Below are 56,347 nucleotides of genomic sequence, written 5' to 3'. Positions count from 1 at the left end.
TGTTTGTGTCGGTGCGCACACGAGAGCACGATGTGCCCTGGCTGGAAAAGTTTCGCGCTGCGGTGCACGGCATTGCCGAAATCGTCGAAGCCCACCGCATGAGCGGCGATGTGGACTACCTGCTCAAAGTGGTGGTACCCGACATTGCCGCTTACGACCAGGTGTACAAGCGGCTCATTCAGGCGGTGCCGCTGTCCGATGTGAGCTCCAGCTTTGCCATGGAAGAGCTCAAATTCACCACAGCGGTGCCGCTCAGTTATGCGGCCTGAGCCGGGCGGCGAGACTGGATGGCCACCCACAAACCCAAGAGGCCAAACAGCACAAAACAGACGAAGGACCAATTGGCGATCGAGCCGCCCAGAAAGGTCCAGTCCACCTTACTGCAGTCGCCGCTGCCTTTGAAGATCATGGGGATGGCGCGATTTAACGGGAAGTTTTCGACCATGCCGTAAAAGTCGCGCCCGCAAGTCACGACTTCGGGCGGATACCACTGCAACCAGCTTTGGCGAGCCGCCGTGAAAGCACCAAAACCGGCCGAGAGCGTCAACAGCAAACCCGACACCGCCAAGGCCCAGCCACGCAAGCGCCAGCCGACCAAGGCCAGCACGACCACGCCGATCAGGGCATAGCGCTGCACGATGCACATGGGGCAAGGGTTCAGGCCCACGACGTGTTGCAAATAAAGGCCAAACACCAGCATGCCGATGCCCGACAAGGCGATCAGCAGCATCCAGCGCTGGGGAGAAATCTCGGACAGTTTCATGGGGTCTCTTCAAAAAACAAGGGGGCATTGTGCCCCCGTGTCGGTACAGGTGTGTGCGAGCGGGTTCACAAAGCCCTGCGGGCTTCAGGCGTCTGCAAAAGCCCGCTCGATGACGAAAGCGCCGGGCGTGCTGGTGTTGCCTTCTTTCAGACCGCGCTCTTCGCAAATGCGCTTGAGGTCTTTGAGCATTTCGGGCGAGCCACAAATCATGACGCGGTCGGTTTCGGGATTGAGCGGGGGCAGGCCCAGATCGGCAAAGAGCTTGCCGTTCTCCATGAGCTCGGTCACGCGGCCCTGGTTTTTGTAGGGCTCGCGGGTCACGGTGGGGTAGTACAGCAGTTGCTGGCTGACCATCTCGCCCAGAAACTCGTGGGCGGGTAGCTCTTTCGAGATGTAGTCGTGGTAGGCCAGTTCATTGACCTGGCGCACGCCGTGCACCAGGATCACTTTTTCAAAGCGCTCATAGGTTTCGGGGTCGCGGATGATGCTCATGAAGGGTGCCAAGCCCGTGCCTGTGCCCATGAGGTACAGGTTTTTGCCGGGCAACAAGTAGTCGCACAGCAAGGTGCCGGTGGGTTTGCGGCCGACGACGATGGTGTCACCCACCTGGATGTGTTGCAGCCGGGAGGTCAGCGGGCCATCGGGCACCTTGATGCTCAAGAACTCCAGGTGCTCTTCGTAGTTGGCGCTGGCGATCGAGTAAGCACGCAGCAGCGGTTTGCCGTTGTCGCCGCGCAGGCCGATCATGGTGAAGTGGCCGTTGGAGAAGCGCAGAGCCTGGTCACGGGTTGTGGTGAAGCTGAACAGGCGGTCGGTCCAGTGGTGAACGCTCAAAACGCGTTCTTCAAGAAATGCACTCATTTGGTATTGCTGTGTGTTGGGAGTCAAGAGACCCAAAGCCCCGGGGGGATGCTGAAAGCTTGCTACAGTTACGGCCTGTCCGGCCACACGAAAACGGGTCAACCCGCATTGTCGTGTGAACCGCTCCCATCTGGAAATACGGAAATTCTATATCCGTATAACCAGCGCTTCTAAAGATTCATCAAGGCAAGACACCACCATGGCACGCACCGTTCAATGCATCAAACTCGGCAAAGAAGCAGAGGGTCTGGATTTTCCGCCCTACCCCGGCGAGCTGGGCAAGCGCATCTGGGAAGGCGTGAGCAAGCAGGCTTGGGCCGACTGGCTCAAGCACCAGACCATGCTGGTCAATGAAAACCGACTGAACCTGGCCGACTTGCGCGCCCGCCAGTACCTGGCCCGCCAAATGGAAAACCATTTCTTCGGTGACGGCGCCGACGCGGCTCAGGGCTATGTGCCGCCTGCAGCGGGTTGATGCCCAACTGCGCTTGTTCCCCAACTTTTTGATCCCTTGAGCTTGCCACCCGACACCCGCCATGCGCTGGTGATCGGCGCTGGCCTGTCAGGCTCGGCCGTGGCGCACAGCTTGGCCGTGCGGGGCTGGTCGGTCACGGTGCTCGACCAGGCTTCTAGCTTGGGGGCCGGTGCGTCGGGCCTGCCCGCCGGTTTGGCCGCGCCCCATGTTTCACCCGACGACAACGTGCTCTCGCGCATCACGCGTGCGGGGGTTCAGGCCACGCTGCAGCGCGCCCAGGCCCTGCTGCACAACGGCACCGACTGGGCACTGACTGGCGTTCTGGAACACAACTTGGCGGGCAAACGCCGCCTGCCGCCCAACTCACCCGAGCACCACAGCACCCCGGCCACTGCGGCGCAAGTGGCCGCTGCAGGCCTGCCACCCGACTCGCCCGCGCTTTGGCACGCTCAGGCGGGCTGGATTCGGCCTAGGCAACTGGTGGCCGCGCAGCTGCAAACCCCGGGTGTGCAGGTGCGCTGGAGCCAGCAGGTGCAGAGCATAGAGCGTCGCGGCGATGAATGGGCCGTGACCGATGCGCAAGGCCAAACCCTGGGCCAAGCCCCTTGGCTGATCGTGGCCAGCGCCTTTGACAGCTTGGCTTTGCTGCAGCCGCTGCCCGGTTTTGCCGTGCCGCTGAACCCCTTGCGCGGGCAAGTCAGTTTTGGCCATAGGGCCGACTTGAACGAGGCCCAGCGCCAGCTGCTGCCGCCTTTTCCGGTCAACGGCCACGGCAGCTTCATCAGCGGCGTGCCCACACCCGAGGGGCTGCCGGGCTGGTTCATTGGCTCCACCTTTGAGCGCAACTGCCAGCAAGCCCCTGTGCGCGAAGAAGACCACGCCGCCAACCAAGTGCGCCTGGCCACGCTGCTGCCCGCTTTGGGCGAGGCCATGGCCGGGCAGTTTGAGCCGGGCCGGGTTCAGGGCTGGGCCGGCGTGCGCTGCACCTTGCCCAACCGCCTGCCTGCGGTCGGCCCCATAGACCGCGCCCGCCTGCCAGGCCTGTGCCTGAGCACCGGCATGGGCGCGCGCGGCATCAGCCTGGCCGTGTTGTGTGGTGAACTCATCGCCACGCAGCTGAACAACGAACCGCACCCCCTGCCAGCCGCCTTGTCCAAGCACTTGGCGGCCGAGCGATTTGTCAAGGCTTGAGAGCCTGGATCTTCGCGCCACTGAGGTTGGGAACCGCCTGGCTTTGGCACGCCTCCTCGATCTCTTTGCGAATCCCTTTCACCTCATCCGTCAGTCACTCATTTTAAATTACACATTTATTTTGAATAAATCAAAATTTTTATCTTAAACATCATTAGTAGCAATACCCTGTACAAAATCAGCCAATTCGTTCACCATGGCAGCACTTTGCTTCATCCACCCACCCGCGTCGCCCTGACAGGCGGGCAGCATTGCAGGAGTTCCCATGGCCCAACAGTCTTTTTCCAGGTATTTGCCTTGGCTGGTGACGGCACCCGCCGCGTTGGTGGCATGGCCCTATTCGATCTGGGTCAGCGGCAGTTTTGGTCTGCTGTTTGTGCTGGGCTGGCTGGACTTCAAGCAAACCAAACAAGCCGTACGCCGCAACTACCCGCTCACGGGTCGGCTGCGTTATGGCATGGAGTACATACGCCCGGAAATCCGGCAGTATTTTCTGGAGGACGACGAGGAGAAACTGCCTTTTTCGCGCAATCAGAGGGCCATGGTCTACGCCCGCTCGAAGGTGCAAAACGACAAGCGCGGCTTTGGCAGCATCAAGGACATGTACGCCGCCCAATCCGAGTGGGTCACGCATTCCCTGCAACCGACACACTTGGACCCGGCCAGCTTCAGAGTCGAGGTGGGTGCACACCAATGCCAGCAGCCTTACGCGCTGTCACTGCTGAACATTTCTGGCATGAGCTTCGGGGCCTTGTCGCCCAATGCCGTGAAGGCCCTCAACAAGGGCGCGGCAATGGGGCAGTTTGCACACGACACCGGTGAAGGCAGCATCTCCCGGCACCACCGCGAGCCCGGGGGTGATCTGATCTGGCAGATTGCTTCGGGTTATTTTGGCTGCCGCACCCCAGAGGGCCGTTTTGATCCCGTTCGCTTTGCCGAGCAGGCCCGCTCGCCGCAGGTCAAGATGATCGAGCTGAAACTCTCTCAAGGGGCCAAACCCGGTCATGGCGGGGTTTTGCCCAAGGCCAAAGTCAGCCCCGAGATTGCCGAAGCGCGCGGCGTGCCCATGGGCCAGGACTGCGTCTCTCCGGCCCGACATTCGGCCTTCAGCACCCCGCTGGAGTTGTTGGGTTTTGTGGGGCAACTGCGCGAACTCTCGGGCGGCAAGCCGGTGGGCATCAAGCTGTGCGTGGGCCATCCGGCCGAATGGTTTTCGGTGGTCAAAGCCATGGTGGAAACCGGCCAAACACCGGACTTCATCGTGGTCGATGGCTCCGAAGGCGGCACGGGCGCTGCCCCCATCGAGTTTGCCGACCACATGGGCATGCCGCTGCGCGATGGGTTGCGCTTGGTGCACAACAGTTTGGTGGGCGCGGGTCTGCGCGATCGGATCCGGATTGGCGCATCGGGCAAAGTGATTTCGGCCTTTGACATCGCACGTTGCTTGGCGCTTGGGGCCGATTGGTGCAATTCGGCACGGGGCTTCATGTTTGCCCTGGGCTGCATCCAGTCACGCAGCTGCCACACCGACCACTGCCCCACCGGCGTGGCCACACAAGACCCGGTGCGCCAGCGCGCCATCGTGGTGACCGACAAGGCCGAGCGGGTGTATTACTTCCATGCCAACACTTTGCATGCGCTGGCCGACCTGGTGGGCGCAGCGGGTCTGCAAAAACCGGGCGACATCACGCCCAAACACCTCATGTTGCGCAATGCCGACGGACAGGCCCGCACCCTGGCTTCGAGCATCGACACGCTGGCAACCGGTCAGCTCTTGCGCGGTGAGGCGGGGGCCCAGCCACTGCCCAGCCCCTTTGCCGAGTTCTGGCATGCCAGCCAAGCGGGGCATTGGGGCGTGCCCGCAGACGCTGCCGCCCTGCTGCCCACCTGAGCCGCCGCCCTGGCGCAGGGTGTGCGCTGCTTTGAGCGACAAACTCGCCGATGGGGCGACCAAGGGGCCCGCTTGCTTGGTGTTTAATCGGGGATCCATTACGCAACATTCAGTTTCCAATGCTCCCTGGCCCGTCTCACCCCAGCCCATCTGCCCCCTCCCGGCCGCAAGAACCCGCAGCTGCGCTGGAGGATCTGGGCCAGGTCGTTTTAAAAGATGATCAAAACCTGATCATTTGGAGCCAGGACAGCGAGGCCATGGCGCGTGCAGCCCAGTCCTTGGAAGCCTTGTGGCGCAGCCAAGCACCTGCTGTTGTGGTGGAACATTTCACAGGGGATCAGCGCCTGGCGTTGCTCAGCCACATCAACCAAGGCATCGCGGAATTGGGGCTGACCCAGGCGATGCAAGCACCATCGTCCCCCGGCTTGCCCAGGCAAATTGCCATCGTCACCCATGCCGAACATCTGCCCGCCTCCGATGTGCAGATGTTGCAAGACCTCACCCGCCACCTGCCTGGCTTGTGTTGGCGCTGGGTGCTGCTGTGCCTGGAGCAGCCAGGTGGGCAAAACAGTGCGGCCCTCGCCAGCATGAACCCCGCCCAGCCCCACTCACAGTGGACGGCGGAGCCCGCACCTGTGGCACCTGTGGCACCTGTGGCAACTGTTGCGCCTGCTGAACCGATAGAGCCTTTTTTTGAGCCTGTCGAGCCTTTTTTTCCGCCTGCCGAGCCCGCTGCACCCACAGAACCTGTTGTGCCTGCCGCAGCAGTCGAACCGGTTGTACTTGCAAAACCAGCCGAAACTGTTGCCCTTGCCGAAGACCCCATCCTGGCAGCGCCCACAGCAATGCCCCAGGCTCCTACAAGCCCCTCTGGCCCCACAAACCCTTCACTTGTCCAACCCCCGAAGCGCTTGGCATGGTTGGGCTGGGCGGCCGTGTTGGTCCTGGCCGCTTGGGGCACATGGCTTCACTTTGGAGCCCCCAAGTCGGCACCATCCTTGGCAGCTGAGCGGCCTGTACCTGCGGCGGTACCTGCTACCGAAGCGGCTTCTGCACCTGATGCTTCACCGGCTGCGCCTCAGGCTTCTGCGCTGGAAGCACCCCCAGTGCCTTCGACATCGGCCCCCCAGCCAACCGATCCGACCGCTGCCAACACAGCGCCGAGCCAGGCCGCAGAACGGGTGGCATCCACCGCAACGGCCGAACCCGCGGCCCTGCCACCCACGTCTGTGCCTGCAGACAACACCGCCGAATTGCCAGACGTGGCCCTGCGGGGCGTGCGCTGGTTGGCCCAGCAATCACCCGAGTTCTTCGTTCTGGAACATGGCACCTTTCAAACCGCCACACAGGCCCAAAGCCTGATCCGAACGCGGGCCGAGCTGGCCAATGCTCGCGTGCTCATGCGCAAAAGCGCGGCCACGGGTGGCCGGTTTTTGGTGATCACCGGACCGTTCCGGTCACAAGAGCGGGCCCAGAACTACAAAGTCCGGGAAAACCTTCCGCCCCAGATCCAGGTGCGCAGGGTCTCCGAGGTCCTGCAGGAAAGCGTGAGGGCTGCACCCGCCCGCCCTTGAAAGGTCACCCCGGGCGGCCAAACCCTGACCCCGGGGATGAATCCATTTCAGGCGCTGACGCCAACCCGCCTCACTTCATCGCATCGGCGGGGCGTCGCGCCTTGACATAGGCGTCGGTGGGCAAATAATTTTTACCGTCGGCATAGCGCCACTGCACCATGGTGCCCTTGCCGCCGCGCTGATCGAGCTTGCCCACATACGCGCCCATGGTCGACTGCTGGTCAATCGCGCGGTACTCGGCCGGGCCAAAGGGCGTGCTGAACTTCAGGCCACGCATGGCGACCACCAGTTTCTCGTTGTCCACGCTGCCGGCCTTTTGGATGCCCGCAAAAATCGACTGCATGGTGGCGTAACCCACTACCGAGCCGAGCTTGGGGTTTTCGTTGAATTTCTTGTAGTAATTGGCGGCAAAGCTGGCGTGCTCGGGCGTGTCGATCTGGTCCCAGGGGTAGCCGGTCACGATCCAGCCCTTGGGCGTTTCGTCCTTGAGCACCTCCAGGTACTCGGGCTCGCCCGACAACATGGACACCACCGGGGTTTTGGGGAACACATTGCGTTGGTTGCCCTCACGCACCAAGCGGGCCAGATCGGCCCCAAAGGTCACATTGAAGATCGCATCGGGCTTGGCGGCCATGGTGGCCGTAAGGGTGCTGCCCGCATCGATCTTGCCTTGGGCGGGCCACTGCTCGCTCACAAACTCGATGTCCGGGCGCTTGGCTTGCAGCAAGGCCTTGAAGTTGGCCACCGCGCTTTGGCCGTATTCGTAGTTGGGCGCGATGGTGGCCCAGCGCTTGGCGGGCATCTTGGCCGCTTCTTCCACCAGCATGGCCGCTTGCATGTAGGTGCTGGCGCGCAGGCGGAAGGTGTAGCGGTTGCCTTTTTCCCAGACGATGGCGTCGGTCAAGGGCTCGCTGGCGATGAACAAGCGCTTGTTTTTGGCCGCATGGTCGGCCAGCGCCAGGCCCACGTTGGACAAAAAGCCCCCGGCCAGGATGTCCACTTTCTCTTTGGAGCTCAGCTCAATCGCGTGGCGCAAGGCCTCGTCGGGCTTGCCCGCATCGTCGCGAGCGATGACTTCGACCTTGCGGCCCAACAGGCCGCCTTTGGCGTTGATCTGTTCCACGGCCAGCTGCCAGCCTTGTTTGTAGGGCTGGGTGAACTGCGGGATGGCCGAATAGCTGTTGATCTCCCCAATTTTGATCGGGGTCTGGGCCAAAACAGTGGTGGCGGCTGCGCTCAGCAAGCCAGTGGCAATCAGGCGTTTCATCATCGGGTCCTAGGGGTCAATGGAGCAAGGAAGCGACTGTAACAGCCACACGTCAAACTGTCGCCTGAGAGACATCCAAAAACCTTGGTGCGCGCGACCCCAAAAGACCCCAAGCCCAAACCGCCACCCACCGATAATGACTAGGCCATGAACGGACGCCAATTCACCCAACTTGTTCTTTTGTCGGCCGTTTGGGGCGGCTCGTTTCCGCTCATCCGCGTGGCCGCCCCGGCTTTTGGACCTGTGGCCATGGCATGTCTGCGGTGCGCCCTGGCGGCGCTGGTGCTCAGCGCCATCATGCGCTGGACGCGCCAAGCCTGGCCGGCCCGCGAACACTGGCGATCGCTCACTGGGCTGGGCATCTTGACGTTGGTGGTGCCCTTTGTTTTGTACAACTGGGCCGGGTTGGTCTTGCCGGCCGGGTATTCGGCTGTGCTCAACGCCACGGCCCCCATGTTTGGGGTCTTGGCCGGGGTCATGCTGGCCCAGGAAAGGTTCACGCCCAGCAAAGGGGTGGGTTGTGTGCTGGGCCTGCTGGGCGTGACTTTGTTGCTGAGTTTGGGGCCGGTGAACCCGGGCCTGGACGTGGTGCTGGCCGCCTTGGCCTGTGTGGTGGCAGCGGCCTGTTACGGCTTTGGGGCCATCTTCATGAAGCGTGCCACCTTGGCCCACCACGCCCTGCCCGCCTCGGCGGTGGTGCACCTGACAAGCGCCTTGGTGCTGGTGCCCGCAGCCGCTGCCACCGCCCCCAGCCAGGCGGTGGGCATGCCCGCTTTGCTGGCCCTGTTGGTTCTGGGCGCGGTCACCTCGGGCTTCACCTACTGGATCAGCATGCGCCTGATGCGCGACATACCGGCCAGCGCTTCCACCTCGTCGGCTTTTTTGATTCCGCTTTTTGGCGTGACCTGGGGCGCCCTGTTTTTGGGCGAGCCACTGACCGCAGGCATGCTGCCCGGGGTGCTGTTCATCTTGATGGCCTCTGCCTTGTTGACGGGCTTCAACCCCATCAAGGCCTTCGGCCGCGGCAAGCGCTGAACCCGAACCCGTCACCCGCTCGCAGGGTGTCTTGCCTGCGCGTGCGCCCTTCTGGATGGGCGCAGAACTTTTTGGATGTTGCCCAAGCGCCTTGTCTCCAAGCGCCTTCGTGCCCTGACACGCCCATATAAGCCAAAAGCATATATACCCAACAAATAAATCGTTGGTTTTGGCATAAAGCACCTTTACAGTCACGCCCATCCCAAGCCCTTGGCGGACAACCAAGGTGGCGACACAACGCAAGGCCTGCGATGCGCGTCAAACCCCAGCTTGGAATGGCGCGAGCGCCCCAGCATTTTGAAACCTGCTTTTTGCGACCAGAAAAACCATGTACCGATACACCGAATTTGACAAACAGTTCGTGCGCGCCCGCGCCGCACAGCACCGCGACCAACTCGAGCGCTTTCAGGCAGGCCAGCTGAGCGCCGACGAGTTCAAGCCCCTGCGCCTGCAAAACGGCTGGTACGTGCAGCGCTACGCCCCCATGCTGCGTGTGGCCGTGCCTTATGGCGAAATCTCGGCCCCCCAGCTCCAAGTGCTGGCCCAAATTGCCCGGGAATACGACACGCCCGACGCCGCCCTGCTGGCCCAAGCCCAGGCCACGCAAGACAAAATCGCCGGCTTGGCCCCCAAGCTGACCACCAACTGCGGCCACTTCACCACCCGCCAGAACGTGCAGTTCAACTGGATTCCCCTGTCCAAATCGGCCGACGTGATGGACCTTTTGTCCAGCGTGAACCTGCACGGCATCCAGACCAGCGGCAACTGCATCCGCAACACCACCACCGACGAGCTGGCCGGTGTAGCGGTGGACGAAGTGGTCGATCCACGCCCCTACGCCGAGCTGATTCGCCAGTGGAGCACGCTGCACCCCGAGTTCGCCTTTTTGCCCCGCAAATTCAAGATCGCCATCACCGGCGCTGCGGAAGACCGCGCCGCCATTGGCTGGCACGACGTGGGCCTGCAGATGGTCAAGAACGCGGCAGGCGAGGTGGGCTTCAAGGTGCTGGTGGGCGGCGGCATGGGCCGCACGCCCACGGTGGGCACGCAGATCCGCGAGTTCCTGCCCTGGAACCAGATCATGAATTACCTCGAAGCCGTGATCCGCGTCTACAACCGCTGGGGCCGCCGCGACAACATCTACAAAGCCCGCATCAAAATTTTGGTCAAAGCCGAAGGTCAACGTTACTTTGACGAAGTCGAGGCCGAGTACCAGGACATTCTGGTCAAGGACGGCGGCCTGCACACCATCCCGCAAGCCGAGTTCGACCGCGTGGCCGCCTGCTTTGCCGCGCCTGCGTTGAACCTGCCAAACGATGCGTCATGGGCCGCCAAGGCCGAAGCCGATGTCAGCATCGAATCGGCCAAAACGCCAGCCTTTGCCCGCTGGATCGCGCAAAACGTCAAGCCCCACCAAAACCCAGCCCTGCGCGCCGTGAGTTTGTCCTTCAAGCGCACGGGCCAAGCGCCGGGCGACGCCACCGCCGACCAGCTCGATGCCGCTGCGGCGCTGGTGGCCAAATACTCCGCTGGCGAAGCCCGCGTGACCCACACCCAAAACCTGGTGCTGCCCTGGGTGCGCCTGGACCAGCTGCACGCTCTGTGGCTCGAAGCCAAAGCGCTGGGCCTGGCCCAGCCCAATATTGGCCTGTTGACCGACATGATCGCCTGCCCCGGCGGCGATTACTGCGCCCTGGCCAATGCCCGCTCCCTGCCTTTGGCCGCCGCCATCACCGAGCGCTACCAAGACTTGGACGAGCTGAACGACCTGGGTCACATCGACTTCCACATCAGCGGCTGCATCAACTCTTGTGGTCACCACCACTCGGGCCACATCGGCATTTTGGGCGTGGACAAAGACGGCAAGGAGTGGTACCAGGTCACGCTGGGCGGCTCGGACGGCAAAGCGCTGTCAGGCCCCACCGTGGCGGGCAAGGTGGTCGGCCCTTCGTTCTCGTCGTTTGAAGTGCCTGATGTGATCGAAGCGATTTTGGACACCTACAAAGCCCTGCGCACCAGCCAAGGCCACAAGGCCGAAGCCTTCATCGACACCCTGCGCCGCGTCGGCCAAGACCCGTTCAAAGCCGCCGCCAACGCCGCTCGTCACCCCGCCGAGGAAACCACCGCCTGAAAACCGGGAAAACCGACCATGAAAATCATTTCCGCCCAAGAACACCAAGGTGTTGAATCGCCTGTGGTCATCACACTGGCCAACGACGCCGACCCTCGCACCCTCGATCTGAACGGCATCACGCGCATCGACCTGCAATTCCCCAAATTCACCGACGGCCGCGCCTACAGCCAGGCCTTTTTGTTGCGCCGCCGTTTGGGCTTTGCGGGCGAATTGCGCGCCACCGGCGATGTGCTGATCGACCAGCTGGTGCAGATGCAGCGCACTGGTTTTGACGTGGCCGTGCTGCGCGAAGGGGTGGACGCCTCGGCGGCGCAGCGCCAGTTCGAGCGCTTTGCCGGGTTCTACCAAGGCTCGGCTGTCGGCACAGAACCCCCATTTGCCAAGGCTGCCTAAAACCCTTTAGGAGCCCACCCCGTGGGCGATGGGCCGCAATGGACCACGCACCATCGCCGACGGGATGGGCTCCTACAAAAGAATCATTGCCATGACCTCCAGTCTTTTCTCTGCGCGCACCGCCCCGGCCAAAGCCACGGATTTGCACGCCAAAGCCAGCCCTGACTTTGCCGCCAAGCTGGCCGAAACGCAGGCGCTGCTGCAACGCGCTGCCGCCCAATTTGCGCCCGTGACCCAAGCCTCCAGCCTGGGCGCAGAAGACGTGGTGATCACCCACCTCATCAACCATCTGCAACTCGACATCCCGGTCTTTGTGCTGGAAACCGGCGCGCTGCACGCCGAAACCCTTGCGCTGCTGGAACGCACGCAGGCGCATTCGCGTGCGCCCATCCATGTGTTCCGCCCTGAGCAGGAAGCTGTGATCCAGTTCCTGCGTGAAAAGGGTCAGGATGCGATGTACCAGAGCATGGACTTGCGCAAGGCCTGCTGCGGCATCCGCAAGATGGAGCCGCTGGCCCGCGCCTTGACGGGCCAACGCGCCTGGATCACCGGACTGCGCCAAGAGCAATCCAACGCCCGCGCCGAAGTGCCCCTGCTCGACACCAGCGAAGAAGCCTCCAAAAACCTGGCCAAGTTCAACCCGCTGGCCAGGTGGACCTGGGGTGACGTGTGGCACTACATCGCCACGAACCAGGTGGACTACAACCCGCTGCACGACCAGTTTTTCCCAAGCATCGGCTGCGCCCCTTGCACCCGCGCCATCAGCCTGGGCGAAGCATTCCGCGCCGGGCGCTGGTGGTGGGAGGACGAAGCGGCCAAGGAATGTGGGCTGCACGTCAAACACTGAATCCCCGTAGGTCGGCGGCTTCAGCCCCGACATGCTGCCTGAAATGACCCACAACGTCGGGGCTAAAGCCACCGACCTACAAAGACCTTGACGAAAAACCCAACATGACCGCCACCACCCCAACCGAATTGCACACCCTGAGCAATGCCCACCTGGACGCGCTGGAAGAAGAAACCATCTTCATCCTGCGCGAAGTCGCCGCCGCTTTCGAGCGCCCCACCCTGCTGTTTTCGGGCGGCAAGGACTCGCTGGTCATGCTCAAGTGCGCCGAAAAAGCCTTCGGAGCGGGGCGCATTCCGTATCCCCTGCTCATGATCGACACCGGCCACAACTTCAAGGAAGTGACCGACTTCCGCGACGCCCGCGCCCAGGAACTGGGGGCCGAGCTGATCGTGCGCAGCGTCGAAGACTCGATGAAACGCGGCACCGTGCGCCTGGCCCACCCGGGCGAGAGCCGCAATGTGCACCAGTCGGTCACGCTGCTCGAAGCGATTGAAGAGTTCAGCTTTGACGCGCTGATTGGCGGTGCCCGCCGCGACGAAGAAAAAGCCCGCGCCAAGGAACGCATCTTTTCCCACCGCGACAGCTTTGGCCAATGGCAGCCCAAGGCCCAGCGGCCCGAGCTGTGGACGCTGTTCAATCACAAATTACAGCCCGGCGAGCACTTTCGCGTGTTCCCCATCAGCAACTGGACCGAGCTGGACGTGTGGCAATACATCGCCCGCGAACGCATTGCGCTGCCCTCGATCTACTACACCCACAAACGTGAAGTGGTGGACCGCCGGGGCCTCTTGGTGCCGGTGACCGCGCTGACACCGCCCAAAGACGGCGAAGAAGTGGTGGTGCGCGATGTGCGTTTTCGCACCGTGGGGGACATCACCTGCACCTGCCCGGTGGAGAGCACGGCCTCTACACCTGAGCAGATCGTGATCGAAACGCTGGCCGCCGATGTGAGCGAACGCGGGGCCACGCGCATGGACGACAAGACGTCCGAGGCTTCGATGGAAAAACGCAAGAAAGACGGGTACTTTTAATGAACGCACTGAAATTCATCACCTGCGGCTCGGTGGACGACGGCAAGAGCACGCTGATTGGCCGCCTGCTGGTGGACACCAAGGCCGTGCTGCAAGACCACCTGGCAGGCGTGCAACGCTCGGGTGAAACCGATTTGGCCCTGCTGACCGACGGCTTGAGCGCCGAGCGCGAGCAAGGCATCACCATCGACGTGGCCTACCGCTACTTCAACACCTCCGCGCGCAAATTCATCATCGGCGACGCACCCGGCCACGAGCAGTACACCCGCAACATGGTCACGGCCGCATCCAGCGCTGACGCTGCCGTGGTGCTGGTCGACGCCATCAAGCTCGACTGGGCCAACCCCAATTTGCAACTGCTGCCGCAAACCCGCCGCCACTCGCTGCTGGTGAACCTGCTGCGCGTGCCGTCCATCGTGTTCGCCATCAACAAGCTCGACGCCGTGGCCGATGCCGCCGTGGCTTACAAAAACATTGCGGGCGCTTTGGAAAAATTTGCCAAAGAAGCAGGTATCACAGTCACCGCCATGGTCCCCGTGTCGGCCCTCAAGGGCTGGAACGTGGTGACCACCGAGAACCATGACCAAACCGACTGGTGCGGCTACACCGGCCCCAGCCTGCTCAGCATCCTCGAAGACCTGCCGGTCACGTCAGCAGAGACCGATGTGGCCTTCAGCTTCCCGGTGCAGTGGGTCGAAAAGTTTCATGACTCCGGCGTCACCACCCAGGGCCGCCGCGTGTTCTGGGGCCGCGTGGCCACCGGCAGCGTCGAGCCAGGCCAGACCGTCAAGGTCTTCCCCAGCGGCCAAACCGCCGTGGTGTCCCAAGTACTGTCGGCCACCCGCCAGCCGCAAAACAAAGCCGCAGGCCACAGCGCAGGCATCGTGCTCGACCGCGAGGTGGATGTGTCGCGTGGCGACTGGCTGCTGGCCGAACACGGCAGCCCCGAAGGCCAGCGCCAGCTGAGCACCACCATCGCCTGGATGGACGACGAACCGCTGGTGGCAGGCCGCCTTTATTGGGCGCTGCACGGCCACCGCTGGGTCAAGGCCCGGGTGCAGCGCGTGGTGCACCGCCTGAACGTGAACACCCTGGCCGAGGAAGATGCCACCGAACTGCCCCCCAACGCCATCGGCCATGTCACGCTGGCCCTGCAAGAGCCGCTGGCCACCCTGCCCTTTGCCCAATCGCGCATTTTGGGCGCGCTGGTGCTGGTAGACACGGCCAGCCACAAGACCTCGGGGGCCGTGTTGGTCAACTGAAACGCCCCCTCTGATCTGCAGCCCAAAGCCCTGCTGGCCTCATAGACACCGCCAGCCGGGGGCCCGGGCGCCCCTGAATCCCCCTTAAAATGCATGCTCTGCGTGGTTTGGCTGCGCAAAACTCCTTCACTCCAAGTCCATCATGACCCACGTTGTTTCCGAATCCTGTATCCAGTGCAAATACACCGACTGTGTGGACGTCTGCCCTGTGGATTGCTTTCGCGAAGGCCCCAACTTTCTGACCATCGACCCCGATGAGTGCATCGACTGCGCCGTGTGCATCCCCGAGTGCCCCGTGAACGCCATCTTTGCCGAGGAAGACCTGCCCGCCGACCAGCAGCACATGACGAAGCTGAACGCCGAGCTGGCCCTCTTGCCCGGCTGGAAAAGCATCACCAAGCGCAAAACCCCCATGCCCAACGCCGACGAATGGAAAGACAAGACCGGCAAGCTGGCCGAGCTGATCCGCTGAAGCTTTGCAAGGGCCGAACCATTCGGCCCAAATTCTCGGCCCTTTTTTATCGCAAGCCGCCCCCATGACCACCCCCATCGACACCGACGCGTTGGTCATTGGCGCAGGCCCCGTGGGCCTGTTTCAGGTCTTTCAGTTGGGCCTGCAAGGGGTGCACAGCCATGTCGTCGACGCCCTGCCCCATGTGGGCGGCCAATGCGCCGAACTGTATGGCCAAAAACCCATCTACGACATCCCGGGCATCCCGTTTTGCACCGGCCTCGAACTGATCGAGCGCCTGCAGCAACAAATCGCCCCTTTCAAACCCTCCCTTCACCTGGGCCAGCAAGTGGGCAGCATCGAGCGCCTGCCCGATCAGCGCCTGCTGGTGACCACCAGCGCAGGCCAGACGTTTCGCACCACCACCCTGTTCATCGCTGCGGGCGTAGGTGCTTTTGTGCCGCGCCGCATGGTGCTCGATGGCCTGGCGGCTTTTGAAGGCACACAAGTTTTTGCCGAACACCCCTCGCCCCAGAGCTGGGCAGGCCAGCACCTGGTGGTGGCGGGCGACGGCGACAGCGCTTTGCAAACCTGCCTGGATGCGTGCCAAGGACCGCAAGCCGCCGCGAGCGTCACGTTGCTGCACCGCCGCGATCAGTTCAGCGCCGACCCGGCCTTGACCGCGCAAATGCGCCAAGCCTGCAGCGGGGGCCGCATGCGCTTTGTGGCCGGTCAGCCCACAGGTCTGCGCACCGATGCTGGCCGCCTGCAAGCGCTGGAACTGCTCAACCCGCAAGGCGAAGCCGAATGGCTGAGCCTGGATGTGCTGCAAACCTGTCTGGGCCTGTCGCCCAAATTGGGGCCCGTGGCGCAATGGGGCCTGGCCATGGAGCGCAAACAACTGGTGGTCAACACCGAGAACTTCGGGACTTCGGAGCCCGGCATTTTTGCGGTGGGTGACATCAACACCTACCCCGGCAAAAAGAAACTCATCCTCTGCGGCTTCCACGAAGCCACGCTGGCCGCCTTCGGTGCCGTGGCCCTGATGCGGCCCGAGGAAAAGACCCTGCTGCAATACACGACAACGTCCACGCTGCTGCACCAGCGTTTGGGCATCGCCTAGAATCCACACCGCGCCGCGATCCTGCGGCGCATTCGCTAGGGGTGTTGGTGGCTGCAAGGCCATCGACTGAGAAAGTCCCTTTGAACCTGATTGAGGTAATCCTCGCGCAGGGAAGCTTGTCAAAAGAACGGCGTCCGGTTTCGGCCGCATGACGTTCCCAGTCAGCCGACCTGCCATAACGTTGAAGGAATAACGTCGTGGCATTTTTTTCGCCCATCTTTTCATCTCGCTCGCGCCGGTCTACCGGCCGCCTGGCTTGTCGCGCCACCCACGTTGCCAGCGCCATCGCACTTTTGAGCGCCACCGGGCTCGCCGCACAAGGCCTGACCGACATCACCATCACCGACACCGCGCCCTCACAGGTCAGCGGCTTTGGCGATGTGCCGCTGCGCCAGGCGCCATTCAGCGCCGTCACCATCGATCGGCAAACCCTACAAGACATCGGTGCGCAACGCGTGTCGGATGCCTTGCGCCTCCATGCCAGCGTGGCCGACAGCTACAACTCGCCCGCCTATTGGGACAGCCTGAGCGTGCGCGGCTACACGCTGGACAACCGCTACAACTACCGCCGCGAAGGCTTGCCGATCTCGGCCGAAACCATGATTGGAATGGACAACAAGGAACGCATCGAGTTGTTCAAAGGCACCAGCGGCATTCAGGCGGGCACCAGCGCCCCGGGCGGCTTGGTCAACTACGTGGTCAAACGCCCGCCCTCGGCCCAAAACACCACCGTGCGCGATGTCAGCGCCAGTTTCGGCCCGGGCCACAGCAGCAGCATCGCGCTGGACCTGGGCGGCCGTTTTGGCCAGGACCAGGCACTGGGCTACCGCTTCAACGCCGCCTATGAAAACCTGGACCCGTACATCCGAAACACCGAAGGCCACCGCCACCTTTTCGCCTTGGCCATGGACTGGCGGCTCACGCCTGACAGCCGCTTGGAGTGGGAAATCGAGCGCAGCGAACGCCAGCAAATGGGCGTGAACGCATACAGCTTGTTGGCCAATGCGACCGACCCGCTCAACGGTGTGCCCTCCCTGCCAGCCACCGTCGATGGCCAGCGCAACATCACGCGACAGGTTTGGTCGGTGCCCGGCGTTTTTGCGGGCACCACGGGCAGCTTGCGCTTCAAGCAAAACCTCGACGGCGGCTGGTTGTGGACCACGCAATACGGCGCACAACGCTTGCGCACCGACGACCGATTGAGCTATGCCTTTGGCTGCACCACGCCCAGTGGCGACTGGGTTGGCGACAAGTACTGCAGCAACGGCGGCTTTGACCTCTACGACTACCGCAGCGACAACGAACGCCGCAGCAGCGATGCGCTGCAAAGCGAACTCCATGGCTCCGCGCAACTGGCCGGTCTGCGCCACCACCTGGGGCTGAGCATCATGCGCAGCCGCTTGCTGGACCGCCCCTCGGCCATGCAAGCCTATAACTGGGCGGGCACGGGCAACATCGACGGCACATCCGACAGCCCCGAGGCCCAGCCCACACCCGGTGACCTGAACACCCAGCGCAGCGAATACACCACCGAAATCGCTCTGCGCGACCGCATCGAGTTGAGCGCGCAAACCGCCCTGTGGCTAGGCTTGCGCCACACACGCCTGAACCGCGCCAGCGAGCGCACCGATGGCAGCCGCGCGGTGCAAGACGTGCGCAGCTTCAACACCCCCTGGCTGGCCCTGACACACCAGATCACGCCCGCCTACCTGGTCTACGGCAGCTACGGCGAAGGCATTGAAACCGACGTCGCGCCCAACCGCAGCCGCTACACCAACGCCGGACAAGCCCTGCCCGCGCTGCGCAGCGAGCAGTTTGAGATCGGCGTCAAAGGCCAATGGGCACGCACGCGCTGGCAAGCGAGCTGGTTTGACATCACCCGCCCCGTGGCGGGCGACGAAGGCGCTTGCGACGAGGCCAACACCTGCACCCGAAAAATCGACGGCCAAGCCCGCCACAGAGGCCTTGAGTTGTCGGCAGGCCTGACCCAGGCGCAATGGCAATGGGACATCGCCACCACCTGGACCGATGCCAAGCGTCAAGCGGCTGAGATTGACCCCAGCGTGAACGGCCAACGTGCCCTGAACGTGCCGCGCATGAGTTTGCGCGCCATGGGGCAATACCGCTTCGCAGGCGTCCCCGGTCTGCGCAGCAGCTTGCGCTTGAACCACGAAGGCACACGCCGCGTCACCGAGGATGGCGTCATCCAACTGCCCGCCTGGACCACGCTCGACTTGGCCACACATTACGACACGCGCATCCATGGCACGCGCACGCAGTGGACGCTGGCCATCGACAACCTGGCCGACCGCCGTTACTGGCGCGAGTCGCCCAAGCAATATGGCCACTACTACCTGTATGCAGGCGCACCGCGCACACTGCGTGTGGCGGTCAAGGCCAGCTTCTGAAACCAGGGCTGCATGATTTTCAAAAAATCTGCGGCCCCTCTCAAAACAGACTAAAAATCGCTCTATAATTCAAAGCTGTTCCTCAATAGCTCAGTCGGTAGAGCGCCGGACTGTTAATCCGTAGGTCCCTGGTTCGAGCCCAGGTTGAGGAGCCAAATCAACAAAGCAAAAAGCCCACCCAAAAGGTGGGCTTTTTACTGGGCGCTTCACATGGGGCCAGATGCCTCTGCCTGTTGGCCCACTTGGCCTTGCATCAAGCGCCAGGCCCAATCCAGATCAGCCTCCAGTTCCCGTCGAGCGGCTTGCGCGTCTCCTTGGGCCAATGCCTGCATCAGGCCATGGTGGTGCAAAGTCCGTGGTGCGCCCTGCTCGGGCTTGTGATGGGCCACGGCCACCCGCACATAAGGACCGCTTTGCAGCCACAAACTGCGAATCATGGACAGCAATGTGGGTGACTGAGCCGCCTCATACAGCGTGAAATGGAAGCGCCGATTGGCCTGCAATTCGGCCTCGACATCACCCGTTTGCAGCGCGCGTGAAAACTCGGCATCGGCCAATTCAAGTGCGGCCAACAAATGATCATCTGCACGCACGGCCGCCATTTCAGCCGCGTGCCCTTCCACCAAAAGCCGGGCCTGGTGGATATCGTCGAGTCGCTGAACCGACAGGTGTGGCACACGAACGGGTCGCTGCGTTGCGGACTCCAAAGCACCCTCGGCCACCAAGCGCCGCAAGGCCTCGCGCACGGGCATCACACTGGTGTGAAAGGCCTCGGCCAAGTCCCTGATCTGAAGGGTTTGCCCGCCCTGCAGGCGACCGCAAATCAAGGCGTCTGAGAGTTCGGCATAAATGCGATCCTGCACCGAGTCGCGCGAGACCGGACGCAACACCGGCATCGGGGATCGCAAGGATTCTGGACTGGGGGCATCACGTCGGGGTCGGGCCATGGGGCAGTATATCCACGCTTGCTTTATTCAAGAGGCATGCCGTATTATGTGATCACATTATGGTGAACGCATGAAATCAGCCCCATCCGAACCCCTGCCCGCAGCAGCACCGCGACCCGCTTTGTGGTTTGTCCATGTGGCCTCATGGGTGCTCGCGGCCATGGCCGCTGTGGCCTTTCTGGATGTGGTTTTGCGCATCGCAGGCCGCCCCATCACCGGGGCTTACGAATTGACGGCCTTGCTCATGGGCTTGCTGGTCTATGCCACCTTGCCCCTGGTGACCGCGCAGGACGACCATGTGCGCGCTGGCATTTTGCAAATGTGGCGAAGTGCGCCAAAGGGCCTGGCGCGCGTGCTGCGCGAACTGCGCAAAATCCTGTCCTGCCTGGCTTTGGCCTATCTGGCCTGGGCATTGTTTCAATACATGCTGCGTGTCGGCGCAGCGGGTGACCGGGCACCCTACATCGAAGTGCCCTTGTCGTGGGTGGCCGGATTTGGGGCGGTGAGCATGGCGCTTTCTGCGGTGATGGTCTTTTGGTCCAAGCGACGTGTCGGGATCGCTCCATGACCGCCACCTTGATCGCACTGGCCGTGATGCTGGCCCTGATTGCGCTCGAAGTGCCCATTGCCGTGGCCATGCTGGTCACGGGCGTGGTCGGCTGCCTGAGTGTCCTGGGTTGGAGCCCCACCTTGTTCATGGTCGGTGAAACGGCCTTCAGCACCGTCAACAACTATTCGCTCACGGTGGTGCCTTTGTTCATCCTGATGGGCAACCTGATCAACGAAGCGGACATCTCGCGCGAGTTGTACCGCGCCACCTACCGTTTTGTGGGGCATCTGCGTGGCGGCCTGGCGATAGCCACCGTGCTGGCCTGCGCGGGTTTTGCGGCCATTTGTGGCAGCAGCCTGGCCACATCAGCGGCCATGACGCGTGTGGCCTACCCCGAGATGAAGCGTTACGGCTACAGCGATGCGCTGGCCACGGGCTGCATCGCCTCGGCCGGGACTTTGGGCATCATGATTCCGCCCAGCGTGGCCCTCATGGTCTACGGCATCATGACCCAGACCGACATCGGCAAGCTGTTCATCGCCGGTGTGCTGCCCGGCCTGTTGGGGGCCTTGTTGTACGTGGGCGCGGTCATGGTCTACACCTGGCGTCACCCCGAATCGGGCCCGGCAGGCGAGCGCAGCACTTGGACAGAACGCCTGCATTCCTTGCGCGGCATCGGCAGTGTGGCCCTGTTGTTCGGTCTGGTGATTGGCGGGCTTTACGGCGGCTGGTTCACCCCGACTGAAGCGGCGGGCATCGGCGCTGCGGGTGCCTTTGCGATTGTGCTGGCACGCGGGCGACTGACCCGCAAGATGTTGGTGCAGGTGCTGCGCGAGACCGCCGTCACCACCACCAGCTTGTTTTTCATTCTGATCGGGGCTTTGGTCTTGTCCAAGTACATCACCATCTCGGGCTTCACGCCCTGGTTGGGCGGCGTGTTTCAGGGCATGGACCTGTCGGCCATGCAGTTCCTGCTCATCATTTGTGCCATGTATTTGGTGCTGGGCTGCTTTTTGGAAAGCATGTCCATGCTGTTGCTGACCCTGCCCATTGTGTTTCCCCTGGTGGTCAGCTACGGCATCGACCCGATCTGGTTCGGTGTGCTGATCGTCACCCTCATCGAGGTGGCACTGATCACCCCACCCGTGGGCATGAACGTGTACATGCTCGCCAGCCAGATTCCATCGGTCCCGCTGAATGTGGTGTTTCGCGGGGCCAGCGCCTTTGTGGCGGCAGACGTGATTCGCTTGGGCATCTTGCTCGCTGTGCCCGCCCTTGCGCTGTGGCTGCCCTCCATCACCTGATTCTTTTCAAAAATCCTTCGTCCCCTCCAACACCCTCAACCCAAGGAGCTTTCCCATGGTCACCCCTCGTTTTCTGCGCCAGTCCTTGCTCATCACTGCGCTGGGCAGTCTCGCCCTGGCAGCGCAAGCCCAAACCGTCTGGCGCTTTTCCAACTGGCTGCCACCGACCCACCACGTGGTCACCGAAATGATCCAGCCCTGGGCCGCCGATGTCGAAAAGGCCACCGAAGGGCGGGTCAAGATTCAGGTGCTGCCCGCACTGGGTGCGCCGCCAGCTCACTTTGACTTGGTCAAAAACGGCGTGGCCGACATTGCATTCAGCGTGCATGCCTACACGCCCAACCGTTTCAAGTTCACCGAAATGGGCGAGCTGCCTTTCACGACCGACCACGCGGTGGTCAACTCGCTGGCTTACTGGCGCACCTACCAAAAGCACTTTGCACAAGCCAACGAACACGAGGGCACGGTGCTGCTGGGTCTTTGGACCAATGGCTCCTACCAGCTGTTCACCAAGGCCAATGCCTTGACCTCCATGAACGCGGTCAGTGGCATCAAGATCCGTGTGCCCGGCACCACGGTCGAAAAAATCACCCGCTCGCTCGGCATGACGCCCATCTCTTCGCCGCTGTCCGAAGCTTACGAGCAAATCTCGCGAGGCGTGATCCAGGGCATGTTCCAGCAAAAGGAAACCGTGGTGGCCTTCAAGATGACCCAGCACATGCCCACGGCGTCGTATGTGCCGGGCGGTTTTGCGCATTCCAGCCAGTTCGTGGTGGTGAACGCCGCGAAGTGGGCAGCACTGGAGGCGCGCGACCGCGCAGCCATTGAAAAGCTCTCGGGTGAGGCCATGGTTCGCCGCTTTGCCACCGTCTGGCAGGCCAAGGAAGACGACGCCGACCGCCAACTGGCCGCTGCCGGGGTCAAGGTGACACCCGTGCAAGGCCCCCTGCTGCAAGAGCTGCGCACCAAGCTGGCTTTTGTGCAGGACGAATGGCTGGCAGAGGCTGGCAAGAAATCGCCTGCCGCCAAACAAGCGCTGGACGAGTACCGTGGCCTCATCACCAGCGTGTCGCGCGAGTTGGGCGTGACCAAATGAGCCCGCCCGCAGGCAACGACCAATTTGAATTGTTCGACCTGCGGGTGGAGTGGGAAGGCGATGGTCCTTGCTGGTGCAAGGCCAAAGCCGGCGACCACTTCGAGCTGCATGGTGAGCAGCTGCATTTTCCGCCGGGGCAAAGCTGGTCCATCTACACCCTGGCGGCGCTGCTGCCCATCCTGCCTGCCAAGCAACGCCCCTGCCACCCCAACGACTGGATGAGCACAGACGCCCGCGTGGCCTGCCCCGATCCGAATTGCAAGGCCCGCTTTGTCATCAAGCGCTGCGGCACTCGGTCGTTCAACCACGCGGCCGTCACCGCAGAGCCTTTGGCCAACCCTTCACACGACCCCGACAAAACCCCATGAGCATTTCCACCACCGAGCTGGCACCGAATTACCGTGCGTCCCGACTGATCAAAGGCTGCTGGCACCTGGCGGGCGGCCACGGTGAGGTCAATCAGGCGCAAGCCGTGCGAGACATGGCCGCCTTCGTAGAGGCCGGTCTCACCACCTTTGACTGCGCTGACCACTACATCGGCGTGGAAGCCTTGATTGGCCGGTTTCGGCGCGAACACCCCGCACTGGCAACCCAGCTTCAGGTACACACCAAATGTGTGCCCGACTACGACCGGCTGACATCTTGCGACCGCGCCTACCTCACCGGAATCATCGACCGTTCACTGGAACGCCTGGGCGTGGCGCAGCTGGACCTGGTGCAGTTTCACTGGTGGAACCTGGCCCAACCGGGCTATGTCGAAGCCTTGGGCATCCTGAGCGATCTGCGCCGCGAAGGCAAAATCGCGCACCTGGGTCTGACCAACTTCAACACCGCCGTGACCCGCGAAATCCTGGACGCGGGCATTCCGCTGGTCAGCACGCAAGTGCAGTACTCCTTGCTGGACAGCCGCCCCGACCAAGGCCTGGTCGCGCTGTGCAAGGAGCGCGGTCTGCAACTGCTGTGCTACGGCACCTTGGCTGGCGGCCTGCTCAGCGATGCCTGGCTGAACCAAGCCGAGCCCACGGAGCCTCTGGCCAACCGCTCACACACCAAGTACAAACTGATCATCGAAGATTTTGGCGGCTGGGACCTGTTTCAGGAACTGCTGCAAGCCTTGCAGGCCATCGCCACGCGCCATGGTGTGGGCCTGGGTGATGTGGCCACGCGCTGGGTGATTGACCGCCCCCAAGTGGGCAGCGCCATCATGGGCTTCACCTCAACGCGCCACCTGCCAGCCACGCAACGCATTGAAGCCTTGCGCCTCGATGCGCAGGACCACGCCCTTTTGACCCCCTTGCTGGCACGGCGCACCGGACCTGCTGGCGACTGCTACGACATCGAGCGCGACAAAGAAGGCCGACACGGGCGCATCATGCGCTACAACCAAAACGAAGGGCGTCACTGAAAACGCGCGGTCTTGCAGGCCAGAAGTTGCAGGCCCTCAGCCCAAGGACCATATTGTAAGAGCCTGAAAGGCTTGGGCCGCCCGTCAGCCCAAGCCCGCATTCACAACTGAACGCCTTTGGTCAAGGCACCATCCACCACCAAGTTGGTGCCCGTCACAAAACTGGCCGCCGGGCTGGCCAGGAAAGCCACGGCATTGGCGATTTCCTGGGGCGTGGCCATGCGGCCTGTCGGGTTCATGGCCAAAGCTTGTTTGAACAGCTCAGGGTTGCCCACCTCGATCTGATTCCACACACCGCCCGCGAAATAGGTGTTGCCTGGCGATACGCTGTTGGCGCGGATGTGCTTGCCCGCCAAGTGGTAAGCCAGACCTTGGGTGTAGTGCACGATGGCGGCCTTGAAAGCGCCGTAAGGGCCCGCCGCAAAATCGATCTCCCGACCTGAAACACTGGAGATGGTGACGATGGAGGCGTGGCTGCTTTTCTCCAAAAAAGGCATGGCGGCATTGACCAAGCGCACCGTGCCCATCATGTCCACCTGAAAGCCTTGTTGCCAACCGTTCTCATCGTTGCTGATGGCCAGGGCACTGACGTTGGCCACCACAATGTCGATGCCGCCCAAAGCGGCGGCCGCATCCGTCACCCAGGCTTGCAAAGCTGCGCCATCGCCCACATCCACAGCGCGGCCAAAGGCCTTGACGCCATGGCGGGCCAACTCTTGAACGCTTTGCTCCACCTCGGCTGCATTGCGGGCACAAATGGCCACGTGCGCGCCATCGGCGGCCAAGGTTTGTGCAATGGCTTGGCCAATGCCTTTGGTGCCGCCCGTGATCAAAGCGGTGCGGCCTTTGAGTCCTAAATCCATGGGGTTCCCCTTTCAGTTGAAAAAATTGGCAGCACAACGCGCTGTGTTGATGGCGCTCAAACGCCCTCAGGCGCGAGGTATTTTTTGGTGATGGCCGCACCCACGGTGTATTTGGGGTCGACAAAATTGCCCAGCCGAACCTGACCACATTGGCTGAGCATCATGTAGGCGTCCCAGCGGTCGTAGCCATATTCAGCCTCCATCCACAACACCAACTCGCGGTAAGCGATGCGGGTGGCATCTTCGAGCGGCCGTGCACTGCCAATGGCCATGATGACGGCTTCGTTTTCCAGCCGTGGCCAATCGATTTGCCAGCCCTTGATCAGGTCCACCTCGATGGTGGTGGTGCTGGCAAACTCCACAGCCGTGCCACACACCTCACCATCGCCCTGGCAGGCATGGGCATCGCCAATGAAGAGCCTGCCGCCCGCTGTTTGCACCGGCAAATAAGTGATGCTGCCCGGCCCCATGTCGGGCAGGTCCATGTTGCCGCCGTGGGCATCGGGTGTGAGGGTGTTGATGGAGTCGATCTCGGGCGAGCAACTCAAGGTGCCAATGTGCGGTTTGTAGGGCAAGGTGACGCGTTTGCTCCAATACACACCGTCTTCATCGACATCGATTTTGCGGACGATTTCAGGCAATGAATCGGAGAGCAAAGCGGTCAAGGATGTACCGCTGAGGGCACCAAACTGCGGGATCATGCAGCAGGTGCCTCGGGGGTTGGGGCCACGCGGGCGGATGGACTTGATGTGCACCGCGATGACGTCGCCCTTTTCCGCTCCTTCGACCATGATGGGGCCGTTTTGCGGGTTGACAAAGGGCATGGTCAACACACGAGACGGCAGGTCTTGCTCGGTCTTGATGGCCCCCTCAAAAGCGTCTCGGGTTTCCACCACGATGCAGTCGCCAGGCCGCACCTTCAACACCGGGTCTGAATAGGGGCCGATGGTGTAGTGGTATTTGCCCTGCAGGGCTTCCGTGAGTGAATGGGTTTCAGGCGTGCGGCCTTGCGCGACACCGCGCAGGCGCATGATCGATAGGTCTAACCAGTCCATGAATTTGCTCCGGATGAAATGAGACACGGGCCATGCCCAGCATGCAACTCATTTTGATCAGAAGCCCAAACAGGGGCAATAAGGGCTAGCCCTTGGGTGACTCAAATCCTCAAGCCTCGGCCGGCTCAGTGGCGTGCTGCGCCAGCCGCGCCGCCACCTCTTTTTTACCCAGCTTGCGTACGGCCGCGATGGCCTGGAGCTGCGCCGCGCGGGGCTTGGACTTGCCCGTCTCCCAGTGGTAGACGGACTGGTTGGACACCCCCAGCAACAAGGCCATCTGCGCCGCCGACAAACCCCATTTCTTGCGCAAGGACGCAAAGCCATCGGCCCGAAAACGCAGGCCCTGGGCCTCGTCCTCTTCTTGAGGGGGCGCGATGGGCCGAGCGGCTGTTTTGCCCAAGCGGCGAACCACCGCTTCCAGGCTGGCGATGCGCCTTTTGAGATCAGCGATCTCGGCGCGGTGGGTGGTTTGGGCCTTTTTCAGAACCGCCGCTTGTGTGCGCGATTCTTTTTTGGCGATGCGAGAAATCTCGGTTTTCAACTGGGCTGCAAAATTGCTCATGTTCTGTCCATCCATTCGGAACGTGGATCATACGCAAACTGAATGTTCATACCCGGGCCGGATCGAGGGCCGGTTCAGGACAATGGGCCCTACCCGCTTGACCACCCCTTGTCACCTGAGCAGCAGGCCAGCCCGCAAAGGCTGCTTAAATACAGGCACGGCGTGCCCCATGGGCCGCATTGGCCCACTCGGGCAGTCCCCATCCAGCACTTGAACAGGAGCCCTCCATGACCCCATCCCTTAAAGGCCAAATCGCCTGGATCACTGGCGGGGGCAGCGGCATTGGGCTCGCAGGCGCCATGGCGCTGGCCCAGGCCGGGGCCCATGTGGTGATCTCGGGCCGCAACGCCGCCACCAACGCCAGCGCTTTGGCGGCGCTGCAAGCCCTGGGCAGTGCCGAGGCCCTGCTGCTGGACGTGGCCGACAAGCACGCCGTCAAGGCGGCCGCGCAGCAGATTCTGGACCGGCATGGGCGCATCAACATCCTCGTGACCAGCGCGGGCACCAATGCCACGCAACGCAATTTCGACGTGGTCACGCCCGAGGCTTGGGACGATGTGGTGGCCATCAACCTGTCGGGCCTGTTTTATTGCGTGCACGCGGTTCTGCCCGCCATGCGCCAGCAGCAAAGCGGCTTGATCATCAACGTGTCGTCTTGGGCGGGTCTTTACGCATCCAAGCTCACTGGCCCGGCCTACAACGCCACCAAACGAGCCGTGCTGGCCCTGACCGAGTCCATCAACATGGAGGAATGCACACACGGCATCCGCGCCACGTCCCTCTTGCCCGGCGAAGTGGCCACGCCCATTCTGGACAAGCGGCCCGTGCCGCCGTCTGCCGAGCAACGCGAATTGATGGTGCAGACCGAGGACATGGGCCAGGCCATCCTGTTTGTGGCGCAGATGCCCGCTCGCACCTGCATCAACGAATTGGTCATCTCCCCCACCTTCAACCGCTTTTACACGGGCGGGCTGGAGACACCGCCCAAACGCTGAGCCCGGCGGCATCTGACCCAGCCCATGAGCCAGCTTTTCAGCGACAGCGCCCGGCACCGCCGCATCGGCATTGCGCTGGTGACGGTCACCACCTTGATGTTTGCGGTGCTCGATGCTTCGGCCAAGTGGCTGGTGCTCACCTTGCCGGTGATGCAGGTGGTGTGGATGCGCTTTCTCACGCATTCGCTGTTTTCCATCGCGGTGTTTGCCCCGTCGGTCAAAGGCGATTTGCTGCGCTGGCGGCACCCGCGTTTGCAGCTGCTGCGCGGCTTGATGCTGGCGGCCATGACCGGCCTGAACTTCTGGGCCTTGCAGTATTTGCAGCTGGCCGAGACCGGGGCCATGCAGTTTTCCGTGCCGGTTTTGATCGCCCTGCTGTCGGCCTGGTGGCTGGGCGAGCGGCTGGACGCCAAGCGCTGGCTGGCCATTGCGGTGGGCTTTGCCGGCGTGCTGGTCATCATCCGCCCGGGCAGCCAAGGCTTTCACCCGGCCATCTTGCTTTCGGCGCTCAATGCCATTTTGTACGCGCTCTTCAACATGATGACGCGCTACCTGGCCAGCAGCGAAAACCCGGCCACGACGCAGCTGACCTCGGCGGTGGTGGCCACCTTGGTGCTCACGCCCGTGGCGCTGTGGCAATGGCAACAACCGGCCACGCTGCTGGAGTGGTCGGTGATGGCCTTGGCAGGTTTGTGTGGCGGCATTGGCCACTACTTTGTGGCCGTGGCGCACCGCTATGCCTCGGCAGCGGTACTGGGGCCGTTTTTGTACCAGCAGATCCTTTACATGACCGTGCTCGGCTGGCTGGTCTTTGGCCAGGTGCCCGACGTGGCCGTGGTGCTGGGCGCCGTGGTGGTGGTGGGCAGCGGCCTGTATTTGCTGTGGCGCGAGTTCCAAGGCCAGGGCCTTCAGTGATCGACCCAGACCAGACCTGGTTGAATTCAAGCTGCTCGCAGTCAGATCGGTGACACAAAGCGCGCCGTCCAGCGCACAAGATGTGAGCCACGCACAGCACGCATCTTGTGCTTGGGCCGTCATCACAGGAGTCTGGCATGTCTTCTTCTCCCCGCTGGAAACACCGCCCGCCGGGCTCTAACTGGGGCGACTTCGGGCCCGATGACCAATGCGGTCGCATGAACCTTTTGACGCCCAACAAAGTGCTGCAAGGCATGCAAGAGGTGCGCACGGGGCAAACCTTCAACCTGAGCCTGCCGCTGGATTTCCCAGGCGGCAACGTGCTCAACCCCCGCAGGCAGCCACCTGTGTTGCGCCCCACCTTGCGCGGCGACAAGCCCAACATGAACTACCAGCTGTGGTGTGACGACCCGGTTTGCACCGATGTGGTCTGCGACGACCTGGTGATCATGCACTTGCAGTACAGCACCCAGTGGGACAGCCTGGCCCATGTGGGCTCGATGTTCGACGCCAATGGCGACGGTGTGCCCGAGCCGGTGTATTACAACGGCTTTCGCGCAGGCACCGATGTGGTGGGGCCCAGCAGTGGATCGGGGGCTGGCATTTTTGGTTTTCCGGAGATCGCCCGCGAATCGACCTCTTCTGCCAAAGCCTTGGGCATCGAGAAGATGTCCGAGCGCTGCGTGCAAGGCCGCGCCGTGATGATCGACCTGCATGCCCACCTGGGCCGCGAACGGGTGCGGGTGGGTCACGACCTCCTGATGGACATCATGCGCAAGGACAGCGTGGTGGTGGAGCCCGGCGACATGGTGTGCCTGCACACGGGCTTTGCCCAGATGCTGCTGGAGATGAACAAACAACCCAACCCGCATGCGGTGGAAAACTCGTGCGCCGTGCTGGAAGGACGCGACGAGCGGCTGCTGCAGTGGATCACCGATACGGGCCTGGTGGCGCTGATCGCCGACAACTACGCGGTCGAGGGCTTGCCCGCCACACCCCGGCCCGGCAGCTGCGCGGCTTTGCCCTTGCACGAGCATTGTCTGTTCAAGCTGGGCGTGCACCTGGGCGAGATCTGGCACCTCACGCCCTTGGCCAACTGGCTGCGCGAGCACGGCCGCCACCGCTTTTTGCTGACTGCGCCACCGCTGCGGCTGCCCGGGGCCATTGGCTCGCCCGCCACGCCCATCGCCACCGTGTGAGCCATCTGCCAAATCAGCGCCTGTGGCAGCGACAATCGGGCAGCTGGAAAGACAACGCCGGAAAGGACATGGCCGATGGATTTGCAATTGCTGGACTTTGACTGCAGTGAAGACACCGAGGGTGTGGTGTGCTGGGACGCGCTGGCGCAACCGCAGCCGCGCCACAACAGCGCCTTGCTGCACGAGGTGGCACAGGTGCTGGCCTGGGCCCATGGCTTCGATGCACAAGGCCCCGGCCCGCTGGAGGACGGCGCACATTGGGACTTTGACCTGCAAGCCACGCGTCACCCTGGCAGCCAAGCCGCTCAAGATGTCCGTCTGGTGTTCGATGCGCAACAGGGCCAAATTCACTTGGACGCGGCCGAGCTGTCGCAGCTTTTGACACACCCCATGGCGCTGAGTTTGAGCCTGAGCGGCACACACGGCTTTGCACAGGCCTTTCGCGAACGTTGGGGTGCGCCATGAGCGGCACCCCGCACGCTCCGCCTGAGGACAGCGGCGGTGCCCAGCCCACCTGGCGTGAAGCCCTGAAGTTCTGGTTCTGGTTGGGCTGCATCAGTTTTGGCGGCCCGGCCGGACAAATCGCGCTGATGCACGAAGAGCTGGTGGTGCGCCGCCGCTGGATCTCGGAAAAACGCTACCTGCATGCACTGCACTACTGCATGCTGCTGCCCGGCCCCGAGGCGCAGCAACTGGCCACTTACACCGGCTGGCTGATGCACGGCACCCGCGGCGGCATCGCAGCAGGAGCCTTGTTTGTGCTGCCCTCATTGGTGCTGCTGATGGTGCTGAGCTGGGCCTACACCGCCTGGGGCCAGCACCCTTGGGGCCAAGCTCTGCTCTGGGGCCTTAAGCCCGCCGTGACCGCGCTGGTGCTGCAAGCGGCGCACCGCCTGGCCCTGCGCACCCTGAAGGCCCGCTGGTTGTGGGCGCTGGCCATTTTTTCCTTGCTCGGCATGCTCTGGGGTCTGCCCTTCGCCTTGATCATTGGATTGGCAGCGGCCACGGGTTATCACATGTCGCGCCAGGCCACAGGGACCACACCGACACACGAAACCTCTGTCCCAGCGCCTGACCAAGGCGCAGCGCCAACCACACCTCACCCGACCGCCTGGCTGGACGACGACACGCCCGCCCCCGCGCACACGCACTACAGCCACCCACGCCTGGTGCGTGCCTTGGCCTTGGGGGTGGGCTTGTGGGCGCTGAGCCTGGGCCTGATCGCGCTGGCGTTCGGGCTGGGCCACACGCTCACGCACATGGGTGGGTTTTTCACGCAAGCGGCCTTGCTCACCTTTGGTGGCGCTTACGCGGTGCTGCCCTTTGTGACACAAGCGGCGGTGGTGCAGTACGGCTGGCTGAGCGCGGCCCAAATGATGGATGGCCTGGCCTTGGGCGAGAGCACGCCTGGGCCGCTGATCATGGTGGTCGCCTTTGTGGGCTTTTTGGGTGGGCACAGCCAGGCCTTGTTCGGTCACCCTGTGCTGGGCGGCATTGTGGCGGCCTGCGTGGTGACGTGGTTCACCTTCCTGCCGTCCTTTGTATTCATTTTGGCGGGCGGCCCCCTGGTCGAGTCGACACGCCACATGCCCTCGCTGACTGGACCGCTGCAAGGCATCATGGCGGCCGTGATCGGCGTGATCGTGCACCTGGCGGGCGTGTTTGCACGCCAGACCTGGTTGCCCGGGGGCTGGCACATGCTGCCCGACTTGGGCGCCATCGCGCTGACTGTACTGGCCACTTGGCTGTTGATTCGCAAAAAGCTGAGCGTGTTCAAACTGCTGGGCCTGTGCACGGCGCTGGGGCTGGTGTGGCAGCTGCTGGTTTGAGCCCTGCGCGTCAGGGCCAGAATGCGCCGCCCGGTCGTGTTTGAACGCCGCTTTGAAAAGACGACAATGGCGAGCTTTGAAGCCGCAGACACCCCATGAGCACCCTCCCCCCTTGCCCCCAATGCCACGACGAATACACCTACCTCGATGGTGATTTGCTGATTTGCCCCAGCTGTGGCCATGAATGGAACCCGGCCGAAACCGCCCCCACCGAAGGAGTCAAAGTCTGGAAAGACGCCAACGGCAATGCACTGCAAGACGGCGACACAGTCACCTTGGTCAAGGACTTGAAGATCAAGGGCTCGTCGGCCGTTGTCAAAGTGGGCACCAAAGTCAAAAACATTCGGCTGATTGATGGTGACCACGACATCGATTGCAAAATCGATGGCTTCGGTCCCATGCAACTCAAAAGCGGATTTGTCAAAAAAGTCTGAGCCTGCGCACGCTGCGACGCTATCTTGCCTCCAATGAGCTGGCGTTCACGAGGCAGCGTGCTGGATGCTGGATTTATCTCTTGGGGTACAAATCCGGGTACATGTCCCTGAGCATGCAGCCGCTTTCGTCAGGGGCAGGCATGTTGCCGGTGCGCTTGGCCTCGTCCAGTTCGGCGCGCACTTGCTCGCGGGTTTTGCATGGCACAACGGGCTTGGGCGGGTAAGCCGACGGGTTGATTTCGTTGAGCAGGCAGCCACTCTCGTCCGTGGACGGGATATTGCCCGTGCGCCGCGCCTCGGCCAATTCGGCACGCACTTGCTCGCGCGTCTTGCAAGGTGCTACCACTTTGGGCGGGTAGGCTGACGGGTTGACCTCATTGAGCATGCGTCCGGTCTCGTCGTTGGCAGGCATGTCGCCCGTGCGGATCGCCTCCATCAACTCGGCGCGCACCTGTTCACGGGTTTTCGGTCCACCAGGGTCTTGCGCCAAAGCAAGGCCCGCAGACAGCGCCAGCACAGCAAGGGTCAAGGCAGACAAGGTGTTTCGCATAGAGATTCCTTTTAAAGTGGGACAAAGCGCCGGCCCCGGCTCCGTCCACCGCGACAGAAGCACCCAAAAACCGGCGTCGCCACCAATTTAAAAAAACAGGGTCGCTGCGTCTGTGCGTTAATTCACACCCAGAACGCCTGCTACACCATGACCCAAGAATTCCAGATCGACATCCCCGCCTCCTTCATGGCCCTGTACGTGCCGCCCGGCAAGATCAAGCCCACGCTGGGCCAGCGGGATCTGGCCGCCCGTTACGAGCTGTGCGAAGACCTGGCCAACCTGCTGACGGAAAAAGCCGCCAACATGCAGTTCACCCTCGGCATCACCGAAGAGCTGGTGCTGGCGCAATGCGAAGCCGGCCTGCTGACCGCGCCCGCCGTGGTCACGCCTGGCGAGGCGCGCTGGGTGGTCTGCCGCCTGGCCGAGCTGCTGCAGTGGCCCATGGACCAGCTCTTGCAAGCGCCTGCCCCAGTCCAGCCAAGCCCTCTGGATTGAACACAACATGAGCACACCTGATTTGCAAAGGCTGCTCACGGCCCCGATCTTGCCCACCTTGCTGCGCCTGGCTGCACCCAATGTGTTGGCCATGGTGATGACGGTGCTGGTGGGCGTGGCCGAAACCTATTACGTGGGCCGCATGGGCACCACACCGCTGGCAGCCATGGCCCTGGTGTTCCCGTTTGCCATGCTCACCCAGATGATGTCGGCCGGGGCCATGGGCGGGGGCGTGTCGGCGGCCATCAGCCGAGCCCTGGGCGCTTCGGACCTGGTGCGTGCGCACAGCCTGGTGCAACACGCCTTGCTCATTGGCTTGGGTGCGGGCCTGATTTACAGCGCCCTCTTTTTGCTCTGGGGCCCTGACTTTTACGCGCTGCTGGGCGGGCGGGGTGCGGTGCAGCTGCAGGCGGTGCAATACGGCCAAGTGCTGTTTGCCGGGGCCGTCCTGGTCTGGCTGCTCAACACGCTGGCCTCCATCGTGCGGGGCACGGGCAACATGCGCGCGCCCTCGTTGGCACTGGTGGCCACCGCCGGTTTGCAAATTGTGCTGGGCGGTGCGCTGTCGCTGGGGGCCGGGCCCGTGCCGGCCCTGGGCATGGTGGGGGTAGCGCTGGGCCACATCCTGGCCACCGCGGCAGGCGTATTGTATTTCCTGTGGTACCTGGTCCGCAGCCAGGGGCGCTTGACGCTGCACCTGCAGGGCTTTGTGCTGCAGCGCGCTTTGTTCGTCGACATCCTGCGGGTGGGGGCGGTGGCCTGCTTGTCGCCGGTGCAGTCGGTGCTGGCGATCCTGATTTTTACCGGCCTGCTGGCGCAACTGGGCACCGAAGCACTGGCCGGGTACGGCATCGGCCAGCGGCTGGAGTTTTTGCTGATCCCGATCGCTTTTGGCATTGGCGTGGCCGCTGTGCCCATGGTGGGCATGGCCATGGGCGCCGGCCAGGTGGCGCGGGCGCGGCGCGTGGCCTGGGTGGCCGCTGGCGTGTCGGCCCTGAACTTGGCAGTGATCGGTGCGGTGGTCACGCTGGCGCCGGATCTGTGGGCGCGCCTGTTCACGCAAGACGAGGCGGTGCTGGCCTACGCGCGGCAATATCTGGTGACGGCCGGCCCGGCCTTCCCTTTCTTTGGCCTGGGCCTGACGCTGTACTTCGCATCTCAAGGTGCAGGCCAGGTCATTGGCCCGGTGCTGGCCGGCACGGTGCGGCTGGTGTTGGTGGCGGGTGCGGGCTGGTGGCTGGCGCAACACCAGGGCACAGCGGGCGATTTTTATGGGCTGGTGGCGCTGGCCATGCTGCTGTATGGCGTGGTGACGGCTGCGGCCGTGGCTTTCACGCCTTGGTCCCCTTCGGCCGGTCGCGCTTCCAAGTGAGTGCGAACCAGGTCTGGGAACAACTCAAACCCGATGGGGCAGAAGATCAGGCATCCAGAAAAGGGCTGGATTTGTGGCGACGTGAGACTTGACCGAGGCGGTCATAAAGATCGACCGTGGCAGCCGACTCGCCTTGAAGGGCTTGCAAAGCACCTTTGACCGCTTGCAACTGTCGCTGGAGCAGCTGGATATTGCGCAAATGGTCTTGTTTGCACTGCAGCAGTTCGGCTTGGAGGTTTTGCCACAGCACGGGCACCGACTCCAGACCTGCCGCCCATTGGGCGACTTGGGACAAGCGCTGCAAAACTTGAATTCTTTCTTCCTGCAAAGCCTCAAAGCCCTCCATATTACGGGCTTTCAACACCTCGAACTCCAGCGCCAGCAACTCGGCCAGGCGTGCCGTATCCGCCGGCGCATGGGCGAGCAAGGCGTCCATCGTGCCGTTTGGAGGACTCAGCTCAGGCAGTGTTGGGCTGGGGCTCATACCGGATTCATTCCTTGATCATTTTTTCAATGGCCAGGAAATTTTCGGCGATGCGGCGCGTATCCAGAGGGTATTGACCCTGCTGAATGGCGAGTTTGATGGCCTCGACTTTGGCCCGGTCGAATTCTGGCTCTTGCATGGCTTTTTGCGCAACGGCGCTCAGTTTGACTTCGTCGGTCTGGGGTGCCAAGACCTTGGCGAGGCCTTCGGGCGCAGCGTCAGACGCCCGCTCCTGGGCCCTCGCAGACACTTGGCGATTGGACGAGTCCATTTGGGCAACCCGGCGAAAACTAGAGATGGGATCAGTCATGATGGTTCTCTTTTCTGGTCTCTGTTCAATGAGCTGAGACCTCGCTCGCATACAGAATCGACAGCTGATTCTAGAACTTGAGCCCAACAGGTGATTATTTTCATGAATTTCATGATCTGGCGAATTAAAGGCCTTGCACCTGGTTGGGACCTTTGACCAAACCCGTGAGCATACGCCCGGAATCGCGGTTTTTGAGCTTGATTTGCTCGCCGTAGCGACCGTCTTGCTGTGCTTCTACCCGGGCCGAGATCTGAAACCCCTGGGCTTGCCCGATCGACATCAGCACCATCTGGCCCCTTTTGACGAGCACGGTAGGCCGAATGTCCTGACTGCGCAAAGGGGTATCGGGGCGGACATCGCGCACCACCTCACTGTGCAGAATTTGGGAAACTTGCTCAAGAACATTGGCGGGCATACCCGATGTATCGACAGGGGCCAGCCGAACATGAGCCTCGGTCAAGCTCATGCCGCGCTGCAAAGGGACAGCCGCCACCAGCACCTGGCGTTTCTCAACCGGTGCCGATTCGGCCTTGGCCTGGCCGGACGGTGCCGCCACACGCCCAGCAACGGACACTCGCACATACAACTGCCAGGTCGGTTGGGCGCAGCGCACGCGGATGGTATCGGGGCTGGCAAAGGGCAAATCCATGGCCAGAGGGCTGGCGCAGGCCTTGACCTGAAGGCGTGGGTCCATGGGGGCGAGCACGACCGATTCGGCCGCCACCGATTGGGTTTGCGCCACCCAGTCGACCACCGCTTTTTGCAGGGCTGCTGCAGGCGTGGCCGATATGACCGGTATGGCCGCCACGGCCGTCCAACTGCTCAAACAGAACACCGCCCCGAGCCAGAGGCCACGGATCGTGACCTGGTCCAGAAGTCGGCACAGCATTTGCATGGAGGGTTTCATAGGTGTGAAAGTTTTGACAGTGTTCATGATTTCCATCTACCAAGCAAAAACGAGACCAGCCCCCAGAACTACCTGCCAACGACATGAGCAACCTGTTGACCCCTTTGCCCAGCCTGCCTGCGCTGAGCCCCCCTGCCCCTTCGGGCAGCGGGGCGCTGGCGCCTGCGACAGGCCGCGCGGGGGCCTTTGGCCAGATGCTGGCCGATGTGGCCCCGCGCAGTGGCAGGGTCCAAGCGCAGGAAGGTGACACCTTGATCGGTCTGGTCAAGGCCCATTACCGGCAAAACCAGCAGCCCATCACCGAGCAGCAGGCCATGCGCCTGGCGCACCAGGTGGCAGCACGCAACCAGATTGACAACCCGAACCTGATCCTGACGGGGCAAAAAATCGATTTCTCCAGCCTGCAGATGCCCGCTCTTGCCCGCAGCGAGACGCCCGGGCCCCTGGACTTGAGTCCGCGCAGCGCCCAATCGGTGGCGCAACTGGCCAGTCCGCCCCCCCTGACGGCCAATGCGTTGGCCAGCCGTCCGGCCGCCTGGGCCAGCCACTCGGCCAGCACCGGCCAGCACCCGGTGCTGGACAAAACACTGGAGCGGGCCGTGGCCAAGGGTTTTGTGCCTGCCGCCGAGGTGAGCGCTGTCAAGGACCGGGTCCTGGCCCTGGCCGATCGCTACAACTTTCAGCCCGATGACTTTGCCCGCCTGAGCCTGATGGAGAGCGGCGGCATGAACCCCCAGGCCAGCAACGGCAACTGCCACGGCATCATCCAGTTTTGCAATGGCCCCAACCGGGGGGCCGCCGCAGTGGGCTTCAAAGACAACCCGCGCGCGATTTTGGGCATGGGCTTGCTGCAGCAACTGGACCTGGTGGACCGCTATTTCTCTCAAGCCGGTCTGCGCGTCAAAGGCCCCCCCATCGGTCTGGACGATTTGTACCTGACGGTGCTGACCCCGGCAGCGCGGCAAGAAACACGGCCCGATGCACCCTTGCCCATTGCCGGGCCACAGGCGCGCTATCTGCATGTGGGGCAAGACACACGAGGCCCCATCACGCGCAATTCCATTTTGGCGGGACTGCACACCTTGACCAATGCCCTGCTGCCCCAAGCCGCCCGTAACGCAGCCGCCCCTGTGCTCGGCGCATTGGGCAAGGGGGGCATGACCCGCCTGTACGACGAAGTGGCCAGCACGCTTCCTGCGGCCTTGCCAACCGCCGCGCCCAACGCGCTGCGCTGAGCAGCGGCAATGGCTGGCCGCCAGCCATTGCCGCTGACGGCAAATTGCCGCTCTGAGCGGCAAGGGCAAATCGGTCTAATTCCAAAGACCACAAATTGACTTGGCACGGCTTTTGCAGCTATCGACCACAAGCCGCTCAACTTGAGCACCCCTCGTCAAAAAATTGACGGACCTTGACCATCGAACCCGCGACCACAGGAGTCCAGATGAATTTGTTAAACCAGGCACTCGGCGTGCATGAACAAGCTTTGCAAGTCAAAAGCCGCCGCCTTGAAGTGTTGGCGCAAAACATCGCCAACGCCGATACGCCCAACTACAAAGCGCGGGACATCGACTTCAAGGCCGTCATGAAAGAGACGCAACAGCAAGGCAGCGCCATGACCACCACCAGCCAGGGCCACTTTGCCGTGGGCCAGGGAATCGATGCCGATGGCATGCGTTACCGCACACCGTTCAACACCGCCTTTGACGGCAACACCGTCGAGATGAGCGTGGAACAAGCCCAGTACGGTAAAGCCGCCGCCGACTACCAGGCCACGCTGAACTTTCTGGAAAGCCGCGTGAGCAGCGTGCGCAAAGCCTTGAGAGGAGACTGAACATGGCCATGGACAATATTTTCGGCATTGCAGGCACAGCGCTGAACGCGCAGCTGACCCGCATGAACGCCACCGCCTCCAACCTGGCCAACGCAGGCACCGTGGCCACCACCGAGCAAGATGCTTTTCGCGCCAAGCGCCCGGTGTTCAAGGCCTTGATGGATTCACAGATGACTCACAACGGTGCTCCCTACGTGGGCGGCGTGAAGATCGACCGCATGGCCGATGACACCGCCCCGCCACGGCGCGTGTCAGACCCGAACAACCCCCTGGCCGACAAGGACGGTTACGTCTACCAGACCAACGTGAGCGAAGTCACCGAAATGGTCGAGATGATGGCCGCCGCACGCTCCTACCAAAACAACGTCGAAGTGATCAACACGGCGCGTCAACTGATGATGCGCACGCTGGACATCTCCAAGGCCTGACCTGAAAGCACCCCATGGCCACACCTAACGTGACATCGTCCAGCCTGCTCAAAAACGTCTCGCGCTACGAAGACGTGAAAGACGCCGCCAAAAAAACCAGCGAAGACATGGGCAAGCAGGATTTCCTGACCTTGTTCACTGCGCAGCTGCAAAACCAGAATCCGCTGGAGCCCGTGAAGAACGAAGCTTTTGTGGCCCAGCTGGCCCAGTTCTCGCAGCTCGAAGCGCTGACCAACATGCAGGGCTCGCTGGACAAATTCGTCACCTCCATGTCGGGCGAGCGCATGCTGGGCAGCGCCTCACTGATTGGTAAAAAAGTGGCCGTGACCGACACACCCACCCAGCTGACTTCGGGCGGCGCCATCGATGGCAGCATCGACCTGCCCATGGGCGCCAGCGGCGTTCAGGTCAGCGTGTTCGACAGCCAAGGTCGCCTCGTGCAAGAGCTGACCGCAGGACCACAAACGCCCGGCACCACCCCGATTTCGTGGAACGGCAAGGACGCTGCAGAAAACCCCGTGCCCAGCGGTTTGTACCGCCTGAGCGCCACCGCCGTGGTCAATGGCAAGAGTGTCCCTGTTCCGGTCAGCACCTTGTCCACCGTGCGCGCCATCTCCAGCAACCCGGCCGACGGCAGCGTCAGCGTCGAAGTCGACGGCGGCAAAACCATGCTGTTGACCGACGTCAAACGCGTCGGCATCTAAACAACCGCCACCCAACACCCCCATTCAAACAGGAGCCCTTCAGCATGTCGTTCTATACCTCGCTCACCGGACTGAACTCAGCCACCGCGCAGTTGGCCGTCACCTCCAACAACATCGCCAACGTGGGCACCTCGGGCTTCAAGCGCTCGCGGGCCGACTTTGGCGACATCTTTTCCACCTCGCCACTGCAAAAGTCGTCGAGCAACATCGGCCAGGGCGTCTCGCTCAAGCAAGTGAGCCAGGAATTCAGCCAGGGCAACATCTCCACCTCGGGCAACTCGCTGGACCTGGCCATCACGGGTGATGGCTTCTTCCCGCTCAAGACACCCGACGGCCTGCAGGACATCTACACCCGCAACGGCTCCTTCACGCTGAACGACCAAAACAACGTGGTCAACTCCACAGGCCAACGCCTGCTGGCCGCCTCGGTGGACTCGTCCGGCAAGGCCGATCTCGAGCGCCTGTCGCCGCTGGTGATCCCGCCCAAGACATCGGGTGAAGCCAAAGAAACCACCAAAATCCAACTGGGCCTGAACCTGCCGGCCGATTCACCCGTGATCCTGGGCGACTTTGACCGCAGCAACCCCGCCACTTACAACAAAAGCACAGCGCTGACGGTGTACGACAGCGGCGGCAACGGTTACCTGGCCACCGTCTACTACACCAAGACCCAGAACGCCAGCCCGGGCAGCCCCTTCTCGAAGTGGCAAACCGAGTTCTTTGTGGGCGACACCCAGGTCAAGCCTGCGCTGCAGCAAGCCTCCAACAGCACCGGCTCGGAGCTGTTCGTCAACAAATACGGCGACATCCGCCCCAAGTCTGACCCCTCGGTCACCCCACCCAGCGGCACAGTGGCCATGTACACCCTGGACCAGCTGACCGATGTGCGCAACTCTTCCCCCGCACCGGCCGTGGGCGACACCATCAACAGCACGCACTTTGATGTCGCCTCGGGCTTTTACAAAACCAGCCCCACGGCCACGCCCACCGACTTCAAGGTGGGCAACACCATGGGCTTCAAGTTGTCGGTGGACGACTCTCCACTCACCGTCATCAACTACACCTTGACCGCTGCTGACCAGGATCCCGCCACGCTGGCGCGCAACCTGCAAATCGAGATCAACAACGTGATGGGCAAGCTGGCCGACACCCCAGACGATCCATTGACACCCGAAGTCGACCCCAAAGTCAACGCGCGTTACGGCATCACCGTGGGCTTCAACCCCGACTCCGGCCGCTTCACCTTCAACTCGGGCACCACGGGTGACGCCTCCAACATCCGCCTGGAAACCTCTACGGCCACACCGAGTGAGTCTCTGTCCAGCAACTTGTTGGGCGTCAAGATCGATGCAGGCGTGGGCGTGTTGCAAACCCCCAGCTCGCTGGAAGCTGCCCAGCGCGGCAAACCCAGCTACCCCGCTGTGCTGGCCGGCGACACGCTCACCATCAACACCTCAGGCAACGTCGCACTGGTGGAGGCCAACAACGACTTCACCGTGTCGGTGGACGGTATCACCGCCAAAATCAACGTCGACACCGGCAACTACTCGATGGAAACCCTGGCGGCCAAGCTGAAAGAAAAAATCAACACCATCGTGGACCCGGTCAGCAAACGAGAAGTGGCGGGTGTGGACGTGAAATGGGATGCCAAGGCCAAGCAATTGGTCTTCAGCACTGGAACCACGGGCGATGCCGCTTCCATTCAGGTGACCGGCCACCCCGATTGGGGTCTGGGCAACACAGAAATGCGTTTCGGTCAGACCACCCAGTGGATCAAGTTGGCCCAGTACGCCGACAACGGTGCCCTGCAGTACGTGCGCAACGGCAAGCAAACCGAAGACATCTCGGACCTGAACACCAAAAACGACTGGTGGCCCGTGTTCCTCGACCGTGGCGAGCTGACCTTTGACCTGACCGGTAAACCCGTCTCGCCCATCAAGCCCATGGGTTTTGAAACCGCCTTCTTGCAAGGCGGCAAGGGTGCGCTGACCATGTCGATCGACTTCACCCAATCCACCCAGTACTCCAGCTCCTTTGCGGTGCTCTCGCAAGCGCAAGACGGCGCCCCCGAGGGCGAGCTGATGGGCCTGGACATTGGCGTGGACGGTCTGGTCAACGCCACTTATTCCAACGGCTCGCAGAACTCGCTGGGCAAGATCGTCTTAGCCAACTTCTCCAGCCCCTCTGGCCTGCGTCAGGTGGGTGACGCCAGTTACCTGGCCTCAGCCACCTCAGGTGTTGCCAAGGTTGGTGAAGCCGGCTCCGCTGGTTTCGGCACGATTCGTGCTGGTGCAACAGAACGCGCCAACGTGGATTTGACACAGGAGCTGGTGGACTTGATCACAGCCCAACGTAACTTCCAAGCCAACGCCAAAGCGATTGAAACCAGCTCCACCATGACCAGCGCCATCATCAACATCCGTTCTTGATGCGCTGAAACACCCCCGTCTGAACCCCAGAGAGCCCCGCCATGGACCGCCTTGTCTTTACTTCGAACGCCACCATCAAAGAGCAGGCCACGGCACGCCAGGTGCTGGTCAACGACCTGGCCAACGTGTCCACCGTGGGCTTCAAAAGCAGTTACGACGTGGCACTGCAATCGGTCAAGGTCGAGGGCGCGGGCTTTGATACCCGCTACCAGGCCCAGACCATTTCGCGCGACTTGATCCGCATGGACCCCGGTCCGATCATGGCCACCGGCCGCCCCATGGATGTGGCCATGGCGAACAGCACCGTGCTGACCGTGCAGGCCCCCAATGGCGACCTGGCATTCACACGCCGGGGTGACATGAAAGTGAACATCCAGGGCCAGCTGGAAAACGGCTCCGGCCACCTGGTGTTGGGCGAAGGCGGCCCCATCACCATCCCGCCGGGTCTGATGGTGAGCATCAACCCGGACGGCAGCATCTATGCCCGCGACCCGGCCCAGGTCGGCCCCGCTGCCGATGTGTTGATCGACCGCTTGCGCTTGCGCGATGTGACAGGCGTCAGTTTGGGACGACGTCCGGATGGATTGTTCAAGGTGTCGGAAAAACCCGATGGCACGGACATTGCTTTGACTCAACAACTGCCCCAAGTGATTCCGCAAGCCCTGGAGGGAAGCAACGTCAGCGCCATTGAGGCCATGACCCGCTTGATCGATCACTCACGCAGTTTTGAAACCCAGATTCGCATCATCAAGGAAATGAAGGGGCTCGACGAGTCCGGCGCTTCCATGATGAAAGCCGCTTAACACCTGACAGGAGAGCCCCATGGATGCCTCAATGTGGATTGCCAAGACCGGCCTCGATGCGCAGCAAACGCGCATGTCGGTCATCTCGAACAACTTGGCCAACGTCAACACGACGGGCTTCAAGCGCGACCGCGCCAGCTTCGAGGACATGCTCTACCAAAACCTGCGCCAGCCCGGCGCCCAAGTGGGCGCCGACGCACAAGCTCCCACGGGCTTGATGCTGGGCACGGGTGTGCGCATCGTGGCTACCGAAAAAACCCACACCCAAGGCAGCTTGGTGACCACCAAGAACGCGCTCGACATGGCGGTGCAAGGCGATGGATTTTTCCAGATCGCTCAGCCTGACGGCACGATTGGCTACTCACGCGACGGCAGCTTCAAGTTGTCTGCCACAGGCCAGTTGGTCACGGCCAATGGCGCACCACTGCAGCCCGCCATCAACATCCCCCCCAACGTGGCCAGCATCTCGATTGGCCAGGACGGCACCGTGTCGGTCGAGACGGCTGCAGGCGGCGGCGCCCAGGTGCTGGGCCAGATCCAGATTGCACGATTTGCCAACCCCGCAGGCTTGCAAGCCATTGGTCAGAACATGCTCAAGGAAACGGCCGCCAGCGGCGCACCCATCGTCTCGCAGCCTGGCCAGGCCGGTGCGGGACAGCTGATGCAAGGCGCATTGGAAGCGTCCAACGTGAACGTGGTCGAAGAAATGGTCAACATGATCGAGACCCAACGCGCCTACGAAATCAACTCCAAAGCCATCTCTGCCGTGGACGGCATGCTGCGCTTCCTGAACAACAACATGTAAGTACGCCATGACACCTTTGACCGCCTTCACCACACGCCTGTTGGGCCCGACTATGCTGGCCTTGGGTTTGGTCGGTTGCGCCACGCCCCCTGCCCCCTTGGCGCATTCCCCCGAATTCGCCCCCGTCATGCCCGTGGTCGTCGAAAAATCACGCCAAGCCACAGGTGCGATTTACAACGGCCGGCACAGCGACAACTTTTTTGGCCGCAGCCGCAACTACCGCGTGGGCGACCTGATCACCGTGATGCTCGACGAGTCAACACGGGCAGGCCGGGAACAAAAAGGCAGCGTCTCACGCGATGCAGAAAACAATGTCATCCCCAGTGGCCTGGTGTCCAAGGTCCAAAACCTCGCTCTGCCCACCAAAATTTTGGGCACCACGCTCGGGGGGGTGCTCAATGGCATCAACCTGAACGAATCGAGCATCAAAAGCAGTGGCGTGGGTACAGCAGGCCAAAGCGCCAGCTTGACGGGCGCGGTGTCGGTCACCGTGGTCGAGGTGCTGGCCAACGGCAACCTCATGGTGCGCGGTGAAAAACAACTGGCCCTGACCGAAGGCGCCGAGGTCATCCAGGTCAGCGGCATCATCCGCCCCGACGATGTCTCACCCAACAACATGGTGCAGTCGCGCCGTCTGGCCAATGCCCAAATTGCCTACCGTGGCACGGGCGACATGGCCGCTGTCGCCAAAACGGGCTGGGGCACCAAAGCCTTGCTCAAGATCTGGCCCTTCTGAGCCATAGCCTCCCAAGAGACCTTTTATGAAATCCACCCTCTTTGCCCTCGTCTTGCTGCTCGGCCTGAACGCCAGCGCCTGGGCTGACCGCGTCAAAGACCTGGCCAGCGTGGCGGCAGGCCGCACCAACCAACTTATCGGTTACGGCCTGGTGGTGGGCTTGCAAGGCACGGGTGACGGGGCCGATGTGTCCTTCACCGCGCAAAGCATGAAGTCCATGCTCAGCCGCATGGGCGTGAGCCTGGACGGTCCGCTGTCGGACTTCGAACAAGGCGCCAGCGCCGGCAAGATCGACATCAAAAACGTGGCCGCCGTGATGGTGACCGCCGAGCTGCCCCCGTTTGCCAAGCCCGGTCAAAAAATTGACATCAACGTCTCGGCCATCGGCAAGGCCAGCAACCTGCGCGGCGGCAACTTGCTGCTGACCAGCCTGCGCGGCGTGGACGGCGAGGTGTATGGCATCGCCCAAGGTGCCCTCACGGCCACCGGCATCGACGCCAATGCCGCAGGCTCCAAGGTCAGCATTGGTGTGCCCACCTCGTCGCGCGTGCCCAACGGCGCGACGGTCGAGCGCATGGTCGAAACCCCGTTTGAAAGTTCTGACCATGTGGTCATGAACGTGCGTGAGTCGGACTTCACCACCACCACGGCCATTGTGAACGCCGTGAACAAAAGTTTTGGCGAAGGCACGGCCCGCGCCCTCGACGGCATGTCGCTGGCCATCCGTGCGCCGGCCGATATGTCCCAGCGTGTGGCCTTCATGAGCCTGGTGGAAAACCTGGATGTGGTGCCCGGCGAACCGCCAGCCCGCGTGGTGGTCAACTCGCGCACCGGCACCGTGGTCATCAGCCGCAACGTGCGCGTCACCGCCGCCGCTGTGGCGCACGGCACCATCTCGGTGGCCATTGCCGCAACCAACGAAGTCTCGCAGCCCAACCCCCTGAGTCTGGGCCAGACAGCCCCGGTGCAAAACGCTGAAATTGCTGTGACCGAGCCCAAGAACCCGATGTTCCTGTTCCAGCCCGGCGTGGACTTGCGCCAAGTGGTGGACGCGGTCAACCAGGTCGGGGCCACACCCTCGGCCCTGATCGCCATCCTCGAAGCCCTCAAAAGCACCGGTAGCCTGCGCGCCGAGCTGATCATCATCTGAACGGCTTGAAACCCTGTAACGCGCAGCACCCGCCATGAATGACATCAACGCTTCCGGCTCTTACCTGGACTTCAACGCCCTGACGCAGTTGAAGGGCGATGCCGCACGCGACCCCAGCAAAGCGGTGCGCAAAACCGCCGAGCAGTTCGAGGCGTATTTCATCCAGCAGATGATGAAAACCATGCGCGACTCGATCGAAAAAAGCGATCTGGTCGAAGGCGGCAACATGGAGATGTACCAGGACCTGATGGACAAGGAAGTGTCGCTGAGCATGGCCAAACGTGGCGGCATGGGTTTGGCCGACATGATGGAGCGCCAAATGAACCAGGCCCAGGCCATGAGCACGCAAGACGCGCTGCGCCAGCGCCAACCCATGAGCCTGAGCGCCCCCGCCCTGCCCCTGAACCCGGCACGCGAGCCCATGCAGCTCAAGCCCGCCGCTGTGGAGGCCTACCGCCTGGAGCGCCCCAGCGGCTTCAAGCTCGGAGATAAGCCATGAGTGACTTGCTCAGCATCGGCAGCTCGGGCGTCACCGCGTACCAGCGCGCCCTGGCCACAGTGTCCAACAACATCGCCAACGTCAACACCGACGGCTATACCCGCCAGGACGTGTCGCTGGCGGCCAACCAACCGCGCCAGATGGGCGGCAGCTACCTGGGCACGGGTGCCCGCTTTGACGCGGTGCAGCGCCAGTACGACGCTTTTGTCGAGTCCAACCTGCGCAACAGCAACAGCGATCTGCAAAGCCAAAAGCCCCTGCTGTCCTACGTCAACCGCCTGATCGATGTGATGGGTGATGAAAGCATTGGCCTGACCACGGCCATGAACCGATTTTTTGAATCGGCCCGCGACCTCTCCAGCGACCCCGCATCGGTGGTCTCGCGCAGCATCTTCTTGCGCGATGCCGATGGCCTGGCCGCCCGCTTTCGGCAATTGGCCGGGCAGTTCGAGATCATGGACAACGAGACACGCCAGTCGGTCGAAACCGATGTGGGCCAGGCCAACGCGCTGACCAGCCAGCTGGCTTTGATGAACAAACAATTGGCCAAACACACCTCGGCCGACAAGCAGCCCTCGGAGTTGCTGGACCAGCGTGACTTGCTCCTGCGCGAGTTGTCTGGCCTGGTGGCCATCAAGACCCGTTTTGAGCCCAACGGCGCCGTCACCGTCAGCGTGGGCGACACGCTGGACCAAGGCATCCTGGTCAGCAAAACCACGGCCCGCGCCATCAGTGTGGGCGACTCCACCATCGAGCCGGGCAAACTCGAATTCATGCTGGACGCCTACGGCACACCCGAAACCATGTCCAGCATCACCAGCGGCAAGATTGGCGGGGTGATGAACTTCAGGGAACAGGTGCTCAACCCGGCCGCCTACTCGATGAACGACCTGGCCAGCACCTTAGTCACTCAGATCAACCAAGTGCACCGCGATGGCCTGGATGCCGAAGGCCAGCTGGGCGGCGACTTGTTCGGCTTTGTGCCGGCCCCCAGCGGCAAGGCAGCCGGTATGACGCTGCTGGTGCAAGACGCCAACCGCATCGCCGCAGCCGGCCAGTTCCGCGTGATCGACGATCCGCTCAACAGCGGCACGGCCCAAGCCCGCATCCGCTATGCAGCACCCGAATTTTTGGGCCCGAGCCAGCTGCGCGGCGAGTTGTCGCAAGCCAAGGCACCACAAATCGCCACCATCGGCGTCAACATCGAGGCCAGCCAAGGCGTAGCCTCTTTGGGTCTGATCCCGATCGGCACACAAGACCTGTCGCTGACCCTGCACGCCCCCGGCCCCGGCCAAAACCTGCAGGTGCTCACGCGCGATGGTCGCCACTTGCTGGGCAGCCCCTTGAACGCGTCGCAGCAGGCCCTGCTGCTCAAAACCGCCAACGGCATGGAAGCGGGCGCGACTTACAGCACTGCGCAAATCAATGGCGTGGCCCCCGACACCTATTTGGGCATGGACATTTTCATGGGGGCGATCGCCGAGGTCGGACTGGAGCAACAGTTTGACTCGACCTCGGGCGAAGCCTTGGCCCCCCTGAAAAACACCGCAAAACTCACAGGGCAAACCTTTGTGGACTCGCCCGATTCTTTGGCTGCGGGTGCGTTGTCCCTCAACGGCCAGGCCCTGCCGGCCCTGAGCGGTCCCCTGACGCTTGCCAAAGTGGTCAACTGGCTGAACACGGCCGCCGCCTCCGAGCCCGCCAGCAGCCGCACCTTGGCCTCTGCCGTGGGCGGCAAACTGGTGCTCAGCCGCCCAGCGGGCAACACCACCGACGACGTCCGTCTGGGCCTGGGCACAGGCACACCCGCAGACCTCAAGCGCCTGGGCTTTGACACCTCCCTCCATGTCAAAGGCAGCACCAGCGATGATTTGCTGATTTTTGTCAGCGACAACAGCCTGGTGCCCGGCGACCCTGCCAGCACGGTGCAGGTCACGGCCCAATTTGCAGACATTCAAGGCGACATGAAGCAAACCCTGCGGGCCTCGGCTTTGCAGGTCGAATTCACCAGCGACCAGGACTACAAGATCATCGACAGCCGCACCCAGACCGTGCTGGCCGAGCGCAGCCTCATCCCCGACCCGCTGTCGGCCACGCCCAGCCTGAACTACCGGGGCCTGAAGCTGGAGTTTTCCACCGCCCCCAAATCGGGCGACCAGTTCACCATCGACGGTAACCGCGATGGCATTGGCAACAACGAAAGCATGCTGCGCATGGTAGCCCTGGAAGACGAGCGACTGATGCCCGGCGGCCTGACCATCACAGAGGCCTACATCGAACGCGTGAACCAAGTCGGTAACGTCGCACGGCAAGCGGCCATTGCCGACCAGGCCCTGCAAGTGGTCTACCGGCAGGCGCAAGAGGCCCGAGACAGCATCTCGGGCGTGAGCCTGGACGAAGAGGCTTCGGCCCTGGTGCGTTTTCAGCAGGCCTACCAGGCCAATGCCAAAGTCATGCAAACGGCGATGGCTTTGTTTGACACGATCTTGCAGGTCCGCTGACCTCGGAAAGCGTTTTCATGAAAATTTCCACCTCATTCCTGTTTGATCGCGCCACCGAGCGCATGAGCGCCATCCAGAACAAACTGGCCACCACACAAGCGCAAATGGCCGAGGGCAAACAAATCCTGGCGCCCAGTGCCGCGCCCGACCAAGCCGCGGCCATCCAGCGCCTCAAGGGCGAAGTGCAGCGGCAAGACAGCCACATGCGCACCCTTGAAGTGGCCATGCGCCGCTACACCGCGGAAGAAACCGCCCTCTCGTCCTCCAACGACATCCTGATCCGCATGAAAGAGCTGGGCATCCAGGCCGCCAATGACACCCTGGCCCCGGACGACCGCAAAGCCATTGGCGTGGAAATGAAAGCCCTGCGCGACCAACTTTTGAGCCTTGGCAACACACGCGACAACAGTGGCAATTATTTGTTTTCGGGCACACGGGTCAACACCCCCGCCTTTGCCGAAGACGCCAACGGCAATGTGGTCTACCAAGGTGACCAGACTCAAACCCGTATCCCTGCAGGTGTGGAGCGCACAGTGCAATTCACCCGCGCGGGCACCGACGTGTTCAGCCGCGTCGTGCGCGATGACGGCCAGGCTGTGGGTTTTTTTGATGCCCTGGACCAAATGATCGAAGGCATCAACACCAGCCGTACCGGCAAAATTCAGCAAGGCATTGCCGACATCACCCAGATGCACAACAGCCTGACGCTGTCACAAGCGCAAAACGGTTCGGACCAAGTGGTGGTGCAATCCCAGCTCGATGTGCTGGACGAAAACACCCTGCGCATCAAATCCACTTTGTCTGAAATCGAAGACCTGGACTACGCCGAAGCCGTGGCCCGCATGAACAAGGAAATGATGGGCATGGAGGCGGCCATGGGCAGCTTTGCCAAGATCTCCGGCCTGTCACTTTTTGATTACATCCGGGGTTGATGGAGCGCCCCGGCTCAAGTTTTGAGGCCCGCCGCCGATACCTGAGTCGAGAACCTCTTTTCCTCCACAGAAAAACCCACCCATGTCCACCAGCAGCATTGTCAACACCCTCGGCGCCGGCTCCGGCATCGATGTGAAAAGCTTGGCCCAGAGCCTGGTGGACGCCGAAAAAACGCCCCGCAAAGAACGCATCGAAGCCCAAATCGCCAAGTCCGAGGGCAAGATCACGGGTTACAGCGCCGTCAAATACGCCCTGTCGACGCTCAAAACCGCCTTTGGCAAACTCAACGACGCCAGCGACTTCAGCTCGATACAACCGGCCAACACCCAGCCCGGATCATTCGGCATCACCGCCAGCACCACAGCCGAGGCTGGCAGCTACAGCATTGAAGTGCAGCAAACGGCGTTGGAGCAACGCACGGCCAGCAGCGTTTTCCCGGAGCGGAACACCCCACTCAACAGCGGCAACCCCTTCACGCTCAATCTTTCCATTGCCGGTGGCACCGCTCAACCCATTCTTGTTGCCCCTCAAGTCAATGGCGTCGCCAGAGCGGCCACTCCCGCCGATGTTGTGAGCGCCATCAATGGTGCCAAACTTGGCGTGAACGCCCAATTGATCAACACGGGCAGCGGTCACCAAATCGTGCTGTCTGGCCAAACGGGTTTTGCCAATCGCTTCACGATGAGCGGCACCACATCAAGCACAGCCACCATTCAAACGGATACGCCAGATCCTCTTGTGGTGAGCGCAGAAGCAAGCACCACCTCCGTTACCGCCAGTTTCTTAATGGCCGACAACACCACGCAATCTTTGGCACTGGTCAAAGACAGCGATGGAAAGTGGGTCCTGCCAGTCGGCTCAACAAGGCCCGATGGAACAGTCTCCTTGATTGCGAACAAACCTGTTCAGAGTCCGCTCTTTAATCAATCACTGGAGGACGCCACCGACGCACGCTTCAGTGTGAACGGCCTCGAAATCACCCGAAGCAGCAACAACATCAGCGACGTGATCGAAGGTGTCACGCTGGACCTGTACAGCAAAACCTCGGGCCCCGCGCGACTGGACCTGAACCGCAACACCACAGGGATCAAAGACAACATCAGGGGCTTGGTCACTGCCTACAACGAGTTTGAAGAAACCCTGAAAATTCTGGGTGACAGCAAAAGTGAAGTCGAAGAATTCGGCGGTGTGCTGGCTGGCGAGAGTCTGCTGCAATCGGTTCGCTCTCAAGTGCGGGGCTTCATCATCAACAACTCCAGCACCCCGGGCACCAGCATCAAAGCGGCCCGTGATGTGGGTCTGAGCATTGACCGATTCGGAAAACTCACGCTCGACGAGACCAAGCTGGACAACGCTCTGCAAAATAAATTTGGCGAAGTGTCCACCATGTTCAGCGCTGGCACCAACAACCAAAGCATATACAGCACTGCTCCAGCGGGCTTGGCAGGCGGCGCCATCAACCGCATCGAAAAAATGCTGCTGTCGACCGGGCTGATCGACACCCAAAGCCAAAACGCGACCAAACAAATCACAAAGTACAAAGAAGAGCTGTCAGAGTTGGAAAAGCGCATGGAAAAACTCATGCTCCGTTATACAAACCAGTTCAGCATCATGGAAAACATCGTCGGCAGCAGCAACAGCATGCGCGAAGGACTCAAAGGCACCTTTGCAGGCATGATGAAGGCGTACACCGGCTGATAACGCCTCAATCCGACTGAATTTCATCACCAAATTCAGATTTCGGCTGTTTTTTGCCGTTTTTTACAAAAAACCCTCAAGTTCTGCTCGCCTCGGCCGAATCCTAGTCACGACATCCCCTTTTGGTCATCCGCTCAGGCGGTTGACCATTCGCCAGTTCTGTCAGCGGGGACAAGACCAAGGACAAGCCATGAGCAATGACATTCAAGCCAACGCAGCACGCGTCCCGGGGGAACCAGTCCCCAAGCCTGTAGCGCTGCCTGTGGATATGCAGGTCCGCCCGCCAGTCCCCGTCGAAACCAAGACTGCAGCCGAGAGCCGGTCTGACCCCGAGCAAGTCCGCCGCACATTGGAAGAGGCGACGGAAGTTTTGAACCAACAAATGCGCCGCAACAGCCGCGATCTGAGCTTCCGGGTGGACGATGTCGCCAACAAAATTGTGGTCACCGTTAAAAGTCGCGAAAGCGGTGAAGTGGTGCGCCAAATCCCCAGTGAGGTCGCTTTGCGCGTCGCCAACAACCTGGAGAACATGAAGGGCTTGTTCAAGGACGAGAAGTCCTGAAATCTTAAAAAAAGTGCAACCAGCCCTAAAGCTTTTTGTACTGCTTCCGAATCATCAAGTAACAGAGATTCACTTCAGATTTTCTGTAAAAACCAGGCAGGTCTACTCCCTTCGGGTCCCTGCCAACCTTTTGAAATAAATCTCCAAGGAGTTAGACCATGTCCGTTATCAACACCAACATCAAATCCACCATCGCACAAAATGCGTTGACGGTTAACAGCCGCAGCCTGAGCAAGTCGATGGAACAACTGTCAACAGGCAGCCGCATCAACAGCTCTGCCGATGATGCCGCTGGTTTGGCCATCAGCAACAAAATGACAGCCCAGGTCCGCGGTCTCAATCAAGCGGTCCGAAATGCCAACGATGGTATTTCTTTGATCCAAACAGCAGATGGCGCAACCAAAGAAATCACCAACATGATGCAGCGCATGCGTGAACTTTCTGTTCAGGCCGCTACCGACACCAACACAACCGATGACCGCACGGCCCTGCAATCTGAAGTCACCGCCCTCTCCGAAGAGATCACACGCATCGCCGACAACACACAGTGGAACGGTATGCAAATTTTCAAATCCACTGCCGCGAGCGAAGTGGGAACTGCTGGCAAGGCTCAACTGCATGTCAGCGCCAATACGGGTGCATCTGCTTTGATTGAAATTGACTTCTCTGCACAAGGCATGGATGCGGCTGCACTTAAAGTTGACGCGCTGAAAGTTGACACACAAGTCGACGCAACAAAAGCGATTGACTCTATTGACGCTGCTTTGAAATTGGTCGATGCTGAGCGCTCTACTTACGGTGCCACCATCAACCGCTTGAATTACGCTGCTGACAACCTGGCCAATATTTCTCAAAATACAGCCGCCTCGCGCAGTCGAATTCTGGACACGGATTACGCAGCAACCACCACCGAGCTGGCCCGCACGCAGATCATCTCGCAAGCTGCGACCGCCATGTTGGCTCAAGCCAACCAAGCGCCACAGTCAGTGATGTCTTTGCTGCGTTAAACGACGCTTTGAGCAACCGCACGAGCAAAAGGCCCATCCGGGCTTTTTGCCGTAAGGGTTCAAACCGATCACGAATACTTTGCGGCTGCGACACGATGACCAAAAACCGAGACGCCACTCACCGCAAGGCCGCCCGCCTTTTTCAGGAGCCCCTCCATGAGTACCGTCGTTAACACCAACGTCAAGTCCCTTGCCGCCCAGCAAGCGCTTGTCGTCAATCAGCGGGCCACGGACAAGTCGACGGCTCAATTGGCCACAGGTCAGCGCATCAACTCTGCTGGCGACGATGCGGCCGGCTTGGCCATTGGCAACAAAATGACGGCCCAAATTCGGGGCCTCGACATGGCTGTGCGCAACTCCAACGATGGCATCTCCATGTTGCAAACAGCCGATGGGGCCACCAGCGAAATGACCAGCATGTTGGTGCGCATGCGGGAATTGGCCATCCAATCCGCCAACGACACCAACGGGCAAAGCGAACGCGACTCCCTCCAAGCAGAGTTTTTGCAGCTGCAGCAACAAACTGCCAACACGGTCACAAACACCAGTTGGAACGGCATGAAGCTGCTCAAAGGAGAAGCCGGCACCTTAGGGGTGGTGAAATTTCATGTGGGGCCCAGCAGCAGCGACTCCATCGCCTTGCCGCTGGCCGAAATGAACAGCGCCGATGTGGCTGCAGCATTGGCCAACACGGCAGCCATTGATACCCGAGTCAAGGCCACAGCCGCCATCGACCTGATCGACAAGGCCATGGTGCAGATCGACGGCGAGCGCAGCGAATGGGGCGCGATGATGAATCGTCTGGCCTATGCAGCCAACAACGCCAGCAATGTATCCATGAACACCAGCGCCTCGCGCAGTCGGATCATGGACACCGATTACGCTCAAGCCACAGCCGAATTAGCCCGCAGCATGATCATGAACCAAGCTGGCACAGCCATGCTGTCGCAGGCCAACCAGCAACCTTACTACGTACTGGCTTTGCTCAGCTAAACGGGACTGAGCAGCCATCCGGTGTTGTTGCCACGCGCCGCGATACCGCTTTCTTGCTCGGTGATCAGGTGCGCAAAAACCGATAAACTTTTTCCAGGGCATCCCAACCAGAATTTTTCAAAGCGCCATTGACGCGCTTGGCAAAGTCTGCGTCGTGTTGGTATTTCCGGCTAAAAACTTGAACTGTACGAGCCATCTGCTCAGCATCGGGCAACTTGGCATCATCATTGCATTGCACGGCCAACATGAACCGAAGCAAACCAAACTGAGTCACGAGTTTCAGGAAATGCTCATAAGGGCTTGCCTCGGCAAAAGGAAATCCTTCACTGAACATTTCATTCAACAGGAAATTTTCCAACAAGTAGGGCGCCTGCTTTAGAGCCTCGGGCAAGCGTTGAACACCAGAGCGGTAGTTGTCAATCAATTGCTGCTGCGTCACCAGGTTGGTGACGGGGTCTGCGCCCAATCCTTTGGCAACCATGGCCTGCACAGACCGCTGAACCGCCGAGTTCTTTCGACTGGTCTTGATTTGCCACAAGCCCGAAAAGGCGGTGGCCTGAACGGCATAGTCTGGCAACATCGCCGACAAGGCATCAGCAATGCCCCCCGTTGACACCATCGTATCGAAATCTTTCAACAAAGCAGGCACGCCTGCATGACCGCCTCGTTTCAAACTTGCCGTCAATAGCTCAATGAAAACGCCCAAGGCGGCCAGTTTCTGCCAAAGCGACAGACTGCTGACTTTCATCAATTTCAAACAAAAGAGGCTGACCGACTCCATCATTTCAGGCGACAAGCCTTGCTTGCTGCGAATTTGGATCACAGACTCGACACGAACCTTGCCAGAAACCTCAACGAAATCCATCGCATCCGGTGCCAAAAGTGCCAACCTGGCCGCCTCTGGGCAGGACAAAGTCAAAGCTTGTTGATGCTGCCCTCCCAACACGCGGCTTTTGCGCGGGTAGGTGGCACATGTGTCCGATAGCTTGTCCTCACCCAATTCGCGCTGAACACTGCACAGCCTTTCTTCCAGAAAAGGGCAATCTCGGGTTTCAGCCTGCATTTCTATGCGGGCGTATTTCACATCACTGGACAGACTCCTGATCCTCTTGACCTGAGTGGCCATCCGCTCCATGAGCAATGGCTGCTTGGTTTGCCGATAGGCATTGAAGGTTTTTTTATCAATCACCACCGTCCAGCCTGAACAACAGGTGTCTTCACAGGCTGAGCCTGTGCATGAAAAACGCCCGACATAACGGGGTTGAACGGATTGGACTGTTTTGGTTAGATGAATGCTGCTCATGTCCTGCCTCTGTGATCAATGAGGACCACCAAGCAATTATTGGGCCATGTAATCGTCAAAAGGCCGACATTCGTCATCGTCTGTGGTGATTTATTCAGAACAACCTGAGCGAGCTTGCGACATCACTGAATTGGGCATGTTTTCTGCTTATGTGCGTATTGACCGAATGGAGCGGCAAAATTTTACCGTTTCATATCCAATCAAGGAGCACCCATGATGCACGCCGCCCCCCGCCCTCTAAGCCAAAATGTTTTACAAATCGTGACTCTCCAACGCAAGCCAGGATAAAGCAGAAAAACTAACAATTGCGACAAAAAAAACCTAACTCTCAGCCAGCGAGCTGGAGTATGTTGAATCAATTGAAAACCATTAATGGAGTAAAAAATGAATCAAACACTTAAAGAACTGTGTCAAACCTTCAAGAAATACAACCTTGGATGCGGAACAGATTTTTATCCAGGATATTTAAACATAGGTTTTTGGCAGCATCTCGGAGAAGGCGTCATTTACAAGGACCTCAATGGCACTCAAGGCACTTACATGCTCAATTTTGATTTGCGCCATGGCATTCCTGCAGAGGACGACTCACTAGATCTGGTGTATCACTCCCATTTGCTGGAGCACCTTTCTTACGTGGATGGAATTAGCTTCATAAAAGAGTGCTATCGAGTACTCGCGCCCGGTGCACGAATGCGCGTCTTGGTACCAGATCTCGAAATCTGGATCAACGCATACGTCAATAAAAATCGCTTTTTCTTTGAGGAATACCGCAAGGTACTTGACCCTAAAATTTATGTGTCCAATGCTTCAATATTCATGGGAATGTTACATAACCACGAACACAAATGTGGTTACGATTTCGAATCACTGACGTGGCTGGTGGAGCACGTCGGATTCGTGGATGTCAAGCGAACCCTTTATGCAGACAGCACGCTCGAAGACATCCAGACCATTGAACCGATGAAACCCCTAAGGATCATGGAAACGCTCTGTCTCGAGTGCACAAAGCCTCAAACCCCAGGATTATGAGATGAGCTTTGAATTTATACCCACTTTGTCCCAGTTCTCAGCAATGGGTCTGCCCATCATCACAATCATCATTCCTACCCATTTACGACCAGTACTTCTACGACGTGCTCTTGAATCGCTGAATGCACAAGCGCATCGAGACCGGACGGAAATCATCGTGGTGTCCGATGCGCAGGACCCTGCAACAGACCAAGTTTGCACTGACCTGCTAGGAACTCGAGACATCTATATCCGCAGAAACGGTGTAGCTGGTCCATCGGCAAGCAGAAACCTTGCTTTAAAACTGGCGAGCGGTCAATTTGTGATGTTGCTCGACGATGACGATGCTTGGCAACCTGGATTTTTAGAAGCCTTATTTAAAGGGATGCCGCCAGTCCTAAATTCAGTGTGTTATTTCAATTGCACAGTGATCAAGGAAAGTCGTCCCGCGACAGGCCCCATCAAGTTGGGTGAAGTCAACTTGGATTTAAGCCAAGCTTTAAACGAGGAAGTATTCATAAAAAATCAGGTTCACATGTCGTGCTTCTTATTTTCTCGTCACATACTAGAGGGTCTCGAATTCGACACCACGATGCGTGGCTATGAAGACTGGGACTTCACTTTGGCAGTCTTGAAAAGACAATGGGCCTTTCACTTGCCTCTGCCTTGCTCATATGTTTACGAGGTAGACGACGCCACGACAGACAGACGCGGTTCCAGCACCGGCGCCAAGGATAGCAACGCGATTCTGGATTACCTTTATGTGTATCGCAGACACGCATCTCCCTCTTTCGAAATTCAAACGAAAAGAAAACTGCTTCTGGATTCAGTCAAATTATCCCTCCCATCTGAGTTGCTCTGATGATAAATCACCTGACTAGCAGGCTGCTGAAATACTCACGTCGTCAGAGGGGCCCTGTTGCCCCGCTTCACGATTTGCCCGATTTTCTTTTCGTATTTTGAAATTTCAGCCCCC

57 protein-coding genes, 1 tRNA gene and 1 riboswitch (1 of these 59 cut by a window edge) are annotated in these 56,347 nt (G+C 61.1%); of the genes, 46 read left to right on the top strand and 12 right to left on the bottom strand.

Going from position 1 to position 56,347, the window contains the following annotated elements; all coding sequences use genetic code 11:
* Positions 1-269 carry the 3' portion of an Lrp/AsnC family transcriptional regulator gene (locus tag QZ190_RS08550; protein ID WP_291915347.1) on the top strand. Its footprint begins 205 nt before the window's first position, so the window shows 269 of its 474 coding nt (coding positions 206-474); its start codon lies off the left edge, out of view; its stop codon occupies positions 267-269.
* Here the strand turns inward: QZ190_RS08550 and QZ190_RS08545 are convergent.
* Both QZ190_RS08545 and QZ190_RS08540 read right to left on the bottom strand, forming a co-directional pair.
* Positions 257-763, bottom strand: a complete 507-nt coding sequence (locus tag QZ190_RS08545; protein WP_291915346.1) for a disulfide bond formation protein B — start codon at positions 761-763, stop codon at positions 257-259. The two genes, QZ190_RS08550 and QZ190_RS08545, sit on opposite strands and share 13 nt — an antisense overlap.
* 84 nt (positions 764-847) lie before the next feature.
* Positions 848-1,624, bottom strand: coding sequence for a ferredoxin--NADP reductase (locus QZ190_RS08540; RefSeq protein WP_291915345.1), 777 nt, complete (start codon positions 1,622-1,624; stop codon positions 848-850).
* Between the two features lie 199 nt (positions 1,625-1,823).
* Between QZ190_RS08540 and QZ190_RS08535 the strand changes: the two genes are divergently transcribed.
* The 4 genes from QZ190_RS08535 to QZ190_RS08520 all read left to right on the top strand — a co-directional run bounded on the left by QZ190_RS08535 (position 1,824) and on the right by QZ190_RS08520 (position 6,755).
* The gene (locus tag QZ190_RS08535; protein ID WP_062405287.1) at positions 1,824-2,099 is read left to right on the top strand and encodes an oxidative damage protection protein; all 276 of its coding nucleotides are present in this window, start codon (positions 1,824-1,826) and stop codon (positions 2,097-2,099) included.
* 36 nt (positions 2,100-2,135) lie between these two features.
* The gene (gene mnmC, locus QZ190_RS08530) at positions 2,136-3,290 is read left to right on the top strand and encodes an FAD-dependent 5-carboxymethylaminomethyl-2-thiouridine(34) oxidoreductase MnmC (RefSeq protein ID WP_291915344.1); all 1,155 of its coding nucleotides are present in this window, start codon (positions 2,136-2,138) and stop codon (positions 3,288-3,290) included.
* Between the two features lie 265 nt (positions 3,291-3,555).
* A complete protein-coding gene (locus QZ190_RS08525) occupies positions 3,556-5,181 on the top strand; it encodes an FMN-binding glutamate synthase family protein (protein WP_291915343.1) in 1,626 nt (541 codons plus the stop codon).
* 257 nt (positions 5,182-5,438) lie between these two features.
* On the top strand, positions 5,439-6,755 hold the full coding sequence (locus tag QZ190_RS08520; protein WP_291915342.1) for a hypothetical protein: 1,317 nt from the start codon (positions 5,439-5,441) through the stop codon (positions 6,753-6,755).
* 70 nt (positions 6,756-6,825) lie between these two features.
* Here QZ190_RS08520 and QZ190_RS08515 read toward each other — a convergent pair whose 3' ends face one another.
* On the bottom strand, positions 6,826-8,022 hold the full coding sequence (locus tag QZ190_RS08515) for an ABC transporter substrate-binding protein (protein ID WP_291915341.1): 1,197 nt from the start codon (positions 8,020-8,022) through the stop codon (positions 6,826-6,828).
* 147 nt (positions 8,023-8,169) lie between these two features.
* Between QZ190_RS08515 and QZ190_RS08510 the strand changes: the two genes are divergently transcribed.
* The 10 genes from QZ190_RS08510 to QZ190_RS08465 all read left to right on the top strand — a co-directional run bounded on the left by QZ190_RS08510 (position 8,170) and on the right by QZ190_RS08465 (position 18,864).
* On the top strand, positions 8,170-9,057 hold the full coding sequence (locus tag QZ190_RS08510; protein ID WP_291915340.1) for a DMT family transporter: 888 nt from the start codon (positions 8,170-8,172) through the stop codon (positions 9,055-9,057).
* 328 nt (positions 9,058-9,385) lie between these two features.
* A complete protein-coding gene (locus tag QZ190_RS08505; protein WP_291915339.1) occupies positions 9,386-11,188 on the top strand; it encodes a nitrite/sulfite reductase in 1,803 nt (600 codons plus the stop codon).
* 18 nt (positions 11,189-11,206) lie between these two features.
* On the top strand, positions 11,207-11,584 hold the full coding sequence (locus QZ190_RS08500; RefSeq protein ID WP_291915338.1) for a DUF934 domain-containing protein: 378 nt from the start codon (positions 11,207-11,209) through the stop codon (positions 11,582-11,584).
* A gap of 91 nt (positions 11,585-11,675) precedes the next feature.
* Complete coding sequence (locus QZ190_RS08495; RefSeq protein WP_291915337.1) at positions 11,676-12,431, top strand: phosphoadenylyl-sulfate reductase; 756 nt, start codon at positions 11,676-11,678, stop codon at positions 12,429-12,431.
* 104 nt (positions 12,432-12,535) lie between these two features.
* The gene (gene cysD / locus QZ190_RS08490; RefSeq protein WP_291915336.1) at positions 12,536-13,465 is read left to right on the top strand and encodes a sulfate adenylyltransferase subunit CysD; all 930 of its coding nucleotides are present in this window, start codon (positions 12,536-12,538) and stop codon (positions 13,463-13,465) included.
* On the top strand, positions 13,465-14,727 hold the full coding sequence (locus QZ190_RS08485) for a GTP-binding protein (RefSeq protein WP_291915335.1): 1,263 nt from the start codon (positions 13,465-13,467) through the stop codon (positions 14,725-14,727). The genes cysD and QZ190_RS08485 overlap by 1 nt, the downstream gene beginning before the upstream one ends.
* 142 nt (positions 14,728-14,869) lie before the next feature.
* Positions 14,870-15,199, top strand: a complete 330-nt coding sequence (gene fdxA, locus QZ190_RS08480; RefSeq protein ID WP_291915334.1) for a ferredoxin FdxA — start codon at positions 14,870-14,872, stop codon at positions 15,197-15,199.
* 64 nt (positions 15,200-15,263) lie between these two features.
* Positions 15,264-16,301 carry an NAD(P)/FAD-dependent oxidoreductase gene (locus QZ190_RS08475; protein ID WP_291915333.1) on the top strand — a complete coding sequence of 346 codons (1,038 nt, stop codon included), beginning with the start codon at positions 15,264-15,266 and terminating at the stop codon, positions 16,299-16,301.
* Positions 16,302-16,328: 27 nt separating this feature from the next.
* Positions 16,329-16,431: riboswitch (TPP riboswitch) on the top strand.
* Positions 16,432-16,498: 67 nt separating this feature from the next.
* Positions 16,499-18,709: a TonB-dependent siderophore receptor gene (locus QZ190_RS08470; protein ID WP_291915332.1), complete on the top strand. Its 2,211-nt coding sequence runs from the start codon at positions 16,499-16,501 to the stop codon at positions 18,707-18,709.
* Positions 18,710-18,788: 79 nt separating this feature from the next.
* Positions 18,789-18,864, top strand: a tRNA-Asn gene (locus QZ190_RS08465).
* 51 nt (positions 18,865-18,915) lie between these two features.
* Here the strand turns inward: QZ190_RS08465 and QZ190_RS08460 are convergent.
* Entirely contained in the window at positions 18,916-19,605 is a 690-nt protein-coding gene (locus QZ190_RS08460; RefSeq protein ID WP_291915331.1) for a GntR family transcriptional regulator, read from the bottom strand.
* A gap of 121 nt (positions 19,606-19,726) precedes the next feature.
* Between QZ190_RS08460 and QZ190_RS08455 the strand changes: the two genes are divergently transcribed.
* From QZ190_RS08455 to QZ190_RS08435, 5 genes are read left to right on the top strand one after another with little or no spacing between them, the layout of a single operon-like run.
* Positions 19,727-20,224, top strand: coding sequence for a TRAP transporter small permease (locus QZ190_RS08455; RefSeq protein WP_291915330.1), 498 nt, complete (start codon positions 19,727-19,729; stop codon positions 20,222-20,224).
* Positions 20,221-21,510, top strand: a complete 1,290-nt coding sequence (locus tag QZ190_RS08450; RefSeq protein WP_291915329.1) for a TRAP transporter large permease — start codon at positions 20,221-20,223, stop codon at positions 21,508-21,510. Before QZ190_RS08455 ends, QZ190_RS08450 begins: the two co-directional genes overlap by 4 nt.
* Before the next feature lie 55 nt (positions 21,511-21,565).
* The gene (locus QZ190_RS08445; RefSeq protein ID WP_291915328.1) at positions 21,566-22,606 is read left to right on the top strand and encodes a TRAP transporter substrate-binding protein; all 1,041 of its coding nucleotides are present in this window, start codon (positions 21,566-21,568) and stop codon (positions 22,604-22,606) included.
* Positions 22,603-22,974, top strand: coding sequence for a TIGR04076 family protein (locus QZ190_RS08440; protein WP_291915327.1), 372 nt, complete (start codon positions 22,603-22,605; stop codon positions 22,972-22,974). The genes QZ190_RS08445 and QZ190_RS08440 overlap by 4 nt, the downstream gene beginning before the upstream one ends.
* Complete coding sequence (locus QZ190_RS08435) at positions 22,971-24,011, top strand: aldo/keto reductase (protein ID WP_291915326.1); 1,041 nt, start codon at positions 22,971-22,973, stop codon at positions 24,009-24,011. The genes QZ190_RS08440 and QZ190_RS08435 overlap by 4 nt, the downstream gene beginning before the upstream one ends.
* 101 nt (positions 24,012-24,112) lie before the next feature.
* Here QZ190_RS08435 and QZ190_RS08430 read toward each other — a convergent pair whose 3' ends face one another.
* The 3 genes from QZ190_RS08430 to QZ190_RS08420 form a co-directional block, all read right to left on the bottom strand.
* Complete coding sequence (locus QZ190_RS08430; protein WP_291915325.1) at positions 24,113-24,874, bottom strand: SDR family NAD(P)-dependent oxidoreductase; 762 nt, start codon at positions 24,872-24,874, stop codon at positions 24,113-24,115.
* A 56-nt stretch (positions 24,875-24,930) separates the two neighbouring features.
* Entirely contained in the window at positions 24,931-25,929 is a 999-nt protein-coding gene (locus tag QZ190_RS08425; RefSeq protein WP_291915324.1) for an acetamidase/formamidase family protein, read from the bottom strand.
* Positions 25,930-26,038: 109 nt separating this feature from the next.
* Positions 26,039-26,491 carry a helix-turn-helix transcriptional regulator gene (locus QZ190_RS08420; RefSeq protein ID WP_291915323.1) on the bottom strand — a complete coding sequence of 151 codons (453 nt, stop codon included), beginning with the start codon at positions 26,489-26,491 and terminating at the stop codon, positions 26,039-26,041.
* A 227-nt stretch (positions 26,492-26,718) separates the two neighbouring features.
* Here QZ190_RS08420 and QZ190_RS08415 point away from each other — a divergent pair, with 227 nt between their 5' ends.
* The 6 genes from QZ190_RS08415 (at position 26,719) to QZ190_RS08390 (ending at position 31,863) form a co-directional block, all read left to right on the top strand.
* Positions 26,719-27,486 (top strand): SDR family oxidoreductase, encoded by a 768-nt coding sequence (locus QZ190_RS08415; protein ID WP_291915322.1) that lies wholly within the window; start codon positions 26,719-26,721, stop codon positions 27,484-27,486.
* Between the two features lie 24 nt (positions 27,487-27,510).
* Entirely contained in the window at positions 27,511-28,401 is an 891-nt protein-coding gene (locus QZ190_RS08410) for a DMT family transporter (RefSeq protein ID WP_291915321.1), read from the top strand.
* Positions 28,402-28,538: 137 nt separating this feature from the next.
* A complete protein-coding gene (locus QZ190_RS08405) occupies positions 28,539-29,600 on the top strand; it encodes a cyclase family protein (protein ID WP_291915320.1) in 1,062 nt (353 codons plus the stop codon).
* A 75-nt stretch (positions 29,601-29,675) separates the two neighbouring features.
* Positions 29,676-30,065 (top strand): hypothetical protein, encoded by a 390-nt coding sequence (locus tag QZ190_RS08400; RefSeq protein ID WP_291915319.1) that lies wholly within the window; start codon positions 29,676-29,678, stop codon positions 30,063-30,065.
* Positions 30,062-31,429, top strand: a complete 1,368-nt coding sequence (gene chrA, locus QZ190_RS08395) for a chromate efflux transporter (RefSeq protein ID WP_291915318.1) — start codon at positions 30,062-30,064, stop codon at positions 31,427-31,429. Before QZ190_RS08400 ends, chrA begins: the two co-directional genes overlap by 4 nt.
* A 95-nt stretch (positions 31,430-31,524) precedes the next feature.
* On the top strand, positions 31,525-31,863 hold the full coding sequence (locus QZ190_RS08390) for a zinc ribbon domain-containing protein YjdM (RefSeq protein WP_291915317.1): 339 nt from the start codon (positions 31,525-31,527) through the stop codon (positions 31,861-31,863).
* 73 nt (positions 31,864-31,936) lie between these two features.
* Here the strand turns inward: QZ190_RS08390 and QZ190_RS08385 are convergent, their stop codons facing one another.
* A complete protein-coding gene (locus QZ190_RS08385) occupies positions 31,937-32,401 on the bottom strand; it encodes a DUF4148 domain-containing protein (RefSeq protein ID WP_291915316.1) in 465 nt (154 codons plus the stop codon).
* A 159-nt stretch (positions 32,402-32,560) separates the two neighbouring features.
* Between QZ190_RS08385 and QZ190_RS08380 the strand changes: the two genes are divergently transcribed.
* On the top strand, positions 32,561-32,908 hold the full coding sequence (locus QZ190_RS08380; protein WP_291915315.1) for an ATPase with chaperone activity: 348 nt from the start codon (positions 32,561-32,563) through the stop codon (positions 32,906-32,908).
* 7 nt (positions 32,909-32,915) lie between these two features.
* Positions 32,916-34,280 (top strand): MATE family efflux transporter, encoded by a 1,365-nt coding sequence (locus tag QZ190_RS08375; RefSeq protein ID WP_291915314.1) that lies wholly within the window; start codon positions 32,916-32,918, stop codon positions 34,278-34,280.
* 46 nt (positions 34,281-34,326) lie between these two features.
* On the opposite strand, the gene QZ190_RS08370 is transcribed toward QZ190_RS08375, so the two are convergent.
* The 3 genes from QZ190_RS08370 to flgA all read right to left on the bottom strand — a co-directional run bounded on the left by QZ190_RS08370 (position 34,327) and on the right by flgA (position 36,008).
* The gene (locus QZ190_RS08370; RefSeq protein ID WP_291915313.1) at positions 34,327-34,764 is read right to left on the bottom strand and encodes a flagellar protein FlgN; all 438 of its coding nucleotides are present in this window, start codon (positions 34,762-34,764) and stop codon (positions 34,327-34,329) included.
* A gap of 7 nt (positions 34,765-34,771) precedes the next feature.
* Positions 34,772-35,074 (bottom strand): flagellar biosynthesis anti-sigma factor FlgM, encoded by a 303-nt coding sequence (gene flgM, locus QZ190_RS08365; RefSeq protein WP_291915312.1) that lies wholly within the window; start codon positions 35,072-35,074, stop codon positions 34,772-34,774.
* A 124-nt stretch (positions 35,075-35,198) separates the two neighbouring features.
* Positions 35,199-36,008 (bottom strand): flagellar basal body P-ring formation chaperone FlgA, encoded by an 810-nt coding sequence (flgA, locus tag QZ190_RS08360; RefSeq protein WP_291915311.1) that lies wholly within the window; start codon positions 36,006-36,008, stop codon positions 35,199-35,201.
* Between the two features lie 56 nt (positions 36,009-36,064).
* On the opposite strand from flgA, the gene QZ190_RS08355 reads away from it, so the two are divergent.
* The 16 genes from QZ190_RS08355 (at position 36,065) to QZ190_RS08280 (ending at position 53,060) form a co-directional block, all read left to right on the top strand.
* Entirely contained in the window at positions 36,065-37,216 is a 1,152-nt protein-coding gene (locus QZ190_RS08355) for a hypothetical protein (RefSeq protein ID WP_291915310.1), read from the top strand.
* A 206-nt stretch (positions 37,217-37,422) separates the two neighbouring features.
* The gene (gene flgB, locus QZ190_RS08350; RefSeq protein WP_291915309.1) at positions 37,423-37,812 is read left to right on the top strand and encodes a flagellar basal body rod protein FlgB; all 390 of its coding nucleotides are present in this window, start codon (positions 37,423-37,425) and stop codon (positions 37,810-37,812) included.
* Between the two features lie 2 nt (positions 37,813-37,814).
* Positions 37,815-38,240 carry a flagellar basal body rod protein FlgC gene (gene flgC, locus QZ190_RS08345; protein WP_291915308.1) on the top strand — a complete coding sequence of 142 codons (426 nt, stop codon included), beginning with the start codon at positions 37,815-37,817 and terminating at the stop codon, positions 38,238-38,240.
* 14 nt (positions 38,241-38,254) lie between these two features.
* Positions 38,255-38,944 carry a flagellar hook capping FlgD N-terminal domain-containing protein gene (locus tag QZ190_RS08340; protein ID WP_291915307.1) on the top strand — a complete coding sequence of 230 codons (690 nt, stop codon included), beginning with the start codon at positions 38,255-38,257 and terminating at the stop codon, positions 38,942-38,944.
* 44 nt (positions 38,945-38,988) lie between these two features.
* Positions 38,989-41,373, top strand: coding sequence for a flagellar hook-basal body complex protein (locus tag QZ190_RS08335; protein WP_291915306.1), 2,385 nt, complete (start codon positions 38,989-38,991; stop codon positions 41,371-41,373).
* A 41-nt stretch (positions 41,374-41,414) separates the two neighbouring features.
* Positions 41,415-42,176, top strand: coding sequence for a flagellar basal body rod C-terminal domain-containing protein (locus tag QZ190_RS08330; protein ID WP_291915305.1), 762 nt, complete (start codon positions 41,415-41,417; stop codon positions 42,174-42,176).
* Positions 42,177-42,195: 19 nt separating this feature from the next.
* Positions 42,196-42,981, top strand: a complete 786-nt coding sequence (gene flgG, locus QZ190_RS08325; protein WP_291915304.1) for a flagellar basal-body rod protein FlgG — start codon at positions 42,196-42,198, stop codon at positions 42,979-42,981.
* Between the two features lie 7 nt (positions 42,982-42,988).
* Positions 42,989-43,717, top strand: coding sequence for a flagellar basal body L-ring protein FlgH (locus QZ190_RS08320; protein ID WP_291915303.1), 729 nt, complete (start codon positions 42,989-42,991; stop codon positions 43,715-43,717).
* Between the two features lie 25 nt (positions 43,718-43,742).
* Positions 43,743-44,867: a flagellar basal body P-ring protein FlgI gene (locus tag QZ190_RS08315; protein ID WP_291915302.1), complete on the top strand. Its 1,125-nt coding sequence runs from the start codon at positions 43,743-43,745 to the stop codon at positions 44,865-44,867.
* Positions 44,868-44,901: 34 nt separating this feature from the next.
* On the top strand, positions 44,902-45,366 hold the full coding sequence (locus QZ190_RS08310) for a rod-binding protein (protein ID WP_291915301.1): 465 nt from the start codon (positions 44,902-44,904) through the stop codon (positions 45,364-45,366).
* On the top strand, positions 45,363-47,867 hold the full coding sequence (gene flgK, locus QZ190_RS08305) for a flagellar hook-associated protein FlgK (protein ID WP_291915300.1): 2,505 nt from the start codon (positions 45,363-45,365) through the stop codon (positions 47,865-47,867). The genes QZ190_RS08310 and flgK overlap by 4 nt, the downstream gene beginning before the upstream one ends.
* A 17-nt stretch (positions 47,868-47,884) precedes the next feature.
* Positions 47,885-48,799, top strand: a complete 915-nt coding sequence (flgL, locus tag QZ190_RS08300; RefSeq protein ID WP_291915299.1) for a flagellar hook-associated protein FlgL — start codon at positions 47,885-47,887, stop codon at positions 48,797-48,799.
* Between the two features lie 82 nt (positions 48,800-48,881).
* Positions 48,882-50,498 carry a flagellar filament capping protein FliD gene (gene fliD / locus QZ190_RS08295; protein WP_291915298.1) on the top strand — a complete coding sequence of 539 codons (1,617 nt, stop codon included), beginning with the start codon at positions 48,882-48,884 and terminating at the stop codon, positions 50,496-50,498.
* A 190-nt stretch (positions 50,499-50,688) separates the two neighbouring features.
* On the top strand, positions 50,689-51,060 hold the full coding sequence (locus QZ190_RS08290) for a flagellar protein FlaG (RefSeq protein WP_291915297.1): 372 nt from the start codon (positions 50,689-50,691) through the stop codon (positions 51,058-51,060).
* Between the two features lie 158 nt (positions 51,061-51,218).
* Positions 51,219-52,067, top strand: coding sequence for a flagellin (locus QZ190_RS08285; protein ID WP_291915296.1), 849 nt, complete (start codon positions 51,219-51,221; stop codon positions 52,065-52,067).
* 156 nt (positions 52,068-52,223) lie between these two features.
* Positions 52,224-53,060 (top strand): flagellin, encoded by an 837-nt coding sequence (locus QZ190_RS08280; RefSeq protein ID WP_291915295.1) that lies wholly within the window; start codon positions 52,224-52,226, stop codon positions 53,058-53,060.
* 64 nt (positions 53,061-53,124) lie between these two features.
* Here the strand turns inward: QZ190_RS08280 and fliB are convergent, their stop codons facing one another.
* Positions 53,125-54,363, bottom strand: a complete 1,239-nt coding sequence (fliB, locus tag QZ190_RS08275; RefSeq protein ID WP_291915294.1) for a flagellin lysine-N-methylase — start codon at positions 54,361-54,363, stop codon at positions 53,125-53,127.
* A gap of 384 nt (positions 54,364-54,747) precedes the next feature.
* On the opposite strand from fliB, the gene QZ190_RS08270 reads away from it, so the two are divergent.
* Positions 54,748-55,392 (top strand): methyltransferase domain-containing protein, encoded by a 645-nt coding sequence (locus tag QZ190_RS08270; protein ID WP_291915293.1) that lies wholly within the window; start codon positions 54,748-54,750, stop codon positions 55,390-55,392.
* Between the two features lies 1 nt (position 55,393).
* Positions 55,394-56,233, top strand: a complete 840-nt coding sequence (locus tag QZ190_RS08265) for a glycosyltransferase family 2 protein (RefSeq protein WP_291915292.1) — start codon at positions 55,394-55,396, stop codon at positions 56,231-56,233.
* Positions 56,234-56,347: the final 114 nt, after the last annotated feature.

Source organism: Limnohabitans sp. (assembly GCF_017848645.1).
GTDB lineage: Bacteria > Pseudomonadota > Gammaproteobacteria > Burkholderiales > Burkholderiaceae_C > Limnohabitans_A.
The sequence above is the reverse complement of the archived record's forward strand: the minus strand, read 5'-3'. Positions and strand labels throughout refer to the sequence as shown.

Coding starts and splice junctions, on each gene's coding strand:
- QZ190_RS08545 (WP_291915346.1), bottom strand. CDS start 763: ATGAAACTGTCCGAGATTTCTCCCCAGCGCTGGATGCTGCTGATCGCC.
- QZ190_RS08540 (WP_291915345.1), bottom strand. CDS start 1,624: ATGAGTGCATTTCTTGAAGAACGCGTTTTGAGCGTTCACCACTGGACC.
- QZ190_RS08535 (WP_062405287.1), top strand. CDS start 1,824: ATGGCACGCACCGTTCAATGCATCAAACTCGGCAAAGAAGCAGAGGGT.
- QZ190_RS08525 (WP_291915343.1), top strand. CDS start 3,556: ATGGCCCAACAGTCTTTTTCCAGGTATTTGCCTTGGCTGGTGACGGCA.
- QZ190_RS08520 (WP_291915342.1), top strand. CDS start 5,439: ATGGCGCGTGCAGCCCAGTCCTTGGAAGCCTTGTGGCGCAGCCAAGCA.
- QZ190_RS08515 (WP_291915341.1), bottom strand. CDS start 8,022: ATGAAACGCCTGATTGCCACTGGCTTGCTGAGCGCAGCCGCCACCACT.
- QZ190_RS08510 (WP_291915340.1), top strand. CDS start 8,170: ATGAACGGACGCCAATTCACCCAACTTGTTCTTTTGTCGGCCGTTTGG.
- QZ190_RS08505 (WP_291915339.1), top strand. CDS start 9,386: ATGTACCGATACACCGAATTTGACAAACAGTTCGTGCGCGCCCGCGCC.
- QZ190_RS08500 (WP_291915338.1), top strand. CDS start 11,207: ATGAAAATCATTTCCGCCCAAGAACACCAAGGTGTTGAATCGCCTGTG.
- QZ190_RS08495 (WP_291915337.1), top strand. CDS start 11,676: ATGACCTCCAGTCTTTTCTCTGCGCGCACCGCCCCGGCCAAAGCCACG.
- cysD (WP_291915336.1), top strand. CDS start 12,536: ATGACCGCCACCACCCCAACCGAATTGCACACCCTGAGCAATGCCCAC.
- QZ190_RS08485 (WP_291915335.1), top strand. CDS start 13,465: ATGAACGCACTGAAATTCATCACCTGCGGCTCGGTGGACGACGGCAAG.
- fdxA (WP_291915334.1), top strand. CDS start 14,870: ATGACCCACGTTGTTTCCGAATCCTGTATCCAGTGCAAATACACCGAC.
- QZ190_RS08475 (WP_291915333.1), top strand. CDS start 15,264: ATGACCACCCCCATCGACACCGACGCGTTGGTCATTGGCGCAGGCCCC.
- QZ190_RS08460 (WP_291915331.1), bottom strand. CDS start 19,605: ATGCCGGTGTTGCGTCCGGTCTCGCGCGACTCGGTGCAGGATCGCATT.
- QZ190_RS08455 (WP_291915330.1), top strand. CDS start 19,727: ATGAAATCAGCCCCATCCGAACCCCTGCCCGCAGCAGCACCGCGACCC.
- QZ190_RS08450 (WP_291915329.1), top strand. CDS start 20,221: ATGACCGCCACCTTGATCGCACTGGCCGTGATGCTGGCCCTGATTGCG.
- QZ190_RS08445 (WP_291915328.1), top strand. CDS start 21,566: ATGGTCACCCCTCGTTTTCTGCGCCAGTCCTTGCTCATCACTGCGCTG.
- QZ190_RS08440 (WP_291915327.1), top strand. CDS start 22,603: ATGAGCCCGCCCGCAGGCAACGACCAATTTGAATTGTTCGACCTGCGG.
- QZ190_RS08435 (WP_291915326.1), top strand. CDS start 22,971: ATGAGCATTTCCACCACCGAGCTGGCACCGAATTACCGTGCGTCCCGA.
- QZ190_RS08430 (WP_291915325.1), bottom strand. CDS start 24,874: ATGGATTTAGGACTCAAAGGCCGCACCGCTTTGATCACGGGCGGCACC.
- QZ190_RS08425 (WP_291915324.1), bottom strand. CDS start 25,929: ATGGACTGGTTAGACCTATCGATCATGCGCCTGCGCGGTGTCGCGCAA.
- QZ190_RS08420 (WP_291915323.1), bottom strand. CDS start 26,491: ATGAGCAATTTTGCAGCCCAGTTGAAAACCGAGATTTCTCGCATCGCC.
- QZ190_RS08415 (WP_291915322.1), top strand. CDS start 26,719: ATGACCCCATCCCTTAAAGGCCAAATCGCCTGGATCACTGGCGGGGGC.
- QZ190_RS08410 (WP_291915321.1), top strand. CDS start 27,511: ATGAGCCAGCTTTTCAGCGACAGCGCCCGGCACCGCCGCATCGGCATT.
- QZ190_RS08405 (WP_291915320.1), top strand. CDS start 28,539: ATGTCTTCTTCTCCCCGCTGGAAACACCGCCCGCCGGGCTCTAACTGG.
- QZ190_RS08400 (WP_291915319.1), top strand. CDS start 29,676: ATGGATTTGCAATTGCTGGACTTTGACTGCAGTGAAGACACCGAGGGT.
- chrA (WP_291915318.1), top strand. CDS start 30,062: ATGAGCGGCACCCCGCACGCTCCGCCTGAGGACAGCGGCGGTGCCCAG.
- QZ190_RS08390 (WP_291915317.1), top strand. CDS start 31,525: ATGAGCACCCTCCCCCCTTGCCCCCAATGCCACGACGAATACACCTAC.
- QZ190_RS08380 (WP_291915315.1), top strand. CDS start 32,561: ATGACCCAAGAATTCCAGATCGACATCCCCGCCTCCTTCATGGCCCTG.
- QZ190_RS08375 (WP_291915314.1), top strand. CDS start 32,916: ATGAGCACACCTGATTTGCAAAGGCTGCTCACGGCCCCGATCTTGCCC.
- QZ190_RS08370 (WP_291915313.1), bottom strand. CDS start 34,764: ATGAGCCCCAGCCCAACACTGCCTGAGCTGAGTCCTCCAAACGGCACG.
- flgM (WP_291915312.1), bottom strand. CDS start 35,074: ATGACTGATCCCATCTCTAGTTTTCGCCGGGTTGCCCAAATGGACTCG.
- flgA (WP_291915311.1), bottom strand. CDS start 36,008: ATGAACACTGTCAAAACTTTCACACCTATGAAACCCTCCATGCAAATG.
- QZ190_RS08355 (WP_291915310.1), top strand. CDS start 36,065: ATGAGCAACCTGTTGACCCCTTTGCCCAGCCTGCCTGCGCTGAGCCCC.
- flgB (WP_291915309.1), top strand. CDS start 37,423: ATGAATTTGTTAAACCAGGCACTCGGCGTGCATGAACAAGCTTTGCAA.
- flgC (WP_291915308.1), top strand. CDS start 37,815: ATGGCCATGGACAATATTTTCGGCATTGCAGGCACAGCGCTGAACGCG.
- QZ190_RS08340 (WP_291915307.1), top strand. CDS start 38,255: ATGGCCACACCTAACGTGACATCGTCCAGCCTGCTCAAAAACGTCTCG.
- QZ190_RS08335 (WP_291915306.1), top strand. CDS start 38,989: ATGTCGTTCTATACCTCGCTCACCGGACTGAACTCAGCCACCGCGCAG.
- QZ190_RS08330 (WP_291915305.1), top strand. CDS start 41,415: ATGGACCGCCTTGTCTTTACTTCGAACGCCACCATCAAAGAGCAGGCC.
- flgG (WP_291915304.1), top strand. CDS start 42,196: ATGGATGCCTCAATGTGGATTGCCAAGACCGGCCTCGATGCGCAGCAA.
- QZ190_RS08320 (WP_291915303.1), top strand. CDS start 42,989: ATGACACCTTTGACCGCCTTCACCACACGCCTGTTGGGCCCGACTATG.
- QZ190_RS08315 (WP_291915302.1), top strand. CDS start 43,743: ATGAAATCCACCCTCTTTGCCCTCGTCTTGCTGCTCGGCCTGAACGCC.
- QZ190_RS08310 (WP_291915301.1), top strand. CDS start 44,902: ATGAATGACATCAACGCTTCCGGCTCTTACCTGGACTTCAACGCCCTG.
- flgK (WP_291915300.1), top strand. CDS start 45,363: ATGAGTGACTTGCTCAGCATCGGCAGCTCGGGCGTCACCGCGTACCAG.
- flgL (WP_291915299.1), top strand. CDS start 47,885: ATGAAAATTTCCACCTCATTCCTGTTTGATCGCGCCACCGAGCGCATG.
- fliD (WP_291915298.1), top strand. CDS start 48,882: ATGTCCACCAGCAGCATTGTCAACACCCTCGGCGCCGGCTCCGGCATC.
- QZ190_RS08290 (WP_291915297.1), top strand. CDS start 50,689: ATGAGCAATGACATTCAAGCCAACGCAGCACGCGTCCCGGGGGAACCA.
- QZ190_RS08285 (WP_291915296.1), top strand. CDS start 51,219: ATGTCCGTTATCAACACCAACATCAAATCCACCATCGCACAAAATGCG.
- QZ190_RS08280 (WP_291915295.1), top strand. CDS start 52,224: ATGAGTACCGTCGTTAACACCAACGTCAAGTCCCTTGCCGCCCAGCAA.
- fliB (WP_291915294.1), bottom strand. CDS start 54,363: ATGAGCAGCATTCATCTAACCAAAACAGTCCAATCCGTTCAACCCCGT.
- QZ190_RS08270 (WP_291915293.1), top strand. CDS start 54,748: ATGAATCAAACACTTAAAGAACTGTGTCAAACCTTCAAGAAATACAAC.
- QZ190_RS08265 (WP_291915292.1), top strand. CDS start 55,394: ATGAGCTTTGAATTTATACCCACTTTGTCCCAGTTCTCAGCAATGGGT.